Origin of the sequence: Bacillus cereus group sp. BfR-BA-01383 (assembly GCF_022663495.1) — a bacterium.
GTDB classification, from domain to species: Bacteria; Bacillota; Bacilli; order Bacillales; family Bacillaceae_G; genus Bacillus_A; species Bacillus_A cereus_AU.
This window is the reverse complement of record NZ_JAKUFP010000015.1, coordinates 1-57,671: the sequence shown is the minus strand read 5'-3', so window position 1 is coordinate 57,671 and position 57,671 is coordinate 1. Positions and strand designations below refer to the sequence as shown.

Genomic DNA, 57,671 nt, shown 5'->3' with positions numbered 1-57,671 from the left:
GTGAAATACTTGAAAATCAATTGAATTGGGCGACTGAGCAAAATTTTATGATTGTACAGTGGAGTGTTGATACAGTTGATTGGAAAGGTGTAAGTGCTGATACGATTACAAATAATGTGTTAGGGAATTCATTTCCTGGTAGTGTCATACTTCAGCATTCAACTCCAGGTGGGCATTTACAAGGATCGGTAGATGCGCTAGACAAAATCATTCCGCAGTTAAAAACGAAAGGTGCGCGCTTTGTAACACTTCCAAGCATGTTCCAGACATCGAAAGAAAGAAACTGAATGTGATATAAATTGGAAAATTTAGGGTTATATCGTATAATGAAAGTGTAAGTTAGGGGGGATATAATTGATTGATGCACTAGTAAACATAGGAATGAGCATATTGATTGGTATTATATTTATACTTGCGGCACTGATTCTTCAAAAAAATCCACCGACAGATATTAACGCGGCATATGGTTATCGTACGAAACGATCTATGAAAAATAAGGAATTATGGGATGCGGGTAATAGGTATAGTGCAGAAGTGATGAAGCAAAACGGATTCATCATGATGTTAATTGGAAGTGTTATTAGTATACTGTTTAGATATCCTCATACAATGGTAGCGATTATGGCTGTCATGCTATTGTTAATCATTCGCTTATTTTTGCGAGTAGAGAAAAGGTTGAAGACCCTTGAACAATAATGATAAATAAAATCGGACTCCGGGGCAATATAAGCTGGGAGTCCGATTTTATTTACAAACAATTATTTTTTAACAATTCTTTTCCTTGTTTTATAACAAATTCATAGTATTCAAGGTCATATGGATAAATATCTTCAAATGTTATCGTTATCGGTTTACTGTTTAGAGCAGAAATAGTCGTTAAAGATGAAATATCTCTCTTTAATAGTTGTAGAAAAGCAGTTGCATGTACTTTCATCACATCGTCTACTTCCTCACCTGGTGCAAATGGAAGTGGCTTTAGTACATTGTGAAAATACATATGGCAAAATTCACGATCGGTAAGATTTGAAATTTCATAATCTATTTTAAAGATTCCTTTGTATGCTAAATCAGTAGTTTGAAAGGAAAGGCCTAATTCTTCTTCAATTTCACGAAGACCGCCAATTTCTACTTCTTCATCATGCATAATATGTCCAGCTGAAGTAATATCCCATATACTCGGAGCTTCTTTTTTATTTTTAGAGCGTAATTGGAAATATAAAAACATATCTTCAGCATCTTTTTCTATAAACCAACAATGAAATGTTTCGTGCCAATCACCGTCACGATGCACTTCATCACGTAATTTCTTCCCAAGTGTATTTCTGTCAGAATCAAATATTGTTAACCACTCTGTCATTTTAATTCCCCTTTCTGCAAATTTTATTATACAATATTCGTATTGAATTTTGGGAAAATAAAGAAAAAGGAGTGTTTATAAGTGGGGATAGAGAGTAAGGAAATAAAATCGCTTATTTCAACAGAGGAAGAACTACGAGAAATATTAGGGCAACCAAGTGAGCGAGCGTTAAAAAAAGTTATTTCATCACTTGATCATCATTGTGTAGATTTTCTGTCTAAATCTCCTTTTCTAGTATTATCTACTGCAAATAAATTAGGAGAGTGTGATGCTTCGCCGAGAGGAGATGCACCTGGATTTGTATACGTATTAAATCAAAATAAAATTATTATTCCTGAAAGAACGGGCAATCGTCGGATAGACTCCATTTTGAATATTATTTCAAATCCACGCGTAGGGTTAATCTTTTTTATTCCTGGTCTTGGGGAAACACTCCGAATAAACGGTAAAGCATATATTACAAACGATGAGGAAATTTTGAAAGAAATGCAGGCGAATGGACGTAATCCGTTACTTGGAATCGTTGTTGAAATTGAAGAATGCTACATTCATTGCGCAAAAGCTTTTATTCGTTCTAAGATGTGGGATCCAGAATCTTGGTTAAATAAAAGAGAGTTACCTTCAGCAGCAAAAATGTTAATGGAACATGCGAAAGTGAATGCTTCAGAAGAAGAGGTTGCACGTTCTTTAGAAGAAAGTTATACGAAAAGATTGTATTAAAAAAATTTTATAAGTATAGTTATAGAGAGTGGAAGGCTTCTCGTTTTAGAATGAATTATTTATATGTGAACTGCTGATTTACAAGTTAGAAATTTATAATATAGGTAATAAGAGAGGTCTTTGTAAAATGTTATTGTGAAATATAATAAAAAAATATCTTGAAAATAGTTAGTGAAAATAGGCTTGCTTTTTAAAAAGTTGATAACTATAATAAGTTAACAAATAGACATGAACGAAAAAGTAACGATAAGGACATGAAATCATTTTTACGGTTTACAGAGAGGGAAGCCAAGGGTGTGAGCTTCCTAACACGAGAAATGGTTTTACCACCTTTGAACTTCAATAGTGAACGAGTAATCTAGTAATTATTGACGGTATCAGCCGTTATCTGAACTTGAGCAATCTAGAAGAAAATGAGTCTAGGTTGGAACAAGGGTGGAACCACGAAAACACATTCGTCCCTTTCCTAGGGATGAGTGTGTTTTTTTATAGCTCTATAGATTGAAAATTTAAAATAATTAAAAAATAGTATTGATTTTGTTTTTTATGCGAGTATAATGAGTTAACAAATGAACATGAGCGAAAAAGTAACGATAAGGACATGAAATCATTTTTACGGTTTACAGAGAGGGAAGCCAAGGGTGTGAGCTTCCTAACACGAGAAATGGTTTTACCACCTTTGAACTTCAATAGTGAACGAGTAATCTAGTAATTATTGACGGTATCAGCCGTTATCTGAACTTGAGCAATCTAGAAGAAAATAAGTCTAGGTTGGAACAAGGGTGGAACCACGAAAACACATTCGTCCCTTTCCTAGGGATGAGTGTGTTTTTTTTATTACTTTGAAAGGAGGTGCTGTAATATGAAACGATTTGTACGTACCGAAATAACCACCACCTGTATGGGGAAATGGCAGAGTAAGGTGATTGATAGAGCCGAAAAATAAAATTTTAGGAGGAGATTAGAAGATGAATAATGTAATTAATGTTGGGGTAATCGGTTTAGGTACTGTCGGAAGTGGTGTTGTCCATATTTTGAAAGAGCATTACCAAAAAATCGCACTTGATACAGGGTGTGAAGTAAAGGTAAAGACAGTCGTTGTGCGTGATTTAGAAAAAGAACGTGACGTTTGTATTGATGGAATCGTAGTTACGCGTAATGTGGATGAAGTTCTAAATGATTCAAATATAGATATTGTAGTAGAGGTAATGGGCGGAATTGAAGAAGCAAAACAGCATATTATTAAGGCATTACAAAGTAAAAAACATGTTGTAACTGCAAATAAAGATTTAATGGCTGTATACGGGGCTGAGCTTCTACAATTAGCAAATGAAAATAATTGCAATTTGTTTTATGAAGCAAGTGTAGCAGGTGGAATTCCAATATTAAGAGGATTGGCAGACGGACTGGCCTCAGATCAAATTGAAAAAATAATGGGAATCGTAAATGGAACAACTAATTATATGTTAACAAAGATGAGTCAAAATGGATGGTCGTATGAAGAGGCTTTACAGGAGGCACAAAAATTAGGTTTCGCAGAATCAGATCCAACAGCAGATGTAGATGGTCTGGATGCAGCAAGAAAGGTAGCGATTCTTGCTAACTTAGGTTTTTCGATGGATGTTTCTTTAGATGATGTTCAAGTTAGAGGGATTCGAAAGGTTGAAAAAGAAGATTTAGAGATGGCGAAAAAGTTAGGGTTTACTATGAAACTAATTGGTAAAGCGGAGAAGCAAGGATCATCTATTCATTTAAGTGTAGAACCGACTTTATTGCCAAGTCACCACCCATTATCGAATGTGAATAACGAATTTAATGCGGTATATGTTCATGGTCAAGCGGTAGGAGAAGTGATGTTTTACGGACCAGGCGCTGGGAAGTTGCCAACTGGATCTGCAGTAGTTAGTGACATTATTTCAGTCGTTAAAAATATGAATCAAATACCGAAACATAAAAGTGTATTAAAAGAACCAGAGCCATATGAATTACAAGCTGATGAAGAAGTAGTTTCTAAATATTTTTTACGTATTTCATTAAGTGATGAACCTGGGATGTTACAAAAAATAACAGAATGTTTCGCTAATTGTTCTGTAAGTTTAAAAGAGGTAATTCAGTTGCCGCTGAATAGGGAACTTGCAGAAGTTGTTATCGTGACACATCACACTTCAAAATATCAATTTGAACAAGTGTTAAGAGCGATTGAAGATATCGCAAGTGAAATAAACAGTTACTACAGTATTGAGGAGGAAAAACAATATGTATAAAGGACTTTTAAAACAATATGCTTCATATTTACCGGTAAGTGAAAATACACCAGATGTTAGTTTAATGGAAGGGAATACACCTCTTATTCCATTATTAAATATATCAAAGCAATTAGGAATTCAGTTATATGGGAAGTACGAGGGCGCGAACCCGACAGGTTCTTTTAAAGATCGTGGCATGGTAATGGCGGTTGCTAAGGCGAAAGAAGAAGGCTCAGAGGCAATCATTTGTGCATCAACAGGTAATACATCGGCATCGGCTGCAGCATACGCGGCACGTCTCGGAATGAAGTGTATTATCGTAATCCCAGAAGGGAAGATTGCACATGGGAAATTAGCACAAGCAGTCGCTTATGGAGCAGAGATCATTTCAATAGAAGGGAACTTTGATGATGCACTTAAAGCTGTAAGGAATATTGCTGCAGAAGAGCCAATCACATTAGTAAACTCAGTGAATCCTTATCGAATTGAAGGACAAAAAACAGCGGCATTTGAAATTTGTGACCAGTTGCAAAAAGCGCCAGATGTTCTAGCTATCCCTGTTGGGAATGCAGGAAATATTACAGCATACTGGAAAGGGTTCTGTGAATATGAGAAAGAAAAAGGGTATAAGAAGCCAAGAATTCACGGTTTTGAAGCGGAGGGAGCAGCAGCGATTGTTAAAGGACATGTAATTGAGGCGCCTGAAACGATTGCAACAGCGATTCGCATCGGTAATCCAGCAAGTTGGTCGTATGCAGTAGAGGCTGCTGAGCAGTCAAATGGTGAAATAGATATGGTATCAGATGAGGAAATACTACATGCGTATAGATTGTTAGCAAAAACTGAAGGAGTTTTCGCTGAGCCAGGATCAAATGCTTCATTAGCAGGGGTAATTAAACATGTTCAATCTGGAAAAATCAAAAAGGGAGAAACAGTTGTTGCAGTATTAACTGGAAATGGTTTGAAAGATCCTGATATCGCTATTTCTTCTAATAAATTTGACATTGCAAGTGTTGCAAATGATATAGAACAAATTAAAGATCATATAAAAGGGGTGATTATGTCGTGATACCATTAAGCGTTCGTGTTCCTGCTAGTACAGCGAATGTTGGACCTGGATTTGACTCGGTGGGAATAGCTTTGTCATTGTATTTAGATGTGGTAGTAAAAGAGCAAGCTGATAAATGGCAAGTAATCCATTCATTTGAAGATTCAATTCCAACAGATGAAAAAAATTTAATCGTTAGCACGGCATGTAAAGTATGTCCTTCTTTATCGCCCCATATAATAGAAGTTACTAGTAATATTCCGCTTACAAGAGGTCTAGGGAGTAGCGCATCAGCGATTGTAGCAGGAATAGAGCTTGCGAATCAACTTGGCAATTTGAACTTAACAACTGATCAAAAAGTTCAAATTGCTACAAATTTTGAAGGGCATCCAGACAATGTTGCTGCTTCTATTTTAGGCGGAACTGTAATTGGAGCACTTGATGGAAAGAATGTTTCGGTTGTAAGAATTGAAAGTAAGGAGTTAGGCGTAATCTCTCTCATTCCAAATGAAGAGCTAAATACAGATGAAAGTCGATCTGTATTACCAGAGATGTTTCCGTTTCATGAAGCAGTTAAGGCTAGTGCGATAAGTAACGTATTAGTAGCTGCGTTATGTCAAAAGAAGTGGGAAGTTGTTGGTGAAATGATGGAAAGAGATCATTTTCACGAGCCATATCGTTTAGAGCTAGTGCCGTTATTACCATCTATTCGTAAATGTGCAAAAGAATTCGGGGCATATGGTACAGCACTTAGCGGCGCGGGGCCATCCATTTTTATATTAACGCCGTATGAGAAGCGTCAAGAAATTGCTGAGCAATTAGCGAGAGTATTTACAGTTATGAAAGTATGTGAGCTTGAAATCGATCATAAAGGGATTACTGTAAACAACGAAGAGCATATTGGATTATAAAGAAAGCTAGCATTGCTAGCTTTCTTTATGTTGTAAATCTATTTTTAATAGAAGTTTTGTATAATGTAAGTAAAGAGTGCATTCATTTTGGAGGTGCTTATATGGATAAAGAGTCACCAGAGGAAAAAAGAGAACGTATGAGACAAAGTGAATTGAAAAATAACCCTACCGGTTCTTTGAATGATGGACTCAATAGAGCGGAATCAGGTAGTCCAGTTGATATGGCAGGTGGTATGAATTGGAGAAGTACAGGGATAATCATTTTAATACTACTTTTAGGATACATTGTATACACTTATTTTTTCAGTTAAAGAATTCTTGTTAAAACTTTGATTTATTTCGTTTCATAATTAGTGAGAAAGAAAAAAACGCAGTTATTGTATTACATATCTTCTAAGCAGGTTATAGTTGTTCATATAAACTTATTTTTAATACTCCAAAAAGAGCTAGTGCTATGCTAGCTCTATTATTTTTTGCCACATACCTGTAACAAAGCCCCTGTATATTCAGTGGTGGAGGTGCAGAAGATGAAAAAAATGATAGCGATATGTCTTCTTACAACGATGTCATTTTCGACTTTAGTCGGGTGTAATGTAAAAGGTAATAATGCTGTACAAGAGTCTAAAATAAAGAAAGCAACGTATAGAGATTTTACGTATGATGTAAATCCGGAGACTTTCGCGTTAACTGTAGAACATGACAGTGTTAAAGAACAAGCATCACAACCGTTACCGAAAATGAAGGTGTCGAATTTGAAAAAAGACAAGGATCATACATCATGGGAATATCCGGATCAAAAAGTAAAAGTAAATTTAGAAAAGAAAAAAGACCACTTAAATATTGAATTGGAATCAACGGGAGCAGAAAGTTTTACATGGCCAAAAGTGCAAGCTGAAAATTATACACTTCCGTTATGGGAAGGTAAGCAAATTCCAAGTAATGATGAGAAGTGGAAGAAGTTTTTAAAGGATGATGCATATTCATTTGCTGAATCATTTTCTATGAAGTTTTTTGCATTAAATGGTTCTAAATATTCGATCGTATATATTGCGAACAATAGGTTTAATAATGAATTGAAATTTCATTCGGATCCGAAAATAGGGTTTGATTTTATACATGAATTCCCGAGTATAAATAAAAATAAAACATATGGCTTTCAATTATATGTGACAAATAATGATGCAGTAAGTATTGCTAAACTGTATAAGGATAATATTGCTCGAAAAGGTGAATTTAAAACATTACAAGAAAAGGCAAGAAAAAATAAAGAAATCGAAAAACTTTACGGGGCAGCTCATTTTTATTTTTGGAATCAAAATGGTTTATCAGAAAGTAACTTAAATTGGCCGAAGCTAAGAGAGCGAATAAATAGCTCGGTGTTTAGCCATATAAAAGAGCTTATTCAAAAGAATAGTTCAGAGCCTGGGGAATTGAATGTGTTTGAGCAAGTGAGTAAACAAGATTTTGTCGATAAGTACCAAAAAAATGTTATTTTACGCTATACAAACGAAGTATTATCTATGAAGGAATTGTATAAAGAGGATATTTTCCCGAAAGTTGATCAGGAAGCTAGTTTGTTATTAAAGAAAGGTGTAGATCACTTATCGAAGACGGAGTTATATAACTTAAATAAGCATTTATTAAAGTCCGTACTCGGAGATGCAGTTGATGAAGTAAGTAAATGGGGTAAAGCAGATGGGACGGATATTATAAAGGAAATGAAAGAAGCTGGAATAGACAAAGCGTGGATTGGTCTACCAAACTGGGAACAAGGATTTATGCAGCCTAATTTCGTTACAGAAGCGAAGGAAATGGGATATTTAATTGGTCCGTATGATTCTTATCATTCCATTCACGAAAAAGGTGATAAAAATTGGAATACAGCGTCCTTTAATGACCCATCGTTATATGAAGAGGCAACTGTAACGAAGAAAGATGGAGAAAAGGTGCAAGGGTTTTTAGGTAGAGGGCGAAAACTAAACCCGACATTATCACTTCCTAGTGTAAAAGAACGAATGAACGATATATTACAAAATGGCCCTAAATACAATTCATGGTTTATTGATTGTGATGCGACGGGTGAAATTTACGATGATTATTCAGCGAAACATATAACGACACAAGAACAAGATTTAAAAGCAAGATTAAAACGAATGGATTATATTGCGCAAGAAAAAGGTATGGTAGTTGGCTCTGAGGGCGGAAATGATTTTGCAAGCAGTACGATTGCATTTGCTCATGGAATTGAAACACCTGTTATTAAATGGGATGATGAAGATATGAGGGAAAATAAAACGAGTCCGTACTATGTCGGGGGATATTGGTCACCAAATCAAAATGTTCCAGAAAAATATGCGAAGCAAGTGCCGTTAAAAGAAGAGTATAAACAAGTGTATTTAAATCCAGTTTATTCAGTGCCACTATATAAATTAGTATACAACGATTCAGTAATTACAACACATCACTGGGAATGGGGAAGCTTAAAGGTAAAAGATGAAGTTGGAAATCGTATGCTATATGAATTATTGTATAATGTTCCGCCGTTGTACCATTTAGATGAAGTAGAGTGGAATAAACATAAAAAAGAAATTACACAACATCTGAAAGTTTGGAATGAAGTTCATGAAAAAGCAGTAAAAGAAGAAATGACGAATTTTGCATATTTGTCAGAAGACAAATTAGTACAATCTGCTTCATATGGAAAAGATATTAAAATCATTGTGAACTTCTCTAATGATGAAGTGGAAATAGAAAAAACGAAAGTTAAAGCAAAATCTGCGTTAATTATTAATAATGGGAAGCAAATCATGTATAAACCAAATTAATGAAATTAATATATATAAATTTAATGTCCGTTTTGTATAAATAGTGACTTGCCAAAAATAAGCACAAGAGTATAATGTGAAATGGAATACATATTGGATTTATAAAGTAACCTTACAAAATTGTAAGGTAATTGAAAGGAAATTCAATATGAAGATTAATAGACTTACATTATACTAGGGAAAGAGAAAGAGAGGCGAATGGATATGAGCTCTGAATTAGAACAAAACACAAGAAGTAATAAAAAACGTTCTAAAAGAAAGTCAATAAAATGGTTCATTATAATTCCATTTTTCCTACTTATTTTTGGAGGAGTAGGATATGGATCGTTCATATATAACAAAGCAAAAGCGGTTGTAAGTGCTTCATATGCAGAAATTGATAAGTCATCAAAACGTGATAAAGAAGTTGAGCCTTTAAAGGATAACATCTCAATTTTAATTATGGGTGTAGATGGAAGTGACATGAGAAAAAGCCAATATGGCGATGCAGTTCGAACAGATGCACTTTTATTAGCAACAATTAATAAAGAGGATAAATCTGTTAAATTAGTTAGTATTCCGCGTGATTCACGTGTGTATATTCCATCTAGAAAAAAATTAGATAAAATTACTCATGCACACGTATTTGGTGGTGTTGAAAGTACGCGAGATACTGTGGAAAGATTTTTAAATGTTCCAGTTGATTACTATGTGAAGTTTAACTTTGAGTCATTTGTTCAAATTGTAGATTCACTAGGTGGTATTGATATTGATGTACCTGTTACTTTCACAGAGCAAGATAGTAAAGACCAAGCAGGTATGATTCATTTAGAAAAAGGTTTCCAACACTTGAATGGAGAACAAGCACTTGCACTTGCAAGAACACGTAAAATTGATAGTGATACAATGCGTGGGCAAAGACAACAACTTGTAATAGAAGCAATTGCGAAAAAGGCGATGTCGGTCCAATCAATTAGCAAAATGGGCTCTTTACTTGATGCAGTTGATAACAATATGAAAACAAACTTAACGTTTGATGATATGCTTGCTATTACGAAAAATATGGCTGGATCTGATCTGCAAATGGAAAAAATGCAAATTGAAGGAACAGATAAACGTATCGGTGGTATTTATTATTACATTCCAAATGAAAAAAATGTGAAAGATATTTCAAAAAAATTAAATGATCATTTAGGTATAACACCAAACCCAGTTCGAAACGAATAGTAAAAAAGATTGGCCTTCGCCAATCTTTTTTTATGGGAATATATTTGTAACTTTTCTGTAACGATTTTTTATTTTAGAAAAATTATAATCATATGTATGAGAACATTGGAGAAGCAAAAAGTATAGAGAAATACTTAAAATCTGTAGTAAGGAAAGATATCATATGCAGAAATGGATAAGCATTTTGGGAATCATCTTTATATTGACTGGATGTAAAATGTCTGAAGCTCCGACAAGTTTAATGGAAGCTCCTGCAAATGAAAAGTGGATTAATGAATTAAAAGAGCAAATAGATAAAGATTTGCCTGTTAATTATCGGTTGCTTACTCCAATGTCTAATAAAGATAAACAGATGATTTGGTCAATGGATTTTAAACAAGATAATAAGAAAGAAGCAATCATATTTTATAAATTACCGAATGAGGATGGGAGTATATATTTAGCTATTTATGCGAAAAGCAGCAATGGCTGGAAGATAAAGTCCACTCATGCATTTGATGGTGAGGATATAGATATCGTTGAAGTTGGTGATTTTACAGGGAACGGGAAGCGAGAATTATTAATTGGAATCGCTGTAAATCGTGAATCTTTAGAACATGTTATGTATGCTTTTTCAGAAGAAAATGATGATATGAAGGAGATTTATAATCGGCAATATACGAAGTTGTTTATAGAAGATTTAAATAAAAATGGTCTTAACGATATAAGTCTTGTTACGTATGTAAAAGATGAGCAGTTGAAAGTTGAGTTTATTGAACAGTTTAAGACAATATCAGAAGTTACATTCGATCCGTTTATAAACAGTATTCAAAGAATACAAATAGGGTATATTTCCAAAACGTTAAAGGCAGTTGTAATTGATGCAGGAATTGGTGCTCATTCAGGTATAACTTATGTAGCAAAATTTGATAAGGATCATTATGAGGTACTACCTTTAGATGGGAAAGAAGATTTATTTAATGAGTATGTTGTGGAAAGTAAAGATGTTAACAAGGATGGCATAATTGAATTTGTTCGTACTGTACGTCCAAAAGGTTGGGAAGATAAATCGCATGGTGATAGTCCACTTTTTGAACGTTACATACAGTGGAGTGAAGAGGGAATTAAACCGATAGAAGAAAGATATATCGATATAGAAAAAGGGTATTTTGTGAAAATTCCTGAAAAGCTAATAGGAAAGATTACTATCCCAGATGAGCAAAAAAAATCAAATACTCAAAAATTTTTGGATGTAAGTACGAATGAAATATGGCTTGAAGTCCATATTTTTAAGCGGAAAGAATGGTTCAAAATAAAAGGATATGAGGCAGCAGTTAAAACGGCTTCTCATGTATATGCAGTACCGAAGCAATCAAAATTTGAAGCAGTAAAGGCATATATAAAACCGCTAGCGGATTATCAACAAAAGTAGGGAGGTGGGAATTATGTCAACAATTTTAGTTTTAGAAGATGAAATACCAATCCGTAGCTTTATTGTCTTAAATTTGAAACGTGCTGGATTTTATGTATTAGAAGCTAGTACTGGCGAAGAAGCGTTACAGATTTTATGTGATCACACTGTTGATGTAGCGTTACTTGATGTAATGTTACCGGGGATTGATGGTTTTCAAGTTTGTAACGCTATCCGGGAAGAAAATAAAAAAATGGGCATTATTATGTTAACCGCACGTGTACAAGATGGAGATATAGTACAAGGACTAGGAATTGGTGCAGATGATTATATTACAAAACCGTTTAGTCCAGTAGAATTAACTGCACGTATACAATCTTTATTAAGAAGAATAGAAGTGCATGAAGAAAAAACGAATACAATTACGTCTGGTCCGTTTTCGTTAAATATTATAGAAGAAAGATTGTATAAAGGTGGACAATTAGTTGATTTAACCCCTACAGAGTATATGATATTACAGTATTTAATGAATCAGGCTTCAAAGCCAGTTTCGCGTGATGAAATTTTAAATATGATTTGGGGAACCAATTACGTAGGCGAGACGAAAGTAGTAGATGTAAATGTGAGACGATTACGCCAAAAGATAGAATATAATCCATCAGAACCCGAATTTATTCTTACTGTGTGGGGAAAAGGATATGTGTGGAAGGAAAGTATAACATGAGACGGAAAGTGACTTTATATTTTATGACAGTCATTACGTTAATGCTTGTTTTGTTTGAAATAGTATTTTCACTTTCCATTTATCGATATTATTATAATGGAATTGTGCAATATGTTGCATCACATGCGAAGACGAGTACACGATTTTTCTCTGAATACAATTCATTATATTTTATTCGTTTGCAAGAATATAGTGGTGACATAATTAGTAGTTTTCAATTAGAAGGAACGGAATTACAGTTAATTGATCGTCATGGTTCGGTTATACAATCTTCAAGTGGTGAAAAGGTAGAAGGTAAAGTGAATATCCCACAATCTTTATTGGAAGGTGAAATGTATAATCAAGTTACTACTACGAAAGATAATGAAAAACAACTAGAAGTGCTGAGCCCACTTATACATCAAGGACAAACTATCGGTGTTTTAAAATATACGACAGTATTAACACATGTGAATGCAAAGATTATTGAAATCATTATGTTTACTATTTCCGTAGGTATTGTTATTTCAGGTATTGTCTTCTTAATAAGCAGACGCTTGGCAAATTCATTTGTGAAGCCAATTGAATCTATCATTCAAGCTTCTTCACAAATCGCAGAAGGAACACTGAAAAATAAAATTAAAGAAGATTATCCTGGTGAATTAGGTGAATTAGCACATAGTTTAAACTATATGTCTGATAAAATAGAAAAAGCAGAACAGGTGAAAAATGAATTTATTGCTTCTATATCTCATGAAATACGGACACCTTTAACGGGAATTAAAGGTTGGAGTGAGACGTTAAAAACAGTCGATCATTTAACGGACGAAGAAATAAAGCAAGGTATGGGAATTATTTCAGGTGAAACAGACCGATTGATTCATTTAGTAGAAGAATTACTAGATTTTTCAAGATTACAATCAAATCATTTTAATTTATATAAACAAAAGGTGCAATTATACAATATACTAGAGGAGACGATTTGGCAATTAACTCCTAAAGCTGAAAAGAAGCAAATGCAATTCATCAATAATATAGAACGAATTGAATTGATGGGAGATCGAAATAGGCTAAAGCAAGTTTTCTTAAATATCGTTGAAAATGCAATTAAATATTCTCATGAAAATGGTACAGTATACATTGAAGCGACTAAAAATGAAGGACAAGCAGTAATAAAGGTGAAAGACGAAGGAATTGGAATTGCTAAAGAGCATTTACCATATATAGAACAGTCGTTTTACCAGATTAATAATCATGCTGCAGGTGCAGGTCTTGGTTTAGCTATCGTAAAAAAAATGGTGGAGCTTCATAGAGGTACGCTTAGTATCGTAAGTAAAGAAGGAATAGGAACAACAATTTTGATAAAACTCCCATTATAATACATATAAAGTCTGTTTATATAGTGAAATAAAATAAATAAATGTATAATTATATTGGGTGATTTGTATATAAGATTAATAGGGAGAGGGATTTGATAGAATGGAAAAAGCTTTTAATATTAAACGAGTAGTAGTCGTTTTAATAGCGATTGCAGCAGTAGCTATTGGGTATTTTATGTTTCAATCAATTACTTCACCAGCAAAGGCTGTTGCGAAACAAGAAAATGTAGTACAGCTTGCAAGTGAACAACCGAAAGTTGAAATGAATAAAACGGCACCGAGTCGTTTTAATGGGAAAGAAAGAAAAGTTGCTTATCTTACATTTGATGATGGGCCTGGAAAATATACGGCTGAATTATTAAATATGTTAAAACAGCATGATGCGAAGGCGACATTCTTTTTAATTGGAGCGAATGTAAAGGCGTTTCCGGATTTAGTGAAACGTGAAAATTCAGAGGGGCATTATGTGGGCATGCATAGTATGACACATAGTTTTGCAAAGTTATATAAAAATGGCGAGTATGTAAATGAGATGAAAGAAGATCAAAGTTTAATCGCTAATATTATTGGGAAATCACCTAAATTAACACGTCCACCATATGGTTCAATGCCTGGATTAAATGAAGGTCTTCGAAATAAAGTGGTTGAGGACGGTTTTAAAGTATGGGATTGGACAATTGATTCATTAGACTGGAAATATAATAAAATGCCAGTTGATGCAGCGGCAGCACAAATTGCTCAAAACGTATTAGCTGGTGCAACAAAACCACAGGAAGTAATATTAATGCATGACATTCACCCACAATCAGTCGCTGCTGTGCCAGCAATTTTAAAAGGGTTAACAGAAAAGGGTTATGAGTTTGAAGCTTATCATGAAGAGAGTCACTTCCCAGTGAACTTCTGGCATGATAACCGTATGTAATGGAGGAATGGACGTTGAAGTATGGAAAAGTAGCAGTAGTTGGAGCATTATCAGTAGGCTTATTAGCAGGTTGTTTCGGTGAAAAGCCAGAAGAAAATTTATATACCGCTTTTGAAACAGCAGCGACACAAGAAAAGACTTTAGTGGATGAAGCGAAAAAATTAGAGGATTTGGAAAAACAAGGTCAAGAACTATATTCTCAAATTTTACAAGAAGGTAAAGATCATAATGAAGCGGTTATGAAGAAGATAGAGCAAGCTACTGCAAATGTAGATGATCGTGAAAAAGCATTGAAAAATGAGAAAGAAATGCTAGAAAAAGCTCAGAAGGAAACGAAATCTGTTCAAAGTAACATAGAGAAGCTTGAAGATAAAAAGCTACAAAAGCAAGCGAAAGCAGTAGAAGAGTCGTATAAAAATCGTTATGATGCATTCCAAAAGATGAATGAAAATTATACGAAGGCGTTAGCGACTGAAAAAGAACTGTATGAAAAATTAAAGGTAAAAGAAACGAAATTAAAAGAGATTGGTGAAAAAGTTAAAGCTGTTAATGAATTAAATGTGGAAGCACAAAAGTCGAAAGAGCAATTTAACAATTATACAAAAGAGTATAATGACAACAAATTAGCATTTTACAAAGATGCACAGATTAAGATTAAAGAGCAAAAATAAAAAAAGATTTTAATCGAAATAAAAAGCCGGAAAAACATCGTCAAAAGTGTTTTTGCGGTTTTTTGTGTTAAATGAATAGAAAAGACTAGAATTGATATCATAAAAGAGTTATAGTGAATTATTCTAAAGGAAACATTGTAAAGTAAGGAGAATGAAGGATGTCATATGAATTTTTACTCAAATTAGGTTTAGCACTCTTTTTAGGATTATTCATCGGAATAGATAGGCAGCTAAAGAATAAACCACTTGGTGTGAAAACAAGTATGGTTATTTCTGTGGCAAGTTGTTTAATTACGATAGTTTCAATTGAATCAGTGCATGTATACTCTGTTCCAGGACATACAAACATGGATCCAATGCGTCTTGCTGCTCAAATTGTAAGTGGGATTGGTTTTCTAGGGGCAGGTGTTATTTTACGAAGAAGTAATGATGTTATTTCTGGATTAACGACAGCCTCTATGGTGTGGGCTGCTTCAGCTTTAGGTATTGCAATTGGAGCAGGATTTTATATACAAGCGACGGTTGCTATGATTTTAATTATTTTAGCGATTAACGTACTTCCTCATCTTGTGAAAATTGCAGGCCCGTATTCATTAAGACAAAAGGACTTATCTATAAAAATTACTGTAAAAGAGCATCAAGAGTTAGATGGTATATTTAAGCAGATTAAAAAATTAGGTATGCATGTGAAACGAGTGAAAATTAAAGACATTGATAGTGGAGCGTTTCAGCAATTGGAGATGGTTATTTTAGTTCCAGAAGATTTATATACAACGGAGTTATATAGTTCTCTAAAAGAGATTGATCGTGTTGTCTCAGTTGAAGTTGAAAGTAGATAATTGTAAAAAAAGAGTGAAGGAAATTCACTCTTTTTTATTTGGATTTTTAAGGGAATAACTTGATATAATGATGAATAAACAAGGGAGAGAAATGATGGAAATACATATTAGAAGAGCGATAAAAGAGGATATACCAGGTATAGCAAAGGTACATGTTTATAGCTGGAAAACAACGTATAAAGGGATATTGGCTGACGAAATTTTAGGAAGTATAACATATGAACAACGAGAAAAACAATGGAAAAACATTTTTCAAAAAGAAGGTGATCACCAATATAGATTTGTAGCAGAGACGTTAAATGGAGAAATAGTTGGATTCATCGATGGAGGTATAGAAAGAACTGGTGCATATAATTGTGATGGGGAATTATATGCGATATACCTTTTACAACAGTATCAAGGGATGAAAATAGGACAAAAGTTATTTCAAGCGTTACTATCGGAATGTATAAAACATGATATACAATCTCTTTTAGTTTGGGTCGTTACAAATAATCCTTCTAAAAAGTTTTATGAAAAATTTAATCCTGAAAAAATTGATACGAAATTTTTAGAGAGATTAGAAGTAGAAGAAACAGCGTATTGTTGGAGAAATATAAATAATATTGTTATGTAAACTCATTATTGAAAAGAGGTATACCAAAAAAGGTATACCTCTTTTGTTTCACTATTTTTAATGAATTAATAATGAAAAATAGTAAGTATGTAGTTTGAAAGTGAGAATTTTTCTTGTGTATTTTTAATTAGATTAAATAAAAGATAGAAAAAAGAAATATTTATTTAGATTAAAAAAATTCTGAAAGAACTATTGAATTGATAATGATAATCATTTAGAATCTTAATTGATAACGATATTCATTTATCGATTGTGATATGAAATTCCGATAGCGTTCATATAAAGAGGAGGCAAAGTATGCAGCGTGCGAAACAAATCGCGGAACATGCAACAATACAAAGTTTTTTAAATTGTTATTTAAGAGAAACAGGGAGTGGAGAATGGATTACAGAGGATAAAAGGATAGAGGATATTTTCTACCATTCATTTCAAAGAGATACTTGCTCTACTTATTTATGCTGTCGGCTATCGGCACAGAACGTTACTTTGTATGGAGAGGTTATATATAAATCTCCAACAGATCGTCATTTGTTTGGAGAACAGTTTTATTATCAAATGGGAGAAAGTAAAACGGTTATAAAAGCAGATTACGTTACAGTTATTACATTTTTAATAAAAGAAATGTCTATCAACTATGGAGAAGGGACGAATCCAGCTGAACTTATGCTTCGAGTCATTCGTAGTTGTCAAAATATTGAGGAATTTACGAAAGAGAGAACAGAAGATACATCTGTATTATATGGTTTCCATACAACTTTTATAGAAGCGGAGCAGTCATTATTATTTGGGCATTTAACTCATCCAACCCCAAAGAGTAGACAAGGTATTTTGGAATGGAAAAGCGCAATGTATTCTCCAGAATTAAAAGGAGAATGTCAGCTTCATTATTTTCGGGCAAATAAAAGTATAGTAAAAGAAAAATCATTATTATTAGATTCCACTACAACGATTATAAAAGAAGAATTAAATAATGATGAGATGGTGAGTAAGGAATTTAAATTGAAGTATTGTAAGGAAGATGAATATTCATTAATTCCGATTCATCCGCTTCAAGCAGAATGGCTATTACACCAACCTTACGTACAAGATTGGATAGATCAAGAATTGCTTGAGTATGTTGGTCCTGTAGGTAAGTATTATATGGCAACATCATCACTTAGGACACTATATCATCCCCGTTCAAAATATATGCTTAAGTTTTCATTTCCAGTGAAAGTAACAAATTCAATGCGAATTAATAAGTTGAAGGAACTAGAGAGTGGCCTCGAAGGGAAGGAAATGTTAAATACGGCAATTGGTGAAGTACGAGAAAGGTTTCCAGGCTTTGATTTTATTTGTGACCCAGCCTTTATTACATTAAATTATGGAACACAAGAATCTGGATTTGAAGTGATTATACGAGAGAATCCTTTTTATAGTGAACAAGCAAATGATGTTACTTTAATAGCTGGACTAGTTCAAGATGCTATACCTGGAGAACGTACGCGCTTATCAAACATTATTCATCGACTAGCAGATTTGGAAAGTAGAAGCTGTGAAGAAGTAAGTTTAGAGTGGTTTAGACGATATATAAATATTTCTTTAAAACCGATGGTATGGATGTATTTACAGTATGGTGTTGCATTAGAAGCTCATCAGCAAAATAGTGTTGTTCAGCTGAAGGATGGTTATCCAGTAAAATATTATTTCCGTGATAATCAAGGGTTTTATTTCTGCAATTCAATGAAAGAGATGCTTAATAATGAGTTGGCTGGTATGGGAGAACGTACTGGGAATTTATATGACGATTATATTGTAGATGAAAGATTTCGTTACTATTTAATTTTTAATCATATGTTTGGACTCATTAATGGCTTTGGTACAGCAGGGTTAATTAAGGAGGAAATTCTTCTCTCTGAATTAAGATCTGTACTTGAATCATTCCTTCCATATAACCGTGAACCTTCTACATTTTTAAAAGAATTGTTGGAAGAGGATAAATTGGCATGTAAAGCGAATTTGCTAACGAGATTTTTCGATGTCGATGAATTAACGAATCCGTTAGAACAAGCAATTTATGTACAAGTAGATAATCCACTTGTAAGAGAAGTGGCAGTTCGTTCATAAGTAACGATAAAATTTCACGTAATACAAATAATGGAATTTGGTGTTTCGTCATAAAGTGGAGGGATTTATGAGCATGGACATGTATCACACGAAAATATTGAGGGCACTCGAATCAGAAGATTACATTTCAGTGCGAAGAAGAGTGTTACGTCAATTAGTAGAATCGTTAATTTATGAGGGGATTATAACGCCAGTTCGTGTAGAGAAGGAAGAAAAAATTCTGTTTATTATACAAGGACTTGATGAAGAAAACAAAAGTGTTTCGTACCAATGCTATGGAAGAGAACGAGTGACATTCGGACGCATTTCTTTAGACTCATTAATAGTAAGAGTCCAAGATGAACAACAAGAAATACAATCTGTGTCGCAATTTTTGGAAGAAGTTTTTCGAGTTGTTAACGTGGAACGAACTAAATTAGATTCTTTTATTTACGAATTAGAACAAACGATATTTAAAGACACGATTGCACAATATGAGAGAAATAATAAGGAAGAATACACTCGAAAATCTTACGATGAGTTTGAAAGTCATTTAATAGATGGCCATCCCTATCATCCTAGCTATAAAGCACGTATTGGCTTTCAATATCGTGATAATTTTCAATTCGGATATGAGTTTATGCAACCAATGAAACTCATATGGATTGCAGCTCATAAAAAATACACAAGTGTAGGTTATGAGAATGAAGTAATTTATGACAAAATTTTAATAGAGGAGATTGGCGAGCGTAAATTAGAAGAGTTTATGGAACGAATTCACAGTGCGGGATGTAATCCAAAACAGTACGTGTTTATACCTGTTCATCCTTGGCAGTGGGAGAATTTCATCATTCCGAATTATGCTGATCATATACAGGATAAATGTATTATTTATTTAGGAAAATCAGAAGATGATTATTGTGCACAACAATCTATGAGGACATTAAGAAATGTTACGAATCTAAAGAAACCATATGTGAAGTTATCGCTGAATATACTTAACACTTCAACACTCCGTACGTTGAAACCATATTCTGTTGTGAGTGCACCAGCTATATCGAATTGGTTAAATGATGTCGTAAGTCATGATCCATATTTAAGAGATGAATCGCGCATGATTTTGTTAAATGAGTTCTCGAGTGTAACGTATGATACGCATAAGAAATCTGTATATGGTTCATTAGGATGTATTTGGCGTGAAAGTGTTCATAAGTATTTAGATACAAAAGAGGATGCAGTTCCTTTTAACGGCTTATATGCAAAAGGGAAAGATGGGACACCAATTATTGATGCGTGGTTAACAAAATATGGAATAGAAAATTGGCTGCAATTACTCATTCAAAAAGCGATAATACCGGTTTTACATCTTGTTGTAGAGCATGGGATTGCACTAGAATCACACGGTCAAAATATGATTTTAGTTCATAAAGAAGGGGTCCCTGTCCGTATTGCATTAAAGGACTTTCATGAAGGAATTGAATTTTATCGTCCATTCTTAAAAGAAATTGAAAAATGTCCTGATTTTACTAAAATGCATAAAACGTATGTGAATGGAAAAATGAATGATTTCTTTGAAATGGATCGCATCGAATGTTTGCAAGAGATGGTATTAGATGCACTTTTCTTATTTAATTTAGGAGAATTAGCTTTCGTACTTGCAGATGAATATGAATGGAACGAAGACCGTTTTTGGATGATGGTTGTCGAAGAAATTGAAAACCATCTAAGAAAATATCCACATTTAAAAGATAGATTTGAAAACATTCAATTATACACTCCTACATTCTATGCCGAGCAATTAACGAAGCGTCGATTATATTTGGATGTGGAATCACTTGTTCATGAAGTTCCAAATCCATTGTATAGAGCAAAGCAACTTACAATACAAAAATCAGTTGTTACAGGGGGAAATTATGCTAATCGTTAATAAACAGGAGTATAGCAAAAGTGATTTTGAATCGAGAGTACAAGTTTACGAGGAAATGGAACAATTTCAAGAAGCAAAGGGACATAGATTTGCACTTTGTCTGAAAGATCCATTTGATATTATTACACTTGTACGTTTCTTAAAAGAAAAGCAATCGTCTGTACTGCTTATACATGAAGATACGCCAAAAGATACGGCTATTGAAATGGCAAGACGTGCAAATTGTATGGGGCTTTTATATGGGGAATGTAGCGACTTCACAAAATTAGAAGTAGTGAAAACATTATTAGAAGAGCCCTCTTTATTACAATATAGCTCAGGAACCACGGGAGAACCGAAACTGATTCGTAGAGCATGGACGGAAGTTGATACAGAAATTACTGTTTATAATGAAGCTTTAAATTGTGAAGTAGATGAAGTGCCAATCGTTATGGCTCCTGTTTCACATTCATACGGATTAATATGTGGTACGTTATCTGCAATTACGAGAGGTAGCAAGCCTATAATCATTACGAATAAAAACCCTAAATTCGCATTAAATATAGTTCGCAATACAGAAAAACATATCATATATGCAGTACCACTTATGCTACATATTATGGGAAGTTTTCCACTAGGAACATTTCAGTTTCATAAAATTATGACATCCGGATCACCTTTGCCAGAAGCGTTATTTTATAAACTAAAAGAAATGACAACGTATATGATGCAGCAATACGGTTGTTCTGAAGCTGGTTGTATTAGTATATGTCATGATATGAACAGTCATTTAGATTTAGGAAACCCATTACCTCATGCGAGTATAAGCATAGGTTCAAATGAAAATGCGCCTGAAGAAATCATAGTGAAAATGAACGAGAAGGAAATTTTCACGAAAGATTTAGGGTATAAATCTGAGCGCGGCCTTCATTTTATGGGACGCATGGATGATGTAATTAATGTTTCTGGATTAAAAGTCTTTCCTATAGAGGTAGAAGAAACGATGCTTCGATTAGAAGGCGTTCAAGAGGCAATTGTATATCGCGGGAAACATCCTGTGATGGGCGAAATTGTTAAAGCGAAAGTAATCTCTCATATTAATCCAATGCAAATAAGAGAATGGTGTATTCAGCACTTACCGTCTTATAAAGTTCCGCATGAAATTGAAAGTGTAACTGAAATTCCGAAAAATAAAACTGGAAAAGTAAGTAGAAAGTTACTAGAGATGGGAGAGGTTACAGTATGAGACGTGAAACGTTAAAGAATGCAGTGTTGAAAATTATGGCAGGGAAAATGGAACTGAAAAATGTAACGCATTTAGAAGAAACGATGCGATTAAATCAAGATTTATATATAGATTCGGTAATGATGTTACAGCTCATCGTATATATAGAAATGGATTTGAAGTTATGTGTCCCAGAGGATGAGGTAGATCCTAAGGTGTTTCTTACTGTAGGATCTTTGCTTGATTTCATGGAGGAGTTACAGCCGTTACAAGAAGTAAATGTGAATAACTAACATTTAGGAAAGTGGATGAGAGTATGACTTCAATTAAAGTTCACTGTTTAGTGAGTTGTTTTTGTGAAATTATTAAAAGGCGTAGCGATATAGATTTTCGTCCATTTTATTTTGGATTATGGGATGGAGATTTTGATATAACAGAAAGCGGAATTATTTCGTATCACTCTGAAAATATTAACCATGATAATTACTTACTTTGGTTTGAAAAATTGTATGGTATTAAAGTGAACGAATGGTATGATCATGCAAAAGATAAAGATAGCAATGTAGAAACATTTTTAGAATTAGTAGAAAATAAACCGGAAAATCGTTACGTAATTGTAATGGTTGATATGTCTCTATTACCAGAGAGGGAAAATAAATTTCATCAAAAACCGTTTCCACATTATTTAATGATATCGAAGACAGAGAAAGAAGAAGAATGGTTCATGTTAGATCCTGATTTTCGTTGGGAAGGGAATATGGAAAGAGAAAAAGTGCTTCATTCTGTTCAAGACAACCCATTTGGTGGAGGGTATTACATTGATATTGAAGGAGTTCAGGAACCAACAAAAGAGATGGTAGCTAGTTATTTCGCAGAAACATTCAAAAAACATGATAATGAACTGACTATGGAATTGAAAAATTTAATTATAAAAATGGCAAACGAGGAAGATGGGTATTCAGTTTCTAGGCTTGTAGCGGCAGTAAAACAAATACCAGTACTCGCAATTCGTAAATATAGTTATGAACATGCCTTTGCGTATTTCCGCGAAACGTTACAATATTCAGAGCAAGAGTTTGATTATTGGTGTGATCGGGTGGAAGATATTGTACAAGGATTTACAAATGTACAGTATCGTGCATTTAAAATGGCGATGACGAACAATAAAGATATGTTATTATCAATTGTTAAAAAGTTAGATGAAATGAATACAATGGAACTGCAAATTAAGGATGAATTAGAGAGACAGTTTCTGTCATGGAAAGATATGCAGACAAATCAGTCTGTCATAACTCTTTAAAAAGTTAACTGAATTTAAGATAAGGGAGTTTAAACCTATGAAATATTCGCTATGTACCATTTCATTTCGCCATCAATTAATTTCATTTACTGATATTGTTCAATTTGCATACGAAAACGGTTTTGAAGGGATTGAATTGTGGGGGACTCATGCACAAAATTTGTATATGCAAGAGCGTGAAACGACAGAACGAGAATTGGCTTTTTTAAAGGATAAAAATTTAGAAATTACGATGATTAGTGATTACTTAGACATATCCTTATCAGCAAATTTTGAAAAAACGATAGAGAAGTGTGAACAACTGATAACGCTAGCGAATTGGTTCCATACAAACAAAATACGTACGTTTGCTGGACAAAAAGGGAGTGAAGACCTCTCGGAGCAAGAGAGGAAAGAGTATGTGAAGCGAATTCGCAAGATTTGTGATTTATTTACGCAGCACAATATGTATGTACTTTTAGAAACACATCCAAATACGTTAACGGATACGTTGCCTTCTACTATCGGATTATTAGAAGAGGTAAATCATCCGAATTTGAAAATAAACCTTGATTTTCTTCATATATGGGAGTCTGGTGCAGATCCAATAGACAGTTTCCACCGATTAAGGCCGTGGATACAACATTATCATTTTAAGAATATATCGTCAGCAGATTATTTACATGTGTTTGAACCTAATAATGTATATGCAGCAGCAGGAAGCCGGATTGGTATGGTCCCATTATTTGAAGGTGTCGTAAATTATGATGAGATTATTCAGGAAGTGAGAGATACTGACCATTTCGCTTCACTCGAATGGTTTGGACATAACGCGAAAGAGATATTAAGAGAAGAAATGAAAGTATTAACAAATAGAAATTTGGTAGTAGTAACTTCTTAAAATGAAATGATGTAAGAGTCTCGTTTAGAGACTCTTTTTTTATGATGAAAAATAACCAAAAATTACCATGTATTTAATTTCAAATTTAACACAATTTATATATAAATAAGGAGGTGATCGGTAATGGCTAGAAATCGTAACGCTAATCAATTGGCATCACATGGAGCACAAGCAGCTCTAGATCAAATGAAATATGAAATTGCACAAGAGTTCGGTGTACAACTTGGAGCTGATACTTCTTCACGTGCAAACGGTTCTGTAGGCGGTGAAATCACAAAACGTCTTGTAGCGATGGCAGAACAACAGCTTGGTGGCGGATATACTCGCTAAATGTAGAAGGTTATAGGAGAAAGGAAGGATCCTTCCTTTCTTTTTTATTTTCAATTAATTGGTATGGATATATAACGAACTGGATTCAAAGAATAGAAATAACGCTATATTTTAACCTATTTCTTTTGTTGTGAATGGGAAGGTAGTGACGATGTAATAGCCCTGGTGGAATGAACATTACGTTCCAGCAGGGCTATTATATGGTAAGAAATATATGATGAAAGGTTCAGAAATCAACATGTTAAAAAAAGAAAACTGTTGTTTGATTGCGCTTGCATCAGTTCCACTTGTTATGACATTAGGGAATTCAATGCTCATTCCAATCCTGCCGACTATTGAAAAGAAATTACATATTTCATCGTTTCAAGTATCCATGATTATAACAATTTATTCTATCGTTGCAATTTTGCTCATTCCGATTGCTGGTTATTTATCAGATAGATGGGGACGAAAGATGGTAATGGTTCCAAGTTTACTGATTGCAGCTATCGGAGGAGCGGTAACTGGTTGGGTGTCATGGAAAGTTGATAATCCCTACACTTGGATACTTATAGGTAGAGCAATTCAAGGTATTGGGGCTGCTGGTGCTATGCCAGTTGTCATACCATGTGTAGGTGATTTATACAAGGATGAAAAACAGGTTAGTGCAGGCTTAGGAATCATTGAGACGTCAAATACATTTGGAAAAGTATTGAGTCCCATATTGGGATCAGCTCTAGCTGCCATTGTATGGTTCTTACCATTTTGGGCAATTCCAGTTTTATGTGTAATATCGATTGTTTTATTATTGGTATTAGTAAAGGCGAAGAAACAAGAAGGAGAATTACCACCACTAAAAGAATTTATTCAATCTATTATCTCTACGTTTCGAGAAAAGGGAAGATGGTTAATTGCCATTTTTGTACTAGGTGCAATTATTATGCTTATTTTATTCGGAATTCTCTTTTATTTGTCTACTATACTGGAGTCAAAGTATGACATTCATGGTATTTGGAAAGGATGTGTACTTGCTATTCCTTTGCTTGTACTATCACTTAGTTCATATATGGCTGGTAAAAAGATTGGAGATAATCAAAATGTTATGAAGAAGTGTATTTATATTGGTTTTTTACTTGCAGCTGCATCAGTCGTAATACCTTTATTTATAAAAGGAATCTATTTACTACTTCTTTGTCTCGTTATTATGGGAATAGGAATTGGGATGGCACTCCCGTGTTTAGATGCCCTAATTACACAAGGGATTGAAAAGGAGCAGAGGGGAACAGTTACGTCATTTTATAGTTCAATGCGATTTATTGGTGTAGCAGCTGGACCACCCCTATATTCTTTTTTTATGAAAGGGACGGATCATGAAGTGTTTTATTTAACGAGTGTTTTCGCTGTTATTGGTGCTGTTATAGCAATGATTTGGATTAAACCAGCAAAGGATACAAAGATGGTAAAACAGAACACGGAACCGACTTCATAATTACAAAGAGAACTGCATGATGTGTAATTAGCATGCGGTTCTCTGTATTTATTTAAAAAATAACTTGTTTTAACATATAAAGCGCGACTCCCCAAATGATGAGTCCTGAAAATTTATTTAATAATGCGATTGTTTTTCCAGTCGAGTCTAGCCTTTTTAAAAATTTCCCAGCTAAAGCTAAGCTAATAAACCAAATCCAAGAAACGATAATAGTGGCAGCTGTAAAAGCCCATTTTTCACTTCCTATGTATTGAATCGAATTTGTTCCAATTACACCGATCGTATCTAAAATTGCATGTGGATTTAATAACGAGACCGATGCAGCGAAAAGTATTTGTTTTTTTAACGGCATACTTTTTTCTTGTTTTACATCATTGGAAGGGTTACTTCTCCAAATAACCCAGCCCATATATATGAGAAAGAAAAATCCAATCATATATAACGCGTTAGTTAGCCAAGAAAAAGTAAGGAGTACAAGGGAGACACCCTGCACTGCAATTAATATTAGTAACGTATCACATATAGAGGCAGTTAATACTACGGGGGCTGCCCTCCAAACATTTGGCTGACTCGCACCTTGGTTAAAAACGAAAACATTTTGGACACCTAATGGAATGATAAGACCGAATGCAAGGATGACACCATGAATAATCGCTTCACTCATCATATTACCTCCTACTTAAATTTATTATGATAGTGTATATTGTATAGAAGAAATGAAAATTTGTATCCATCCATATGGTTGGGGAGGTTACCAACCAAAAAGAATGTAAGGTGATATGATGGAAAGATTAGTTTGGAAACCAAGTATGTCTCTACCGACTCCTTTGTATAAACAAATAGAAATGTATATTAAAGAAAGAATTGTTAATGGAGAATGGACCGTTGGAACAAAATTACCTTCACAAAGGGATTTGGCTCATACATTTGGTGTGAATCGAAGCACAATTGTAATGGCTTTCGATGAATTAGTGGCAAAAGGATATATTGAAGGAAATGGCCGGAAGGGAACGTTTGTTGTAAATAATAATGAGAATACTTCAACATACGCCCCGCCTCCTAATTGGCAGTCTTATGTAGAAACAGGACTTCATTATCCGAACCTTCCTGCTATTCAAGAGATTAATCAAGCTGAATTTTATCCAAATGTGATTCGTTTAGGAACAGGAGAGCTCGCGCCAAGTCTTTTACCTGAAAAAAAGATGAAAGTAATAATGAATAAGCTTTTAAAATCAAACGTGACACTGGGGTATGAAGAGCCGAAAGGAAATCTTTATTTAAGGAAGAAAATTGTGGACTATTTAAAAGGGCATGGTGTATATGTATCTCCTGACTCTATTTTAATTGTTTCAGGGGCAATTCAAGCACTGCAACTTATTTCTATGGGGCTGCTTCCGAAAGGGGCATCAATCTTATTAGAAAAACCATCATATTTATATTCGCTTAATGTTTTTCAATCAGCAGGAATGCGTTTAATCGGAATGCCAATGGATGAGAGTGGGCTAAATGCATCATATATTGCGAAATATAAGAAGCAATTTAATGCATCTATTTTATATACAATTCCGTCTTTTCATAATCCGACGAACTTTACTATGAATGAGAAGAAACGAAAAGAAGTGATGGAAATATGTAATGAAATTGGATTGCCTATTATAGAAGACGCAGTGTATCAAGACTTATGGATCGATGCACCCATTTCAAAGCCTTTAAAAGCATATGATAAAAACGGGATCGTACTACATATCGGAAGTATGTCTAAAGTAATTAGTCCAGGTTTAAGAATTGGATGGATTGTTGGATCTGAACCAGTGATTCAAAGATTGGCAGATATAAAAATGCAAACAGATTATGGCTCGAGTTCTATATCTCAGCAAATTGCGGCAGAGTGGTTTACAAATGGATTGTATGAGGAACATTTACAGTTTGTAAGAAGTGAGCTTAAAAAACGTAGGGACTTTATGGTAAGTATGTTAAAGAAGTATTGTAGTGGCATTGCAACTTGGCATGAGCCAGCAGGAAGCTTTTACATTTGGCTACATATAAATCTACCAATTTCGAATCGTAGTTTATTTGACAAAGCTTTGCAAGAAAAGATTTTATTAAATCCGGGTACTTTGTATGATAGAAGTGCAAACCAATTTTTGCGCCTTTCTTATTCATATGCAACTGTAGAAGAAATTGAAGTTGGAATAAAAAAAGTCGCGCAATTAATTAAAGGGTAAAAGGAGAAAACCATGAAACAATATGTGATTTGCCAAATGATTGATGGGGATAAATATTTAGCTGCTTATGCGGAGACAAAGCAGGAAGCGATTGAAAAGGCAGAATTGCTAGGGTTAAGAACTGGAAATCGTTACATAGTAATTACCGCAGAAGAAGCAGAAGGGTTAACTTATCCTTAAATAATGGGAAAGTACATACGAAGTAAATAAGCCTAATAATATACTAGATTATTAGGCTTATTTACTATTAAAGTGTGATAGGGAAAATAATATAATTATGAGTCAAGTTGACGGAAATACCGATTTTTTTTGCGATCCTGATTTCCGTCTCTATATTCATCAATATATTGTCTGAAGTTCCAAGATTCTAAAAACTTATTAGCAGCATTATAACCGGAATTGTAAAGCCATTCTTTTTCTTCTTTTGTTAACTCAAAATTTGTACTTGTAATAGCTCCTGTTGGAATTGTGATTGTTCTTGCTTTTGATTCCTTATCTAAATGACGTAAATCATGAGCTTGCATCATTGTTTTAAATAGACCTTTGAACATGGAAATAGGTTCTTTATAATGTGCAGGATCAGCTTGAATTTCATCTTTTACAAAATGAAATCCGAAAGTTGGCCAGCGGGGAGAGGTAGGTGAGTCGAAAATCCAAATTGGATAATTGCTTAAAATGCCTCCATCTACCATATAACAAGGTTGCTTCCATTTTGGAGTTCTCCATTTTACTGGTTCAAAGAAGTAAGGGATTGTACTACTCATTCTTACAGCTTTAGCGATAGAGAAGCGATAATTTAAAAATCCGTAGCTTGGTAAGTCATCTGGAAAGACAACCATTTTACCGTTGCTTATATCCGAAGCGATAATTTTAAGTTTGTTTAGATCAGGTAAATCTGTAAATAAATGAACTCCTTTTTTTCGAAGTAATTCTTCGAGCCATTCTTCTAAAAATACATTAGAATAAATACCTAGAGTAGACCAAGCGCTTAGTCCTTTTCCAATAAACGGAATTCTGTCAATGAAAGTTTTTTTCGTAAATTTGTTATAATCAATATCAGTTATAATGGTTTTTAACTCTGAACAAGAATAGCCTGCAGCTACAAGCGCTGCGATAATTGCACCAGCTGATGTCCCTGCTACGCGCTCCCATTCATAACCTTTTTCAGCTAACGCGCAAATTGCCCCTACATGTGCAATTCCGCGTACACCGCCTCCTTCAAAAACACCATCAATCTTCATTAAACATACTTCCTTTCGAATGAAAAAATTGAAAATGGCAAAAAAGCACGTATTATACGTGCTTTTTTACAATAGTTTTTAAATTTACTAGCAGCCTACAAAGCCGCCCCAACAGCTAGCTCCGATGATGATTAGAAGGATAAATAAAACGATTAATAAAGCGAAACCTCCATAACCACATCCACCACAACTACCGCCGTAACCGTAACCGCCGTAACCGCCGCAACTATATCCGTAACCCATGTGGAATTCCTCCTTAAATTAAAAATGAAAATGAACGAGGGGAAAATGTACTGGAAGAAATAATGAACTATCGTGTTTGTAGGAACAATGTATACTATGCTTTTTTAAACTTGTTCGCGTATGAAGGATGAGCCCGTTTTTTGAAGACTTGTTGGTTTTACGATGAATGGAGTATAATCTTTGTGCTATGATACAAATAAGTATAGAAATGTAAGGAGAATTTATGGAAAAGAAAATTGAAGTATTAATTGATAAATATGGACTGACACATTTAAAAGAGGAACTTATTAATACTGTATTTCCTTGTATAAAAGTTGTGCCGAATCAGCAGGAAACAATAGCAATAGGTAGTTCGAAAATGGGGGGAGTTCCTGATTTACCGGATTCATTTGAATATCCAATGTATAAAGGAAATCCGTTACATTTTATCGCGCAATTTAATTTAAGTGATTTGCAAAACGTTGGTATGGATCACAATCTTCCTAAGACAGGAATGTTATATTTCTTTAGTATTGAAAATTACTTTGAAGAAGATGTGAATCCACTTCAAGCTGGGCGTGTACTTTATTATGATATACCTGTAGAGCAATTACGAAGAGCTGATGAAATACAAGCGAAATATATCCAATGCGCAATTACTTTTGAACTGACTTATAAATTACCAGAGCTTTTCATTGAAGATGAGGCAGATTCAGATCGTTTCTTGCAATTACTTGAAGAGCTAATTCCAGACAACTACGATAATCACCAAATGTTTGGGGAGCCATTCTCTGTACAAGAAGAAGTATTACATGAAACAGGAGACTATATGGGGATAGACCCACAACAAATGACACTGTTATTCCAAATTGATTCAGATCATAAAAATTGTAATATGGTTTGGGGAGAGTTAGGCATGCTATATTTCTGTATTGGAAATGAAGACTTAAAAAATCGACATTTTGAAAATACATGCTGTGTATTACAAACTTGCTAATGAGAAAGGTTGTTCTTTTAAAAAGAACAACCTTTTTCGTGTGAATTAATTAATATGCATAATCTCATATGACCTATTTTAAAAAGTATTGTATACTCTGAAACTATACGATGCTTTTTCGTATAGTTATAGAATGTAAGGAGTGACAAGATGGGAAAGACAAGTAAGTATGTGGCAGCTGCCGCACTTTGTTCAACAATTGTAATGGGTGGCTTACACGCGTCGTCTGTATCTTATGCGGTAACTACATCGACTGCAGTGACTACACAATCAGATGCTAAGCAGTTAGAAGGTTTTCGCAAAGAATTAAAAAAACATATTGATAATCGAGATGAAAATATTACAATCGTATATAAAACAAAAGATAGAAATGCTAGAGATGTTATGGACCAATTATACAAAGAATATAATAAAATTGTAGATGCTGATGAGTATGTGAAATATAATGTAGAGTCTACTAAATATTCTATAAAAGGGAGGCCTGGGAATTATACATTTACATTACAAGTGAAATATCGTGAATCAAAAGAACAAACACAGTATGTAAAGTCTCAGGCGAAATCAATTGTAAATTCTATCATTAAACAAGGCATGGATGAACATGAAAAAGTGAAAGCTATTCATGATTATGTTGTGAAACATGTATCCTATGATACTTCTTATCAAGCATATACAGCGTATGAAGCGTTAGCGAATCGTTCTGCCGTTTGCCAAGGATATACATTGTTAACATATCAATTACTAAAAGAAGCAGGTATTCAAAATCATATTGTAACAGGTACAGGGAATGGACAAGCTCACGCATGGAATTTAGTGAACATTGATAACAAGTGGTACCACCTTGATACTACATTTGATGATCCAGTTCCTGATAAAGCTGGGCGCGTAACATATTCATACTTTAATATGTCTGACGAGCAGTTAAGTAAAGATCATGAATGGGATCGTAGTAAATATCCAGCGGCAACTACAAGTTACTTTGGTGAATTAACAAACAAAATAAAAGCTGGTAATTCCAAAACTGTTGTATATGAACAAATGCTAAAAGAAACGAATTTAAAGTATTTGTCTGCACAATATGGTGCGGAAAATTATAATGAATTTAAGAAAAAATTACAGCAACAATTCTCTTCCAAGCCAGAAAAAGTAGAAGTGCGATATAAGCAGTCAATGGACGGAACGATGCAAGATATAAAGAAAGTATTAAATGAAATCACTTGGCCAAAAGGTGCAAAGCGTGTATCTTATCAAGTTGCGCCATATAGTGCAATGACAGGTTATTCATTAGCGACAATTACATTTACGTATTAATTAATGGAAAAAGAGCATCTGTAAAAGATGCTCTTTTTATGTTTGTTCATTTTTCGAGAATATTCATAAAAATGTGATAAAATAAGAGGGAGGGGATGTGAAAGCTGAATGAACTTGTTCGAAAGTAATATATTTACATTGATATATACTTGTCTAGTAATCGGACTTATAGTTTTGTTCTTCATATCATTTACTTTGTTTATAAAAAGATTATTGCAAAACAGCGCTGCAAAAAAACAGCATGTTTTCAATATGAATCAGAAGCTAGATCGAATTATTGAATTGCTTGAAAAAGATAAGAAATAACAATAGAAGAAGTATGAAAAGGGGAAGAGGATGGCCAATTATATAAAAGAATTACGTGAAAAAGTAGGGCATGATTGTGTTTTCTTAAATTTTGCGGGTGGTTGTGTGTTGAATGAACATGGAGAAGTATTACTGCAAAAAAGAGGTGATTTTAACGCTTGGGGATTTCCTGGCGGTGCAATGGAAATCGGAGAATCTGCCGCAGAAACTGCGATTCGAGAAATACAAGAAGAAACAGGTTATGATGTAGAAATAAATGAGCTTATCGGGGTGTATACAAAATATTTTCAAACATATCCAAATGGAGACAGAGCCCAGTCAATTGTGATATTCTTTTCATGCTCAATTGCCGGAGGAGAGAAAAAAGTAGACGGTGATGAAACGTTAGATTTGAAGTTTTTCCCGTTAGACGAAATGCCCCCATTGTTCAATAAACAACATGAAGATTGTTTGCAAGATTTACTAGAGAAAAGAGTAGGAGTATATCGCTAACACATAAAAAAGAAGCTAAATGAGTTTAGCTTCTTTTTTATGTTCTATTTCCACCAATCATCAAACATTGACGCTGGTACTTGTCTTTTATGTTCACTCACTGTGTATCGTTTCTCGATTTTTTCAGCAACGTCAGCTGGAACTGTTTTACCTTCTAAATAGTCATCTAATTGATCATATGTAATACCTAACTCTGTTTCGTCAGCTTGACCTGGTTTTTTATCTAATAAATCAGCTGTTGGCATTTTTAAGTAAAGTCGCTCGTCTGCACCTAATTCTTGTAATAGAGCACGTCCTTGGCGCTTCGTTAATCCTGTTAATGGTAATAGGTCTGCACCACCATCTCCGAATTTTGTAAAGAATCCTGTTACAGCTTCTGCAGCGTGATCCGTTCCGATAACAAGTAGACCGTTTTGTCCACCAATTGCATATTGTGTAACCATACGGATACGTGCTTTCACGTTACCCTTATTGAAATCAGTTAATGATTCACCTAATAAGTTTTCATATTGATTTGAAAAGGCATCAACTGTTGAAGCAATATCAAATGCAGTTGATTGATCAGCTTGAATAAATTGTAATGCTAATTGTGCATCATCTTCATCTTTTTGCACTTTGTAAGGAAGGCGAACAGCGATAAATGTTGCGTTACCACCTTCGTTACGAATTTCTTCAACTGCAAGCTGAGCTAAACGTCCCGCTAATGTAGAGTCTTGTCCGCCACTAATTCCAAGTACAAATCCTTTCGCACCTGTTTTTTTTACATAATCTTTTAAGAAATCAACGCGTTTACGAATTTCTACTTTCGCATCAATTACAGGCTGAACATGTAATGCTTTCATAATCTGTTCTTGTAATGTCATTATGTTTTCCTCCTATTCATATTAAAGCTGTAAAAAAATTTTATGTATATATTGGTACATACTTCTATCCTTTATTATTTCGCAAAACTAACGAATATACAATAGGATGCGTGTATGAATATGAATGTAGTCATTATAATGAAACTGCTTCGTTTAAGCAATTTTTTAAACCTTTCAATAATGTAAGGTTTTTGTCATTTGAATCGATGGAAGGTATTTCCGTACTTTACTACTATAAAAGCATAGTTAGTAGAAGGGCGGAGAAGTAATATGAACATTAGAGAACTAGCATATCGGAATGTAACGCGAAATAGACGGACATACTCAGCCTATTTTTTGAGTAGCGCATTTGCTATTATGGCCTTTTTTGTGTATTCATTTTTTGCGTTCCATCCAGCATTAAGTGCGGGAGAATTAGGACAGTACGTATTCGTAAGTATGTCTTTTGCACAGTCTATTATTTACTTATTTACATTCTTCTTTATTTTATATTCAATGGGAATGTTTTTAAAAACGAGAAAGCGTGAACTAGGAATTTTAATGATGCTAGGTATGACGAAATATCAATTAAAGCGTCTTATCTTCTTTGAAAATATTATGATTGGAATAGGAGCAATTATTTTCGGGATTCTTTCAGGTATGTTATTTTCAGGGATATTAATATTTGTAGCTCCGATGATATTGAAATTAGACATCTCCTTATCCTATTACATACCGATGAAAGCAATTGTTGTAACAAGCATTATGTTTTTCATATTATTTATGATCATTTCATTGTTTAGTGCAGGAATGGTTCGTAACAATAAAATTATGAAATTGTTTAGAGGATCAGCAGAGGCGAAACCAGAACCGAAGGCATCTATTATTTCTTCTATATTAGCAATAGTATTGCTTAGTGCTGGATATGCGGGAGCACTTCTGTCACATGGTGCAATGGTATTTGTAATGATGATTCCTGTTACAACGGTAGTCATTATTGGTACGCATTTGCTGTACAAGCAGTTAAGTGTCTTTATTATACGGTTATGTAAAAAAAGTAAACGTTTCTATTGGACACAGACTAATATTATTACGTTATCAGATTTAGCGTACCGTATGAGAGATAACGCAAGAATGTTCTTTATTGTAACGATTATTTCAACTGTAGCATTTTCAGCAATAGGTACATTGGTTGGCTTCGCATCAATGACGAAAGGAATTATGGAGAAGCCAATTGCGTTTCATTACCACTCTAAGCAAGGAAATAGTAACGAATCACAGCATATACAAACGATTGACGAAGGATTAAAGAAATATAATATAGCAGCTTCAAAAATAAATATTTCATCGAAGAAAACGGAGGAGCAGTCTTTAAGAAGCGCCATTTTTATAAAAGAATCGGATTATAAGGAATATGCAAAATTAACAGGAGAACCATTTAATACTGTATCAAATAAAGAGGCTTTATTTTTGTCAGTCGAAATACCAGGACCACCGATGAAAGAAAGAAAAGAAATTACTTTACCAAATATGAATGAATCTTTACAAGTGAAAAAAGTTAATACTTCTTCATTAAGTAAAATATTAAGAGGTAATGTTTATGTAATATCTAAAAATCAATATGATTCATTACAAGATGGATTTAAAGAAGAAAAAGATTATATGTATAAAACGAAAGGAACGAAAGATGAAATTGAGGTTGGTAAGGAGCTTACGCATCAGATTAAGCCCTATGAAGAACATTCGACTTTTAGTGCAGAAGAGTATGATCAAAATCAAAGCTTACAAATTGCAGGCCCTATTTTATTCGTAGGTTTCTTTATCGGAATTGTATTTTTCGTTTGTGCGGGAAGTTTTCTTTACTTCCGTTTATTCTCCGATTTAGAGGACGATACTCGCTTGTTCGCAATGATTCGAAAAGTGGGATTAACAAGTGGGGAATTATCGAAGGTAGTCACAATCCGTCTAGCACTTTTATTCTTCGTACCAATCGGCGTTGCAACATTACATGGAGCAGTAGCGTTAACTGCGTTAGGACATATGTTTGAGTACTCACTGTTTAAAGAAAATACGATTGTATTAAGTGTTTTCATAGGAATCCAAATTGTATACTTCTTAATGATACGATCTCGTTACTTAAAACAATTGAAAGAGAGATTACGTATTCGTTAAATGTGTTTTTTTAACTTTGGTACAAAAATTTCTAAAAAGAGGCAAGCATTACCAAATAGTGATAAAATGGAAATAGCGAGGTGGAAAAATTAATAGAGTAAGGGGGGAGTAATATGAAAGCAACAGGAGTTATTCGAAAAGTAGACGAACTAGGAAGGATTGTTATTCCTAAAGAATTACGAGATGTATTAGGAATACAAATCAAATCACCACTTGAAATTTTTGTAGAAGAAGACAAAGTCATTTTACAAAAATATCAACCTTACAATGCGTGTCAAATAACAGGTGATGTTTCAGACCAGAACATATCATTAGCAAATGGAAGCATTACTGTTAGTATAGATGGAGCGAAACATGTAATAAAAGAAATAGAGAAATTTTTAAATAAGAGTGAGGTTTAGTCTTCATTTATATTATTTTAAAAATTATATAGCATTTTTAAAAAAAACTATAAAAGGGCCATTTAATGGTCCTTTTATTTTTATTTATTCGTTGAATCACTCGAACTGTTATTGCCTGCAAATCGCGGGATAAATGTTAGTAAGTTATATTGAGAAATATTTGAAATGAAGGGAAATAGAACAGTTAAAACGAATGTTAAATTTAAACCTATTCAATAGTGGTCTGAAATGAAAATAATATATTTTCAGGAGGGATTACGATGAACAGTAGTACGGCGAATAAACAAAAAGGTATACATTTGATTCCGTTTACCGTAAACAAGGTGGTTGAACAAGTAAATGAAATTCCACCAGGTGTACAACTGATTCACGCTCCACAAGTATGGGAGAAGAGCGCGAAAGGAAAAGATATTGTCGTTGCTGTTTTAGATACAGGGTGTGATATCAACCATATAGATTTAAAAGATCGTATTATAGGTGGAAAAAATTTCACGAAAGATTATGAAGGTGATCCAAATACTTATCTTGATAATAACGGACACGGTACTCATGTAGCTGGGACGATTGCAGCGACTGAAAATGGTGTTGGCGTATTAGGAGTGGCACCACTTGCTAAAATGTTAGTATTAAAAGTTTTAGCAGGAGATGGTTCTGGAAGTTATGAGCAAATTATTGAGGCCATTCATTATGCTGTAAATTGGAGAGGGCCAAATAAAGAGAAAGTGAGAATTATTTCAATGTCACTTGGTGGACCGCAAGACGTTCCGGAATTACATGAAGCAATTCAAAATGCGGTACAGCAAGATGTTCTCGTTGTGTGTGCGGCTGGCAATAATGGGGATTGCGATGATGACACAGAGGAACTAGACTTCCCAGGTGCTTACTCTGAGGTAATTGAAGTTGGTGCTGTCAATTTAGAGCGGAAAATTGCTTGTTTTAGTAATTCCAATCAAGAAATTGATTTAGTAGCGCCAGGTGATGAAATACTATCTACGTATCCAGAAGGGAAATATGCGGTATTAAGTGGAACTTCAATGGCGACACCACATGTTGCTGGAGCATTAGCACTTCTTATTAAGCAGTGCGAAAGAGAATATGGTAGAAACTTATCAGAGCCAGAAATATACGCACAACTAATAAAAAGAACTGTACCTTTAGGGTATGAACGTACATCTGAAGGGAACGGATTAATAGATTTATTAAAAGAATAGCAATTATTAAAAACCTCTCATATTCATATGAGAGGTTTTTAGTATGGCTCTGTTGCATGAAATACAACATGTAATAAACCAGGGAATCTAGCATTTAGATCTTCTTCACGAATTGAAATGAAACGCTGTGGAAAATAGCTTAAGAAGATTACAAACTGATTATATTGATTTATATTATTTACACTTTACAAATTCTGAAACAAGTTACATAGATTCAATCGGAGAGCTAACTCGTTTAAAAGAAGAAGGGAAAATCCGTTCAATTGGAATATCAAACGTAAACGTAGAGCAATTAAAAGAAGCGAATCAACACGGACATATAGATGTTGTACAATCGCCATACAATATGTTAGATCGTGCTGCTGAGAAAGAACTATTGCCGTATTGTATTGACGCAGGTATTTCATTTATTCCATATGGACCGCTTGCCTTTGGTATATTGGGTGGTAAATATACAGAAGATTTTAAATTGAACGAAGGTGATTGGCGCCAAAGTGTAAATTTATTTGAAGAAAATACATATAAGAATAACTTTAAGAAAGTAGAAAAGTTAAAAGGTTTAGCTGAAGAAAAGAATATCGAAGTATCGCATTTAGCTTTAGCGTGGTTATTAAACAAACAAGGAATTGATACTGTTATTCCTGGAGGAAAGCAGGCAGAGCAAATAAGAGAAAGTGTAAGAGCGGTGGATGCATCATTGAATGAACTGGACATGAAACAGATTGAATCAATATTAGAAGAGTAGTAATGCTAAGCGACCTTTCTTTTATACTATATAAAACAGTATTATAGGTAATAAAAATAAAAAAATATTACTGGAAGTATTTTATGGCCGTGGCGATTAGAAGATATGGTTAGTTTAATTAGAGGGGAGTTACAACAAAAATCTCGAATAAATAAAAAATCCCTATAGAGATAGGGATTTATATATCGGCATATCGTTCCTTGGAAAAGGATGTACTTAGTTTACCATGTTGAAGTACAAGTATTTGTGAAATAGATGTGAAAGTAATGTGAAAAATGCTTATGGTGAAAATCCTTGTAAATAAAAAGCACTGTTTTAGCTAATGTAACTAAAACAGTGCTTTTCTCTTTGATTGCACAGTTGCTGCATTTTCATCATGTATTCCTGTTTCTTCAATAATTCGCTTTTTTACTTTATTTAATAGATGGTCTATTGCTTCACCAAAATAGTTAGCTTCGCTTTTTGTGCGGGCTTCTCGTAAACATTTATAGTTTTCTAGCAGTTCCTCTTTTTCGGAGTTTGTTAAGAAATCTTCTATTTTCTTTTTTGTCATACGAAACACCCTTTCTTCTGACAAACGACGCAATAGAAAATATTTATTTTTCATTATAACAATAATTTTAAAAGGAAGCATAGACTAACGTCGTAATAATTTGTCAATTTCTTGAATCTTCTCATCAGCTTTCCCAATTTGCGTATTTTTAGCCTGCTCACCACCAAGAGCCTGATGAAGTAAAAATGTTTGACCGGAAATAGCAGTCACAATGGACACCTTTATTATTTCTTTTATTAAGGTGGCATCGAATAAAACGAGTCCGAGAAGTGCAGCTAGGCAGCCGGTAAAAATATCGGTTAAAAAACCAAAATGAAAAAAAGTTTTCAAACGGCGTGGAAGCAATAACTTACCTTGGTTATTGATTAGATGGGAAACGAAGCCAGTAATGCCACCAACGAGAACAGCGGTTAGCCATTGATACATTTCCATCGAATCCACTCCTTTTAGTGAATAAGATTCGATTTTTACATATTGATTCCTTTTAATATTTCATATAAACATATTGAGAAAGTTTGTTTGGTTATATTCCGTATTCAATTTAATTATAACAGAAAATTCCGATACGTTTCAGTCAATTATATGAATCGCTTTTACTATAATATGTTTGCAGAAAGGGGTACGTGATGTGAATATAGATTATCGAATAAGAAGTGTGGATGGTTATACGGAAAATGTAGGGGGATTAGTAAGTATGCTGGAGCATACGAGGGCTGTAACATTACAGGAAATAAAAAATCTATCAGTTGAGCAACTAGATTTAATTATGCCGAGTGGCGGAAATTCAATTGGTGCCTTATTAAAACATATAGCAGCTATAGAAAAAGTCCATCAGCTTATTTCATTTCAAGATCGTGATTTTACAAAAGAAGAATTAGAAATATGGGAAGATGCACTGTATTTAGGAGAAGCGGGGAGAACGATTCGTGGTCATGAAATACAGCATTATGTACAACTGTTGCAAAAAGTACGAGAAGAAACACTAAAGTGTTTGAGTGAACAGGCTGATAAATGGCTAATGTCAGAAAGAAAGTGGCCTAATGGCGTAGCGTATAATCAGCACTACCTTTGGTTTCATGTGCTAGAAGATGAAATTAGTCATCGCGGACAAATTAGAATGCTGAAAAATAAGTTGTTCGAAAATTACGTTAAATAAGGTAGCTTTTTATATGGATATTCCATATAATGAGAGTAATTAAAATAAGAACGGGGTGATGTATTATGGCGAAAATAACTTATATGAATAATAAACCAAATACAAAGGTGGATGGAAAGGGCGATATTCAGTAAGGCAGCGCGCAATCCTTCCACTTAGTTTAAACTAGGGAGGATATTCATTTGAATCAAAATATTTTAGAATCGTTCGGCTGGGATTCTTTTTTTGAAGAACAAGCTGTAGAGACCTTTGAAGTAGGGCGTATTTTACTTGAGCATAAGCATATATACCGTATTATTTGTAATGATGGTGAATATATGGCAGAACTGTCTGGGAAGTTTCGACATGAAGCAGTAACGAAGGGAGATTATCCAGCTGTTGGTGATTGGGTGTATATAAAGAAAATAGAGAATGAAAAGAAAGCGATTATTCATCGTATTTTTCCGCGAAGAAGCTCTTTTTCAAGACAAGAAGCTGGAACAAGAACTGAAGAACAGATTATAGCAGCAAATGTAGATTATCTATTTTTAGTGAATGCACTTAACCATGATTTTAACGTAAGAAGGATGGAGCGCTATTTATTATTAGCGTATGAAAGTGGTGCAATGCCTGTTATTGTTTTAACAAAACGTAGTTTATGTGGAGATGTGGAACAAAAAATTGTAGAAACGGAAGCTGTTGCAATTGGTGTTCCTATTTTCGTCGTTGATAGTTTAGAGAATGCAGGCATTGATTCGTTGAAACAATTCGTTTCTCCAGGAAAAACAATTGCTTTAGTCGGATCATCAGGGGTAGGGAAATCTACTTTGTTAAATGCGCTAATAGGAATTGATGTAGCGAAAACGGGAGATATACGTGAGGAAGACAGTAAAGGGAGGCATACGACAACTCATCGTGAGTTGTTCCAACTACCTAGTGGGGGCTTAGTCATTGATACGCCTGGCATGAGGGAGTTGCAGCTTTGGGAAGGAAGCGATGCAATTCAAACAACATTTTCTGATATTGAAGAACTAGCAAACACATGTCGTTTCCGGGATTGTAAACATGCGAATGAACCAGGGTGCGCAGTGCATAATGCAATTGATGATGGACGTATTACGATAGATCGTTTGCAAAGCTATAAAAAATTGCAAAGAGAACTGGCGTATTTTATAAGAAAACAAGATGCTATTCTTGCGAGAGCAGAACGTGATAAGTGGAAGAAGATTTCTAAACAGCATAAAAAATTGTAAAAAACCAAAGGGTGCCCCTTTGGTTTTTTTGTATGTAAATTTTATAATAATATTATCCGTATATATGGACAAATAGAAATTAATTGTTTAAACTTTACAAAGTATTCATCATAATAGGTTATGAAAATAGTAATTAGGGAATAGGGAAAATTCACAATTAACACAATTTAAATTTAAATATTGAATAGTAGGAGGAGCAGAATGGGTAAACTATTAAATTGGTTTCGTGATATGAAAGTAGCAAAAAAGCTATTAATTTCATTCTTTGTAATTTTAATTGCAGCGGTCTCTATTATTGGAGGCATGTCTTATCAAACAGCTAAAAAGAATTTTGAATCGCAAATTACGAGAAGTGCTCAGGACAACATAAAAATATTAGATAATTTAATCAATCAAATGATTGAAGAAAAATTTAATGATGTAAATAATTTTGCACGGATGATTCAAAGTAATATGTATCAGGGAGATAATCAAGATGAATTAAGGAAAATATTATCTCAATATATTAATTTGAATAATGATGTTGAACAAGTATATGTTGCCGGAAATGACAAGAAATTTGTGCAAGAACCAAATATACAAATGGCAGCAGACTATGACCCAACAGAGCGTTCTTGGTATAAAGATGCAGTTGCAAAACAAGGTGGTATTGTTATTACTGAGCCGTATAAGGCAAAAGGAAATGGACATATTGTCGTAACAATTGCAAAACAGACAGAAGATAAAAACGGTGTTGTTGCATTAGATTTAAGCTTAGATAATTTATTAAAAACAACAAAGTTAATCAATATTGGTAAAAAAGGATATGCTTTCATTTTAGATGGAAAACAAAAAATAATCGCTCATCCTCAAGAAAACTCAGGAGATAAAGCAGCGGATTCTTGGGCAAAGAAAATTTATGAAGATAATCATGGTGCATTTTCATATTCTTATGGCGATAGTGAAAAGAAAATGGTATTTGCTACAAACGTAAAAACAGGTTGGAAAATCGGTGGGACGATGTACTCCAATGAAGTAATTGAAGCTGCTCAACCTGTATTACATAATATGTTAATTGTTATGCTGATTGCATTAGTAGTAGGTGGAACGCTTATTTATTTTGTGACACTTTCTATTACGAAGCCTTTAAAGAGATTAGTTGTCACTTCTAAAGAAATAAGTGAAGGAGATTTAACACAAACAATTGAAATTCATTCTAATGATGAAATTGGTCAACTTGCAAAAGGATTTAATGAGATGACAGATGCATTGCGCACGTTAATTGGAAGGATTAACACTTCGGCTGGGCATGTTGCAGCAGCATCAGAAGAGCTAACTGCAAGTGTAAGACAAGCAAGTGAAGCGACTGAACAAATTACAATGGCCATGGATGAAATATCAAGTGGGGCAACGACACAAACAACAAGCGTAGAAAAGGGTGCTATGTTATTGTTTGATGTAACAGAAGGGATTCAGCTTGTAGCAAATAGTTCAACATCTATTAATACATCTTCTACTCATACTCGTGAAAAAGCAGAAGATGGTGGGAAACTAGTAGGAAAAACAGTAAATCAAATGCAGTCTATTGCAGAATCTGTTTCGCAATCAGATGCAGTTATACAGTTACTAAATAATAAATCAAAACAAATTGGTGATATATTAGAAGTAATCCAAAATATTGCAGATCAAACAAATCTTCTAGCTTTAAATGCGGCAATTGAAGCTGCAAGAGCTGGTGAGCATGGAAGAGGATTTGCAATCGTTGCAGATGAAGTACGCAAATTGGCAGAGCAGTCTAGTGTATCTTCCAGTGAAATTAGTAAATTAATATGTGAAATTCAAGATGACATGAGTAAGACAGTAAAATCTATGAATCATGTAAACGAAGAAGTTTAATCTGGACTTGTTATCGCAAATGAAACAAAGCAAAACTTTGCTGAGATTTTACAATCTACAAATGAAATTGCTGATCAAATTAAAACGATGGTTGAAACGGCAAATGGGATGTCAAATGGTGCAAATGAAGTATCTATTTCTGTAGGTCAAATTGCAATGACAGCACAGAGTAATGCGACGAGTACACAAAATGTTGCGGCTTCAGCTGAAGAACAATTAGCTTCGATGGAGGAGATTGGTTCTGCAGCGGGCACATTATCTCAAATGGCTGAAGAGTTACAAGTACTCATTGAAAGATTTAAAGTATAAAATAAAACAGGCTGTCTCAAGCATAGCAGTACGCTATTGGAGGCAGTCTGTTTTATTTCGTAAAAGGTCGATTGATGAGGCTAATAATTAAGAGTATCTTTGGGATTGCTAAAACTGTATTTTGGTTTATCCCGCTATCTGCCGGGCAGTAAGACGCCCACCTGAAAATTCGGCGAATGCAAGGGAGTTAGGTGGGCGTCGGGCTGCCCGTAAAAGCCCGATTGGTGAAGGTTAATAATCAGTGGGGGATGGAACCCCCCACTAATTAAAGTTTCACTTTATATTTGTCGAAAAATAGAGGTATTTGTTAACTTTGTGTATAATTATAATCATACAGAATATAAATAAAGGAGATTAATATGGGAGTGTATTGGGGTACAAAAAGACATTCTTGGCTTAGTTATGTTTCATTCTGGTTAAGTATTTCATTTTTTATTGTTTTTCTAATTGAAGTGTTTATATTAAAAACACTTTCGAATAGCTCAGTGCAAATTGTTAAATATTTTTATTTTATACTTGTGCCAGTAAACATCTTTCTTAGTTTAAGGTTACTTTTTAAGAAGAATGAAAAGAAGGCATTATCCATCTTTAGTTTAATTGTATCATTATTATTTACAATTTTAATTATAGTATTAGCATTAGCAGCTACAGGGAAATTTTTTTAAGGAGAGTGATATAAGTCACTCTTCTTTTTTTATGAAGCAAATGAATACGGTAAAAACGGTGATATATGGTACAATAAATATGGATAGTGATAGAGATAAAGGGTATATAAAATACTCATCGTTTTTAGTAAGAGAGGGGTTATCTTATGCTATACGAGGATTTGATGACATTATTCCAAGCTGCTCCGAAAGAGGAAGGTAGAGATGGCTGGAAATATATAATCCAAGAACAAAATGATAAATATGAAATTGTTGATGAAATGTTGAAAAATCAAATGAGTGTTGAACTGTATTTTAATGAATATGATGAGGTGAAAATCACTTTATATAAAGATGGAATTCCCATTTCTACTATGCAAAGAATTGCTATTTCAAAAGTAGAATTAGAAGAAGATGAAGAAGGAATTCAGTTCGTTTTAGAACGCATGCCTAGTCGAATGATTCGGTTGCAATTAAAGCCATATTTGGCATTGGAAATGGGTCCGTACTGGGAAGTATGTGATGATTGTGAATAAACATGAAAAAAGCATCCGTTATACACGGATGTTTTTTTCATGTTTTTTGAAGTTGTTTAAAAGCAATAATTGGTAGTAAAATGATGCTCACCCAGCCGATAATCGGGTATAGAATATGAAGTAATTCGCTATATCCGATGTAACTAAAGCAATAACTAATTAGTAATATGAAGTAAATAATGTTATTACTTTTCCATCCTGTAATGGATTGCATTTGTTTTGTCATTCCAAATATATTTCCAACTAACGTTGTGAATACTTCACCAAAAATGATAAGAACAAAGAAAAAGTGAAAAGTTGCATTAAACCTTCTTACGACTTCAGCCATTGGGATATTGTATTGATAAAATTGTTCAACTGATAAGATTGCTAAATGGCTGCATAATAAAATAAAACAAAGTCCTGCACCACCTAAAATTCCTCCCCATAAAATGGCCTTTCGATCCTTTACTTCACTGGCTAACGGGACAAGAACACTTTGGGCGAGCGAAAGATTTAATGCGACATATGTAATAGGGCTAGTAATCCATTTCATATTCCAACTTTCTGTAGGGACGGTGTTCATAATAGGAGTTGTACCATGAATAAAAGTTGTAATAGCGAGTCCGATAATAAAGATCATCATAATAGGAACGACAAGTGTATTTACTTCGAAAACACCTTGTAATCCCCGGCTCCCAATAATGAGACAAGCGATTATTGTGATGAAAATGCCAAGTTGTCTTGGAAGGCGGAGTTGTTCTTCAAATACTGCCCCAGCTCCTGATAACATTACGCTTGTTACACCAAATAATACGAGTAATAGTAATGTGTTTACGACATTTCCAAATACATCTCCAAACAAATATTTGTTGAATTCTTGTGCTGAAAATGCCCTGATTTGTGATGAAAGTAACATCATCTTTGTGCCGAGCCAAATAAAAAAAAATCCACTTATACATATGCCAATGGTCCCGTAAAATCCGTTAACTGTAAAAAATTCAACAATTTCTCGCCCGGTAGCAAATCCAGCTCCAACGACAGTTCCGATATAAGTAGCAGCGACTTTCTTTGCTACTTGCCATTGTTGATTGTCCATCTTATCCCTCTTTCTTCTATGATGAGCTTGACTTACTATTATGCATATGTGTGAGCTTGGACAATTAGACATATGAAGTAGTTGAAAGAATACATGAATTATATGATATTAGGGAAATATTAAGGTTATTAAGACTTTGTTACATATAAGCTGTTCATTCGAAAGCGTAGGAAATGTATGGTAAAATGTAGTTAGGTTACTAAAAGATAATAATTATAAAGTGATAAGAGGAGTGGATTGTATGAGTACGAAAACAAATGTTGTTGAAGTATTAAACAAGCAGGTAGCAAACTGGAATGTGTTATATGTGAAACTGCATAATTATCATTGGTATGTGACAGGACCACACTTCTTTACATTACATGAGAAATTTGAAGAGTTTTATAATGAAGCCGGAACGTATATTGATGAGTTAGCAGAACGCATTTTAGCGTTAGAAGGTAAACCGTTAGCGACAATGAAAGAATATCTCGTAACATCTAGTGTCAGCGAGGGGACAAGCAAAGAATCAGCAGAAGAAATGGTGCAAACATTAGTGAATGATTACTCTGCACTTATTCAAGAATTAAAAGAAGGTATGGAAGTTGCTGGTGAAGCTGGCGATGAAACATCAGCTGATATGTTGTTAGCAATTCATACAACATTAGAACAACATGTATGGATGCTAAGTGCGTTCTTAAAATAAAGATAAATATATAAAGAAAAAAACCATTGGAAAATTCTTTTAATGGTTTTTTCTTTTGTGATTTTTCAGTTTTCTTTTATGATATAATATAGTAAAAAGGAGGCGATGCAATGTTTCGCTTTTTCAGAACTGGAAAAGAAGAGCGGGAAATTACGAAAGATGAATTAGAACAAGCGATGGCTAAGTTTCTAGAAACGAACGCTAATATCGTTTATACAGTATTAGTAAATGATGATTATACAGTAAACTATGATTTATTAAAGCCGTATTTACCTGTATTTCCAACAAATGTTTTTCTTATTACGAAGGAAACGCTTGAGGTATTTGAGCATACAGAAGAAAATTTAAACCTAGTTAAAGAAATTGATATCGTACAAAAGGCGGTAGATCAATACGTAACAGAAAAAGAAATGTTCCCAATTGTTGAGGGTAGCGAAGATCGCCTTATATGCGGAATGAAACTAGGACCTTACTTAAATTGTATGTTAAAAAGAAATTTATATATTTCAGAAAAGCATTATTTAGTTTCAAGTAAGCCGGATAGAAAAAAACAGAAGAGCGGGTAGAAGGAATGAAAACAACAATAAATATATTGTTGTCTTTTTTTTGTTTATTAAAATATTGATTTTTCAGTCTATTTAACTTTATACTACAACTAGTGGATAGGAAGGAGTGGTGCATTATGCGTATACATACAGTAATTATTAAATATCATTCTGAGAATCAGGTGTTATTAAGTTGAATTGTAGAACTTAACTACTTATACCGTGACCCTAGAATGATAGGAAGAGTGGAGAAACAATTTATTATAAAAGGTTACGGAGGAATTTGTATATGAAAAATAGTATGACTTATATTAAGTTATTAAATGAAACGTTACATTGTTATGCAAATAAAGGAAGTTTTGAAGCATATTCTTATATTATGAAAAACGCTAAAGGTGTAATGGGTAATGAAGCGCAAATATATAATTTTAAATATGCGCTAGCAAGTGCAGCGGGGCTTGAAAAAGAAGCGTTGCATTTAATGAAGGAAGCAATTATAGTGAATGGATTTTGGTATGGAAGTGAGTATTTAATTTCAGACGACGATTTAAAACCACTTCATAAATATGAAGAGTTTCATATGATGGTTCAATTATGTAAAGAAAGAGAAGAAGTAGCAACGGCATCGGAACAAGCTGATGTGAAATTTATAGGCAGCAAGAAAAAGGAAAATCTACTAATCACAATGCATGGAGATCAAGAAAATATACAAATAGTAGCGCCCTATTGGAAATCTGCTTTGGAACAGGATTATATGCTAGCATTGCCTCAATCATCTCAAATTCAATTTTCAGATGGATATGTTTGGGATGATATAGAAAGAGGAAGAGAAGAGTTAAAAGGACTATATGATAAAGTTATAGTAAGTAATACTTTTAAAAATAGTATTATTGGTGGATTTTCTGCTGGGGCAAGAGTAGCGTTACATTCTATGTTACAAGGCGAACTAGAAGTGAACGGTTTTATTTTTATGGCACCGTGGCTCCCAGAAATTGAAGAATGGGAAGAACTGTTAGGAATATTACATGATAAAGGCACAAAAGGATATATAATATGTGGCGATCAAGATGAAGACTGTTTGGAAGGAACAGAGCGATTTGTACAGTTGTTAGGGGAGAAAAATATAGAACATAAGTATAAGATTGTGCCTAACTTAAATCATGATTATCCTAATAATTTTGATGAGCTATTAAAAGAAGCTATTGAATATATAGAAAGAAAAAACAATAAGTAGTAAGAAAGGGAGATACATCATAAGTGATGCATCTCCCTTTTGTAATTATAAAGTGAAACTTTAATCAGTGGGGGGTGTCCATCCCCCACTGATTATTAGCCCACACCAATCGGGCTTTTACGGACAGTTAATCTCCCGCCAAACTTCCTCGCCTGCGCCAAAGTTTGAGGTGGGAGTCTTACTGACCGTTAATGCGGGATAAATTAAAAGCATTTGCCAATAAGCGATAAGAGTTTAATTTATCTTCAAATCGATGAGTAATCGTGACAATCATAAACTCATCTGTATTGTATGTGTTGCTTAAGTTTACTATTTTTTCTTTCACAGAAGACGGATCACCGACGATCATACGTTGGCGATTCTCTTTTATACGAAATAAATCATAAGCGCTGTATGAATAATTTTGAGCCGTTTCGATAGAAGGTGTACCAGTAGTTCGTTTTCCTTGCTCTAGTAATAAGATTGATAGATCTAAACTAGAAGCAATTTTTTCCGCTTCTTCATTTGTTTCCCCGCAAATAACAAAAATAGCGACGATTGATTTTGGTTTATCTCCTAAAAAGGAAGGTTGAAATTGTTCCTGATAAGCCCTCATAACTTCTGGGCCCCCGAAGCCATTAATAAATTGCGCGAATGCGAAAGAAGCCCCATTGTTCGCTGCAATTTTAGCACTCTCCCCGCTAGAACCGAGCATCCACATTTCGGGTGATGTTGTGATAACTGGAGTAGCCTTTAAGTTTGCATAATGATGGTTTTCTGGTACTTGATCATGTAAGTACATTGCGACATCCGCAATTTGCTCTGGGTATTGATCAAGTGAGACCATTTTTCCTTCTTGAAGTGCGCGAGTTGCTATTGGCATACCACCAGGTGCTCTACCAACACCGAGGTCGATGCGGTTTGGATAAAGTGCTTCTAAGACACGGAAATTCTCGGCAACTTTATATGGGCTATAATGTGGCAACATAACACCGCCTGAACCAACTCTCATATGCCCTGTTTTCGCTGCAATATGAGAAATAAGTATTTCTGGGCTTGAACCAGCTAGACTCACGGAATTATGATGCTCGGATACCCAAAAACGTGTAAATCCTAGTTTTTCAACTTCTTGTGCAAGCGTAACTGTATGTGAAAAAGCTTCAATTGCTGTGCTACCATCTGAAATAGGTGATTGATCTAAAACACTTAATTTGATCATAGAATATACCTCTCAATTTTAATGTACATCCTATTATATATTTACTTACGAAAAATGCGTAATAAAATGCTCAAAATGAAAAGCGGATAATCTTATTCCACTATTTGTGAACAGTAAGACTCCCATCTCAAGATTCGATGAATGCGAGGGAGTTAGGTGGGAGTCGGGCTTTTAACGAGAAAATCCCCGTTCATAATGATTCATTTCGACTAAGTTTAAAATATATTCGTAGTTATCAATTTCATGTTTTATTTGTTCACGTTCCTTTTCAGATAGTTTCACGCTACAAAGTTTTTTGAATAACTGTTGCTTCTTTAATTCTAAATGCTTTTTTGTAGCATGGTAGTCATAAGTATTTTTTATTTGCATCACCCCTTCTTTACCTTTGTTTTATTTTATGAAGCATGGGGAAGAGATGAGAGATATACCTTATGTACTTTTAGTGAATATTCCGCTTGCAAGGGTGTTATGTTTATAGGGAGTTATGAATAAAATGCACTAAACCACTAATGCACATTTTATGAAGTAAGGGGTGGAATTGTGCAGAAAGATATAATGTATAACACTGAGATGGATGAAACGTTAAAAGTTATAGATAAGGGATTGAATAAGACGACACGCCCGAAACGAATTATTGTAGTAGGGGCTGGTATGGCTGGATTAGTTTCGGCATCTTTATTAAAAGTGGCAGGACATGAAGTGAAGATCTTTGAAGCAAACAATCGGGTAGGTGGCCGTATTGAGACGGTTAGAATGGAAGATACCGGATTATATTTGGATGTTGGAGCGATGAGAATTCCGTATGCACACACTTTAACGATGGCATATATAAAAAAGTTTGGGCTACAGGTGAGCCCTTTTATTAATAGGAATGAGACAGATATCATTTACGTAAATGGTCGGAAAACGACATTACAACAATATGAAAAAGATCCAAGTATATTAAAGTATCCTGTGGAAATGAATGAAGTGGGGAAAACGTCTGAGGAACTACTATTGTTAGCGGTACAGCCCATTATAAATTTTATAAAAAAGAATCCAGAGAAAAATTGGGATGTTGTAATAAAGGATTTTGGGAGATACTCTACAGGACAATTTTTAAAGTATCATCCTTATCAATATAATACTTACTTTTCACCAGTAACGATTGAGATGATTGGTGTTCTATTAGATTTAGAAGGATTTTTGGAAAGGTCATTTGTTGAGACGTTACGTTTTTTGTATACTATGCAAGAGGAAAGCGGATTTTGCGAAATAGTAGGCGGGAATGATAGATTACCAAAGTCTTTTTTACCACAATTAAAAGAAAATATTATATATAATCAAAAACTAATGAAGCTACATCAACACGATAACGGAGTGACGGCTTTCTATCGGAACGAGGGAACTTTTGAATATAGTAGTATTACAGGGGATTTAGTTATTGTTACCATTCCGTTTTCGACAATGCGTTTTGTAGAAATAGACCCATTTGATTCAATATCTCATGAAAAATGGAAAGCAATTCGTGAATTACATTATATGCCTGCGACGAAAATAGGAATTCAATTAAAAAGCCGATTTTGGGAGGAACAGGGGCAATTAGGTGGCAGAATAATAACAGATTTGCCAATTCGTTACGCCTATTATCCAAGTCATGGAATTGGAGAGAAAGGACCTGCTATGATGTTAGGAAGTTATACATGGTCTTATGATGCGTTGTTATGGGATGGGTTATCAAAGGGGGATCGAATTTATTACGCATTACAAAACTTAGCAACAATATTAGGTGGTCAAGTGTATGATGAGTTCATATCTGGAATATCAAAAAGTTGGACATTAGATCCATATGCACTTGGAGGATTTGCTCTTTTTCAAGCTGGTCAAGAATCTGAACTACAGCCAGTCATTGTAAAACCAGAGGGAAGAATATACTTTGCCGGCGATCATACAACGTTATATCACGGATGGATACAAGGTGCGATTGAATCTGGAGTTCGTGTTGCGGTAGAGGTAAATGAACAAAATGTTTAAAATTCAGAAATTTCTTTACTATATAATTTGAGATGGATAGTATTATATACAAAAGAATTATAGGGAGTGCTTACAATGAATCCGTTATTATTCGATTTTCCTTCTGAATTTTATACTGAAAGGCTATTTATTCGAATGCCGAAACCAGGTGATGGTAAAGTTGTATATGATGCAATTCAAGCTTCAATGCAAGAATTAAAACCTTGGATGGTTTTTGCACAAAAAGAGCAAACAGCGGAAGAAATAGAAGAGAGTATTAGAAAATCACATATTCAATTTTTGCAGCGTGAGGATTTGAGATTGTTAGTTTTTTCGAAAGAAACAGGTGAATTTATTGCTTCTAGCGGATTACATCGTATTAACTGGGATATACCTCAATTTGAAATCGGGTATTGGATTGATTCAAGGTTTAGTGGAAAGGGCTATATGGTAGAGGCTGCGAAAGGTATAACAGATTACGCTTTTTCTGAACTGAAAGCAAACCGCGTAGAAATTCGTTGTGATTCTCTAAATAAGAAGAGTAGAGCGATACCAGAGAAATTAGGCTTTAAATTAGAGGGTATTTTAGAAAGTGCCAGTGTTGCGGTAGATGGAAATGGATTAAAGGATATGTGTGTATTTGCAATGACAAGAAATACATATGAAAAAGAAGAGCTGTAAAGTAACAGCTCTTCTTTTTGTGCATTACGGTACAGGATGTCCGTTAGAACTTTCGAAAATTGTAAACCATTGTTGGCGGTCTAAATTAACTTTTGTTGCCATTGCAGCCGTTTTTACTCGATCTAATTTGCCAGAGCCAACAATCGGCATCATGTTAGCTGCATGCGCAAGTAACCATGCATACATAACAGTATCTATGCTGTTAACACCTAGCTCACTAGCAATTTTTTGCACAGTTTCACGTACACGTACAGCATGTTCAGTTTGACCAGTAAAGATTTCACCACCAGCAAGAGGTGACCAAATCATTGGATTGATTCGTTTTTCTTGGCATAAATCAATCGTACCTTTTTCAAAATGCTCAAGTTGCAACGCAGATACTTCAATTTGATTCGTAATAAGCGGGAAATCTAAATACGAACTTAACATATTAAACTGTGAAGGTAAAAAGTTAGATACACCGAAGTGACGAACCTTCCCTTCTTGCTTTAAGCGTGAGAACGCTTCAGCCACTTCATTTGGATTCATAAATGGATCAGGGCGATGAATGAGCAATACATCAATATAATCTGTATGTAAGTTTTTTAGTGAATCTTCCGCGCTCTTTATGATATGTTCAGCACTCGTATTGTAGTGAGCAACATATCGTTCTGGAAATTTCGTTGATGGGGGAGCGATTCCACATTTTGTGACAATTTGCATGTTTTCACGTAAGGAAGGCTTTAGTTGTAACGCTTCTCCAAATATTCCTTCACACGTATACCCGCCATAAATGTCAGCGTGATCAAAAGTAGTAATCCCCATATCCATACATTCTTCAATAAAAGAAAGTAATTCTTGTTTCGTCATATTCCATTCTGCTAAACGCCAAAAACCTTGAATAATACGAGAAAATTCTAGAGTTTCGGCCATTTGAACTCGTTCCATTATAAGTACCCCCTTGATGAATGCTTATTATTTTGAAAAGGCTTTCTTGCTACGTATTATTATATAGTTAGAGGGGCGTACATACAATAAATATGTTTTTCTACAAAAACGATTTTCTCTATATGCTATAATGTAAAAACATATAGTTATAAGGAGAGGACGAAATGATTCCAGTAACAATATTAACGGGTTTTCTTGGATCCGGGAAAACGACATTATTAAATCGCATTTTATCAGAAGATCACGGCAAAAAATTAGCAGTGATTGTAAATGAAATAGGGCAAATTGGTATCGATAATCAGTTGATTATGAATGTTGAAGAAGAAATTATGGAAATGACAAACGGCTGTTTATGCTGTACTGTACGTGAAGATTTACTCGTTGCTTTAAAACAATTACTGGACGTAAAAGCAGAAGGGAAAATGGACTTTGATGGCTTAGTAATTGAAACGACTGGTCTTGCAAATCCAGGACCGATTATACAAACATTCTTTTTAGATCCAGTAATTCAATCTGCATATCAAATTAACGGTGTTGTAACAGTAGTAGATAGTTACCATATACATAAACATTTTGAAAAAGGGCTAGAAGCAAAGGAACAAATTGCATTTGCAGATGTCGTTTTAGTAAATAAATTAGATTTAATTGACGAAAGTGAAAAAGGAAATCTTCTGCATGAACTGCAAGGAATTAACCCGACTGCAAAATTAATCGAGACGACTAACTGTGAGGTAGATATATCATCGTTACTACAAATTCAAACGTTTAAAACGAAAGATACGTTACAAATTTACCCTCATAAAGAACATAATCATCTGGAAGGTGTAAAATCATTTGTATTACGTGAAGAGCGTCCGTTAGATTTACAAAAATTAAATGAGTGGATGTCAGCTGTCGTTCAAGAGCTAGGCGAATATTTATATCGTTACAAAGGAATTTTATCGATAGATGGAGTAGATAAACGTATTGTGTTCCAAGGCGTCCATACGTTATTTGCCGCTTCGTACGATAGAGAGTGGCAAGAGGGAGAAGAGCGAGTAAGTGAAGTAGTTTTCATCGGAAAAGATATTAATAAAGAATGGTTCCAAGAACATTTCCAAGAGTGTGTGAAATAAGTCTGCGTAATTGCAGGCTTATTTTTTTAGGAGCATTGTATTAGAGAGAGTATTAGATTGCAACAACGAAGCACATAAGGGAAAGAAACTAAAAATAGAAAACATAACATTGATAAATAATAAAAAGCCTGTTTTCACAGACTTGTATTTTCATCTATTAGTAATTCCATTACAACACCTACAACTGGACCCTCGTCATCAATATCCCCGTTTAAACGGAAGCCGAATGACTCATATAGTCCCATTGCGAGTTTGTTGTCTGGATGTAAACTTAAATAAATTATTTTACATTCAAATTTTTCTTGTAAGAATTGAATGAGTAAGCGAAGGAAACGTTTTGCGTATCCTTTTCCTTGATATTGTTGGTCAATCATAAAGCGATCTAGCCAAACACTTTTATGTTCTTCCGAATACCATCCATACATTGCATACCCTACAAGTGTTTCTCCATCATATAAACCTACTGACGTTCCGTTTCCTTCATATAATGATTCTGCTAAAGAAAACGCATTACTTTCAATAAATTGCTGCTGGTCTTTTGCTACGTTTAAAGCAGCTACTGAACGCCAATTTTTTGCTGTTACTTCACAAATGTGAAGAGTCATAATTCCAACTCACCTTCTAAATTAATATAGCTTAAAAGCTAATATGGATAATTTTACTTGTTATTTCAGTCTAGTCAAGCAGAAGAACATAAAAAGTCGGCTAAATGACATATTTAGCCGACTAGAAAATATAATTGGTTAGTTTGTCGCTTCTTTTAATGTATTTACGTTTTCTTCCATTAAAGTGAAGTAATCTTTATTGTTTTTCGCATCGTCTTCAGAAATAGTAGCAAGATGATTTAAGCGTAAAACTGTTGTACCGGTCTCTTTTTGAATAACTGATGCTACTTTTGGAGTAGAGAATGTTTCAAATAAAATATATTTTAAGTTATGTTCTTTTACTGTTTTTGTAATGTCAGCAAGCTGTTTTTGAGATGGTTCATCAGATGCTGAAATTCCAGCGATTGGGATTTGTTTTAAACCGTATCGTTGTTCCCAGTAGCCATAAGCTGCATGTGAAACTAATATTTCTTTCGTTTTTGCGTTTGCAACGACAGCTTTAAATTGATCATCTAAATCAGTAAATTTTGTTTGTAGTGCTGCAAAGTTTTTTTCGAACTCTTTTTTATGTTCCGGTTGTAATTCTACAAGTGCATTTTTAATTTTTTCTGCTTGTTTCATCGCAAGAGTAGGGTCTATCCAAAGGTGTGGGTCTTTATCGTGATGATGTTCATCTTCTTTATGACCGTCTCCATGATCGTGCTGCTCTTCTTCAGATGAAGCACGCAGTTCAATACCTTTAGATGCATTTACAATTTTTACGTTTTCTTTTTTTAATGATTTTTCCATTTTTTCGGCAAATGGTTCTAATTCTGCGCCGTTATAAACAAATAAATCGGCTTTTGCAACTTGTACTGTTTGTTTTTGACTTGGTTCAAATGTATGTGAATCTGCACCGGGTGGGTAAATTGCTTCAACTGTTACATAGTCGCCACCAATTTTTTTTGCGAAATCAGCAAGTGGGAAAATAGTTGTATAAACAGTTAGCTTTCCATCCTTCTTGGCAGTATCTTCTTTTTTATTTGAGCAACCAGCAAAAATTAAAGTGAAAATAAGTAAGAATGAAAATACAGTCAATCTTTTAGGCATGAAGTTCTCCTCTTTTCTTTTTTTTACGGATATATTTTCCCCAATTATAGAAGAAAAATATCATTTTAATACAAAACGGAATAATTACGTTTTAGTTTGCGAACTTAGTATAATACATCTTTAATAAAGTTGCAATAAATAATAATCATTACGATTTGATTTTGTTCTAAAGTTGTCAAATATAGATGTATTATTTTTGTGAATGCATGCATATGTGACAACGCTGCTTTCATATATTTGAAAGGAGGGAGAAGAGGGGGATGAGTATTTGGGTTATTTAATGGAAGCTATCTTATTGATATTAGCGGTAGTATTGCCATTATCTTTTGTTCTCATTTTTTTAAGAAGGTTAATAAGTAATTTAGGGGATGCATCAACAATAACAAAATTGCCAATGGAAGAAAAAGAAAAGAAAAAAGAGTAAGTAAAGCACTATGCATACGCATAGTGCTTTACTTATGGTAATATAAAAAGAAGGAAACTCCTAAAAGTTGTATTTTGCTGAAGGAGAGAAAAGGAAACTAAGAGGTATATGCATATATGAATACACGAACAGCGTTAGTACTTGGTGCAAGTGGTTTAGTTGGGCAAGAGATAACGCGTCTATTACTTGAATCAGATTACTACGATTCGGTTACTATTTTTGTAAGAGAACCAATGCAATGGCAACATGAGAAGTTACAGCAGAAGCAAGTAGATTATTCTGTATTAGAGGAATATAAAGAGTTTTTTGCTGTAGATGATGTTTTTAGTTGTCTAGGAACAACAATAAAAAAAGCAAAAACAAAGGCGAATTTTAAAAAAGTAGATTATGAATATACGTTACGAGCAGCTTGTCTAGCTGAAAAACAAGGGGTGCAAAATTTCCTTGTTGTGTCTTCAATGGGAGCAAATCCTAAATCGTTTTTCTTTTATTCACAAGTAAAAGGGAAAATGGAAGAGGAATTGCAAAAGTTAGTGATCGGTGGTATTCACATTTTTAGGCCATCTTTATTAGTAGGCAATCGACAAGAATTTCGTTTCGGTGAACGAATGGCTGAAAAGTTATCTCGTATTATTCCTTTTATATTTAAAGGGGCTTTCAAAAAGTATAAACCCATTTCAGCTAAAGATGTGGCGAAAGGGATGTATATAACTGCGCTGCGAGAAGAATCAGGTATCTATACTTATAATTCAAATGAAATTACAACGATAGAATAAATAAAACCGAGAAGAATATGTAATACTGAATCTAAAATAATTAAAGATATATAAGATATACTACACGACAACACATGTTGTTTAACAATGTAGTTTTAAGGTGTATCAACACTTTGCTTGATACACCTATTTTTTATCACCCATTTATCACTACATTCAAACTCTTTATTACCACTTTTATTACTACATTCATTAAGTCAATAAATATGTTATGTCCTTTCTTTTAAAACTGCCTTCTTTACTTTAAGTACAATACTTCACAATTTTTTTACACCTAAATAAATTCAATCTCTTAAAAGTGTTATCCATGTAAAAAGATGCCACCTTATTAAAGAAAAGCGCCCTATAGTGGAATAACAAAATAGAGAAATAGAAACAACTTAGGTTATTTTCCTTCAAGTAGGGGTAGCATCACACATCCATCAACTTAACGTATATTTTTATACAAAATGCGGTCTTTCCACGTAGTTTTTTATTATCTTTTATAGATGTTATAAAAGTAGGCACATCAAATAAACCCTGACGGGTTTCAAATTTTTCGCTATGCTACCTGATGGGCAGAAGTGGTATACTCATACACAACACCTAAAATATCAAAGACTGTTTTTTTCTCATATCTGTGAGATTTTCGTCCGTTTCGCTGTAGGAGGTTAAACAGACGAAGGAGAATCTTTGATAATTCTTGGGTGTTTTTATGTAGTGCTTGATGAAAAAGTAAGAAATAATCTTTAATTATGTACATCGCTTTATATTCACTTAGTTCTTTCTGTTTCTTACGTAACAGGAGTTCTCTCATTTTAAACATAGTAGAAGAACATAATAGGA

At 34.1% G+C, this 57,671-nt stretch carries 60 protein-coding genes, 3 pseudogenes and 2 other annotated features (1 of these 65 running past the window's edge); of the genes and pseudogenes, 48 read left to right on the top strand and 15 right to left on the bottom strand.

Features of this window, described 5'->3' with window-relative positions; genetic code table 11:
- Together MR065_RS15550 and MR065_RS15545 are read left to right on the top strand one after the other, a co-directional pair.
- Positions 1–287, top strand: the final stretch of a protein-coding gene (locus MR065_RS15550; protein ID WP_242214280.1) for a peptidoglycan-N-acetylglucosamine deacetylase. 541 nt of this gene lie to the left of the window's left edge; only the last 287 of its 828 coding nucleotides appear in the window; its start codon lies beyond the left edge, outside the window; it ends in the stop codon at positions 285–287.
- Between the two features lie 70 nt (positions 288–357).
- The gene (locus tag MR065_RS15545) at positions 358–696 is read left to right on the top strand and encodes an SdpI family protein (protein WP_242214316.1); all 339 of its coding nucleotides are present in this window, start codon (positions 358–360) and stop codon (positions 694–696) included.
- Between the two features lie 52 nt (positions 697–748).
- Here MR065_RS15545 and MR065_RS15540 read toward each other — a convergent pair whose 3' ends face one another.
- Positions 749–1,357, bottom strand: coding sequence for an NUDIX hydrolase (locus MR065_RS15540; RefSeq protein ID WP_242214279.1), 609 nt, complete (start codon positions 1,355–1,357; stop codon positions 749–751).
- An 81-nt stretch (positions 1,358–1,438) separates the two neighbouring features.
- Between MR065_RS15540 and MR065_RS15535 the strand changes: the two genes are divergently transcribed.
- The 22 genes from MR065_RS15535 to MR065_RS15430 all read left to right on the top strand — a co-directional run bounded on the left by MR065_RS15535 (position 1,439) and on the right by MR065_RS15430 (position 26,027).
- Positions 1,439–2,077: a pyridoxamine 5'-phosphate oxidase family protein gene (locus MR065_RS15535; protein WP_242214278.1), complete on the top strand. Its 639-nt coding sequence runs from the start codon at positions 1,439–1,441 to the stop codon at positions 2,075–2,077.
- A gap of 234 nt (positions 2,078–2,311) precedes the next feature.
- Positions 2,312–2,543, top strand: a binding site (T-box leader).
- 115 nt (positions 2,544–2,658) lie between these two features.
- Positions 2,659–2,890, top strand: a binding site (T-box leader).
- A gap of 155 nt (positions 2,891–3,045) precedes the next feature.
- On the top strand, positions 3,046–4,341 hold the full coding sequence (locus tag MR065_RS15530; RefSeq protein WP_242214277.1) for a homoserine dehydrogenase: 1,296 nt from the start codon (positions 3,046–3,048) through the stop codon (positions 4,339–4,341).
- Complete coding sequence (gene thrC / locus MR065_RS15525) at positions 4,334–5,392, top strand: threonine synthase (RefSeq protein WP_097829798.1); 1,059 nt, start codon at positions 4,334–4,336, stop codon at positions 5,390–5,392. The genes MR065_RS15530 and thrC overlap by 8 nt, the downstream gene beginning before the upstream one ends.
- Positions 5,389–6,282 (top strand): homoserine kinase, encoded by an 894-nt coding sequence (gene thrB / locus MR065_RS15520; protein WP_242214276.1) that lies wholly within the window; start codon positions 5,389–5,391, stop codon positions 6,280–6,282. Before thrC ends, thrB begins: the two co-directional genes overlap by 4 nt.
- A gap of 101 nt (positions 6,283–6,383) precedes the next feature.
- On the top strand, positions 6,384–6,593 hold the full coding sequence (locus MR065_RS15515; RefSeq protein ID WP_242214275.1) for a DUF6366 family protein: 210 nt from the start codon (positions 6,384–6,386) through the stop codon (positions 6,591–6,593).
- 216 nt (positions 6,594–6,809) lie between these two features.
- Entirely contained in the window at positions 6,810–9,107 is a 2,298-nt protein-coding gene (locus MR065_RS15510; protein ID WP_242214274.1) for a glycoside hydrolase, read from the top strand.
- Between the two features lie 204 nt (positions 9,108–9,311).
- Positions 9,312–10,313: an LCP family protein gene (locus MR065_RS15505; protein ID WP_472927164.1), complete on the top strand. Its 1,002-nt coding sequence runs from the start codon at positions 9,312–9,314 to the stop codon at positions 10,311–10,313.
- A gap of 163 nt (positions 10,314–10,476) precedes the next feature.
- Positions 10,477–11,724, top strand: coding sequence for a hypothetical protein (locus MR065_RS15500; protein ID WP_242214272.1), 1,248 nt, complete (start codon positions 10,477–10,479; stop codon positions 11,722–11,724).
- A 13-nt stretch (positions 11,725–11,737) separates the two neighbouring features.
- Positions 11,738–12,427, top strand: coding sequence for a response regulator transcription factor (locus MR065_RS15495; protein ID WP_242214271.1), 690 nt, complete (start codon positions 11,738–11,740; stop codon positions 12,425–12,427).
- Entirely contained in the window at positions 12,424–13,785 is a 1,362-nt protein-coding gene (locus tag MR065_RS15490; RefSeq protein WP_242214270.1) for a sensor histidine kinase, read from the top strand. Before MR065_RS15495 ends, MR065_RS15490 begins: the two co-directional genes overlap by 4 nt.
- 100 nt (positions 13,786–13,885) lie before the next feature.
- A complete protein-coding gene (locus tag MR065_RS15485) occupies positions 13,886–14,707 on the top strand; it encodes a peptidoglycan-N-acetylglucosamine deacetylase (RefSeq protein WP_242214269.1) in 822 nt (273 codons plus the stop codon).
- Positions 14,708–14,721: 14 nt separating this feature from the next.
- Positions 14,722–15,378 carry a YkyA family protein gene (locus tag MR065_RS15480; RefSeq protein ID WP_242214268.1) on the top strand — a complete coding sequence of 219 codons (657 nt, stop codon included), beginning with the start codon at positions 14,722–14,724 and terminating at the stop codon, positions 15,376–15,378.
- Between the two features lie 158 nt (positions 15,379–15,536).
- Positions 15,537–16,217, top strand: coding sequence for an MgtC/SapB family protein (locus MR065_RS15475; RefSeq protein WP_242214267.1), 681 nt, complete (start codon positions 15,537–15,539; stop codon positions 16,215–16,217).
- A 67-nt stretch (positions 16,218–16,284) separates the two neighbouring features.
- Complete coding sequence (locus tag MR065_RS15470) at positions 16,285–16,833, top strand: GNAT family N-acetyltransferase (RefSeq protein ID WP_242214266.1); 549 nt, start codon at positions 16,285–16,287, stop codon at positions 16,831–16,833.
- 297 nt (positions 16,834–17,130) lie between these two features.
- Positions 17,131–18,939, top strand: coding sequence for an IucA/IucC family protein (locus MR065_RS15465; RefSeq protein WP_242214265.1), 1,809 nt, complete (start codon positions 17,131–17,133; stop codon positions 18,937–18,939).
- 67 nt (positions 18,940–19,006) lie between these two features.
- Positions 19,007–20,845, top strand: coding sequence for an IucA/IucC family protein (locus MR065_RS15460; RefSeq protein ID WP_242214264.1), 1,839 nt, complete (start codon positions 19,007–19,009; stop codon positions 20,843–20,845).
- On the top strand, positions 20,832–22,070 hold the full coding sequence (locus MR065_RS15455; protein WP_242214263.1) for an AMP-binding protein: 1,239 nt from the start codon (positions 20,832–20,834) through the stop codon (positions 22,068–22,070). Before MR065_RS15460 ends, MR065_RS15455 begins: the two co-directional genes overlap by 14 nt.
- Positions 22,067–22,342: a petrobactin biosynthesis protein AsbD gene (gene asbD / locus MR065_RS15450; protein WP_242214262.1), complete on the top strand. Its 276-nt coding sequence runs from the start codon at positions 22,067–22,069 to the stop codon at positions 22,340–22,342. The genes MR065_RS15455 and asbD overlap by 4 nt, the downstream gene beginning before the upstream one ends.
- A 23-nt stretch (positions 22,343–22,365) precedes the next feature.
- On the top strand, positions 22,366–23,349 hold the full coding sequence (locus MR065_RS15445) for a DUF6005 family protein (RefSeq protein WP_242214261.1): 984 nt from the start codon (positions 22,366–22,368) through the stop codon (positions 23,347–23,349).
- A 37-nt stretch (positions 23,350–23,386) separates the two neighbouring features.
- A complete protein-coding gene (locus MR065_RS15440) occupies positions 23,387–24,229 on the top strand; it encodes a sugar phosphate isomerase/epimerase family protein (RefSeq protein WP_242214260.1) in 843 nt (280 codons plus the stop codon).
- A gap of 123 nt (positions 24,230–24,352) precedes the next feature.
- Positions 24,353–24,559: an alpha/beta-type small acid-soluble spore protein gene (locus tag MR065_RS15435; RefSeq protein ID WP_000113539.1), complete on the top strand. Its 207-nt coding sequence runs from the start codon at positions 24,353–24,355 to the stop codon at positions 24,557–24,559.
- Positions 24,560–24,797: 238 nt separating this feature from the next.
- Positions 24,798–26,027 (top strand): bacillibactin exporter BcbE, encoded by a 1,230-nt coding sequence (locus MR065_RS15430; RefSeq protein ID WP_242214315.1) that lies wholly within the window; start codon positions 24,798–24,800, stop codon positions 26,025–26,027.
- A 52-nt stretch (positions 26,028–26,079) separates the two neighbouring features.
- On the opposite strand, the gene MR065_RS15425 is transcribed toward MR065_RS15430, so the two are convergent.
- Positions 26,080–26,691: a LysE/ArgO family amino acid transporter gene (locus MR065_RS15425; protein WP_242214259.1), complete on the bottom strand. Its 612-nt coding sequence runs from the start codon at positions 26,689–26,691 to the stop codon at positions 26,080–26,082.
- A 118-nt stretch (positions 26,692–26,809) separates the two neighbouring features.
- On the opposite strand from MR065_RS15425, the gene MR065_RS15420 reads away from it, so the two are divergent.
- Together MR065_RS15420 and MR065_RS15415 are read left to right on the top strand one after the other, a co-directional pair.
- The gene (locus MR065_RS15420) at positions 26,810–28,252 is read left to right on the top strand and encodes an aminotransferase-like domain-containing protein (protein ID WP_242214258.1); all 1,443 of its coding nucleotides are present in this window, start codon (positions 26,810–26,812) and stop codon (positions 28,250–28,252) included.
- Between the two features lie 12 nt (positions 28,253–28,264).
- Positions 28,265–28,432, top strand: coding sequence for a DUF3933 family protein (locus tag MR065_RS15415; RefSeq protein ID WP_242214257.1), 168 nt, complete (start codon positions 28,265–28,267; stop codon positions 28,430–28,432).
- A 95-nt stretch (positions 28,433–28,527) separates the two neighbouring features.
- Here MR065_RS15415 and MR065_RS15410 read toward each other — a convergent pair whose 3' ends face one another.
- Together MR065_RS15410 and MR065_RS15405 are read right to left on the bottom strand one after the other, a co-directional pair.
- Positions 28,528–29,493, bottom strand: a complete 966-nt coding sequence (locus MR065_RS15410) for a patatin-like phospholipase family protein (RefSeq protein WP_242214256.1) — start codon at positions 29,491–29,493, stop codon at positions 28,528–28,530.
- Positions 29,494–29,580: 87 nt separating this feature from the next.
- Positions 29,581–29,736 (bottom strand): YjcZ family sporulation protein, encoded by a 156-nt coding sequence (locus tag MR065_RS15405; protein ID WP_000540424.1) that lies wholly within the window; start codon positions 29,734–29,736, stop codon positions 29,581–29,583.
- 223 nt (positions 29,737–29,959) lie between these two features.
- On the opposite strand from MR065_RS15405, the gene MR065_RS15400 reads away from it, so the two are divergent.
- The 4 genes from MR065_RS15400 (at position 29,960) to MR065_RS15385 (ending at position 32,821) form a co-directional block, all read left to right on the top strand.
- Complete coding sequence (locus MR065_RS15400) at positions 29,960–30,712, top strand: YwqG family protein (protein ID WP_242214255.1); 753 nt, start codon at positions 29,960–29,962, stop codon at positions 30,710–30,712.
- 150 nt (positions 30,713–30,862) lie between these two features.
- Positions 30,863–32,023, top strand: a complete 1,161-nt coding sequence (locus tag MR065_RS15395; protein WP_242214254.1) for a transglutaminase domain-containing protein — start codon at positions 30,863–30,865, stop codon at positions 32,021–32,023.
- 108 nt (positions 32,024–32,131) lie between these two features.
- Positions 32,132–32,329, top strand: a complete 198-nt coding sequence (locus MR065_RS15390) for a DUF4083 domain-containing protein (protein WP_242214253.1) — start codon at positions 32,132–32,134, stop codon at positions 32,327–32,329.
- 30 nt (positions 32,330–32,359) lie between these two features.
- The gene (locus tag MR065_RS15385) at positions 32,360–32,821 is read left to right on the top strand and encodes an NUDIX hydrolase (RefSeq protein WP_242214252.1); all 462 of its coding nucleotides are present in this window, start codon (positions 32,360–32,362) and stop codon (positions 32,819–32,821) included.
- 44 nt (positions 32,822–32,865) lie between these two features.
- Here the strand turns inward: MR065_RS15385 and nadE are convergent, their stop codons facing one another.
- A complete protein-coding gene (gene nadE, locus MR065_RS15380) occupies positions 32,866–33,684 on the bottom strand; it encodes an ammonia-dependent NAD(+) synthetase (RefSeq protein WP_242214251.1) in 819 nt (272 codons plus the stop codon).
- Between the two features lie 270 nt (positions 33,685–33,954).
- Here nadE and MR065_RS15375 point away from each other — a divergent pair, with 270 nt between their 5' ends.
- From MR065_RS15375 to MR065_RS15365, 3 genes are all read left to right on the top strand, one after another.
- Entirely contained in the window at positions 33,955–35,835 is a 1,881-nt protein-coding gene (locus MR065_RS15375) for an FtsX-like permease family protein (protein ID WP_242214250.1), read from the top strand.
- A gap of 113 nt (positions 35,836–35,948) precedes the next feature.
- Positions 35,949–36,236, top strand: a complete 288-nt coding sequence (locus MR065_RS15370) for an AbrB/MazE/SpoVT family DNA-binding domain-containing protein (protein ID WP_097906030.1) — start codon at positions 35,949–35,951, stop codon at positions 36,234–36,236.
- A 260-nt stretch (positions 36,237–36,496) separates the two neighbouring features.
- The gene (locus tag MR065_RS15365; RefSeq protein ID WP_242214249.1) at positions 36,497–37,447 is read left to right on the top strand and encodes a serine protease; all 951 of its coding nucleotides are present in this window, start codon (positions 36,497–36,499) and stop codon (positions 37,445–37,447) included.
- 38 nt (positions 37,448–37,485) lie between these two features.
- Here MR065_RS15365 and MR065_RS15360 read toward each other — a convergent pair.
- A pseudogene (locus MR065_RS15360) lies at positions 37,486–37,575 on the bottom strand (transcriptional regulator); the annotation flags it as partial.
- Here MR065_RS15360 and MR065_RS15355 point away from each other — a divergent pair.
- Positions 37,569–38,192: pseudogene (locus MR065_RS15355) on the top strand (aldo/keto reductase); the annotation flags it as partial. The pseudogenes MR065_RS15360 and MR065_RS15355 overlap by 7 nt on opposite strands.
- Before the next feature lie 328 nt (positions 38,193–38,520).
- Here the strand turns inward: MR065_RS15355 and MR065_RS15350 are convergent.
- Positions 38,521–38,745 (bottom strand): hypothetical protein, encoded by a 225-nt coding sequence (locus tag MR065_RS15350; protein ID WP_141558149.1) that lies wholly within the window; start codon positions 38,743–38,745, stop codon positions 38,521–38,523.
- A gap of 84 nt (positions 38,746–38,829) precedes the next feature.
- The gene (locus MR065_RS15345; protein ID WP_002118502.1) at positions 38,830–39,177 is read right to left on the bottom strand and encodes a DUF4257 domain-containing protein; all 348 of its coding nucleotides are present in this window, start codon (positions 39,175–39,177) and stop codon (positions 38,830–38,832) included.
- 196 nt (positions 39,178–39,373) lie between these two features.
- Between MR065_RS15345 and MR065_RS15340 the strand changes: the two genes are divergently transcribed.
- From MR065_RS15340 to MR065_RS15320, 6 genes are all read left to right on the top strand, one after another.
- Positions 39,374–39,901 (top strand): DinB family protein, encoded by a 528-nt coding sequence (locus MR065_RS15340; protein WP_242214248.1) that lies wholly within the window; start codon positions 39,374–39,376, stop codon positions 39,899–39,901.
- 182 nt (positions 39,902–40,083) lie between these two features.
- Entirely contained in the window at positions 40,084–41,133 is a 1,050-nt protein-coding gene (rsgA, locus tag MR065_RS15335) for a ribosome small subunit-dependent GTPase A (protein WP_242214247.1), read from the top strand.
- Between the two features lie 201 nt (positions 41,134–41,334).
- Positions 41,335–43,008, top strand: a complete 1,674-nt coding sequence (locus MR065_RS15330; protein WP_472927163.1) for a HAMP domain-containing methyl-accepting chemotaxis protein — start codon at positions 41,335–41,337, stop codon at positions 43,006–43,008.
- A gap of 87 nt (positions 43,009–43,095) precedes the next feature.
- Complete coding sequence (locus MR065_RS27900) at positions 43,096–43,317, top strand: hypothetical protein (protein ID WP_472927162.1); 222 nt, start codon at positions 43,096–43,098, stop codon at positions 43,315–43,317.
- Positions 43,318–43,676: 359 nt separating this feature from the next.
- Positions 43,677–43,982, top strand: a complete 306-nt coding sequence (locus MR065_RS15325) for a hypothetical protein (protein WP_242214246.1) — start codon at positions 43,677–43,679, stop codon at positions 43,980–43,982.
- 146 nt (positions 43,983–44,128) lie between these two features.
- A complete protein-coding gene (locus MR065_RS15320; RefSeq protein ID WP_242214245.1) occupies positions 44,129–44,497 on the top strand; it encodes a DUF3979 family protein in 369 nt (122 codons plus the stop codon).
- Positions 44,498–44,534: 37 nt separating this feature from the next.
- Here MR065_RS15320 and MR065_RS15315 read toward each other — a convergent pair whose 3' ends face one another.
- Entirely contained in the window at positions 44,535–45,575 is a 1,041-nt protein-coding gene (locus tag MR065_RS15315; RefSeq protein ID WP_242214244.1) for a YkvI family membrane protein, read from the bottom strand.
- 241 nt (positions 45,576–45,816) lie between these two features.
- Here MR065_RS15315 and MR065_RS15310 point away from each other — a divergent pair, with 241 nt between their 5' ends.
- The 3 genes from MR065_RS15310 (at position 45,817) to MR065_RS15300 (ending at position 48,039) form a co-directional block, all read left to right on the top strand.
- Positions 45,817–46,260, top strand: a complete 444-nt coding sequence (locus tag MR065_RS15310) for a Dps family protein (RefSeq protein WP_242214243.1) — start codon at positions 45,817–45,819, stop codon at positions 46,258–46,260.
- A gap of 110 nt (positions 46,261–46,370) precedes the next feature.
- Positions 46,371–46,826 carry a DUF3939 domain-containing protein gene (locus tag MR065_RS15305; RefSeq protein WP_242214242.1) on the top strand — a complete coding sequence of 152 codons (456 nt, stop codon included), beginning with the start codon at positions 46,371–46,373 and terminating at the stop codon, positions 46,824–46,826.
- Between the two features lie 268 nt (positions 46,827–47,094).
- The gene (locus tag MR065_RS15300; RefSeq protein WP_242214241.1) at positions 47,095–48,039 is read left to right on the top strand and encodes an alpha/beta hydrolase; all 945 of its coding nucleotides are present in this window, start codon (positions 47,095–47,097) and stop codon (positions 48,037–48,039) included.
- A gap of 178 nt (positions 48,040–48,217) precedes the next feature.
- On the opposite strand, the gene MR065_RS15295 is transcribed toward MR065_RS15300, so the two are convergent.
- Positions 48,218–49,237 (bottom strand): LLM class flavin-dependent oxidoreductase, encoded by a 1,020-nt coding sequence (locus MR065_RS15295; protein WP_242214240.1) that lies wholly within the window; start codon positions 49,235–49,237, stop codon positions 48,218–48,220.
- Positions 49,238–49,408: 171 nt separating this feature from the next.
- Positions 49,409–49,600: a DUF3896 family protein gene (locus MR065_RS15290; RefSeq protein ID WP_242214314.1), complete on the bottom strand. Its 192-nt coding sequence runs from the start codon at positions 49,598–49,600 to the stop codon at positions 49,409–49,411.
- A 177-nt stretch (positions 49,601–49,777) separates the two neighbouring features.
- Here MR065_RS15290 and MR065_RS15285 point away from each other — a divergent pair, with 177 nt between their 5' ends.
- Positions 49,778–51,250 (top strand): flavin monoamine oxidase family protein, encoded by a 1,473-nt coding sequence (locus MR065_RS15285; RefSeq protein WP_242214239.1) that lies wholly within the window; start codon positions 49,778–49,780, stop codon positions 51,248–51,250.
- Between the two features lie 75 nt (positions 51,251–51,325).
- Positions 51,326–51,910, top strand: coding sequence for a GNAT family N-acetyltransferase (locus MR065_RS15280; RefSeq protein ID WP_242214238.1), 585 nt, complete (start codon positions 51,326–51,328; stop codon positions 51,908–51,910).
- Positions 51,911–51,934: 24 nt separating this feature from the next.
- Here the strand turns inward: MR065_RS15280 and MR065_RS15275 are convergent, their stop codons facing one another.
- Positions 51,935–52,837: an aldo/keto reductase gene (locus tag MR065_RS15275; RefSeq protein ID WP_242214237.1), complete on the bottom strand. Its 903-nt coding sequence runs from the start codon at positions 52,835–52,837 to the stop codon at positions 51,935–51,937.
- A gap of 164 nt (positions 52,838–53,001) precedes the next feature.
- On the opposite strand from MR065_RS15275, the gene MR065_RS15270 reads away from it, so the two are divergent.
- Entirely contained in the window at positions 53,002–53,952 is a 951-nt protein-coding gene (locus MR065_RS15270) for a CobW family GTP-binding protein (protein ID WP_242214236.1), read from the top strand.
- Positions 53,953–54,086: 134 nt separating this feature from the next.
- Here the strand turns inward: MR065_RS15270 and MR065_RS15265 are convergent, their stop codons facing one another.
- Both MR065_RS15265 and MR065_RS15260 read right to left on the bottom strand, forming a co-directional pair.
- Positions 54,087–54,557, bottom strand: a complete 471-nt coding sequence (locus tag MR065_RS15265; RefSeq protein ID WP_242214235.1) for a GNAT family N-acetyltransferase — start codon at positions 54,555–54,557, stop codon at positions 54,087–54,089.
- A gap of 138 nt (positions 54,558–54,695) precedes the next feature.
- Entirely contained in the window at positions 54,696–55,646 is a 951-nt protein-coding gene (locus MR065_RS15260) for a metal ABC transporter substrate-binding protein (RefSeq protein ID WP_242214234.1), read from the bottom strand.
- A 268-nt stretch (positions 55,647–55,914) separates the two neighbouring features.
- On the opposite strand from MR065_RS15260, the gene MR065_RS15255 reads away from it, so the two are divergent.
- Together MR065_RS15255 and MR065_RS15250 are read left to right on the top strand one after the other, a co-directional pair.
- Positions 55,915–56,070 (top strand): hypothetical protein, encoded by a 156-nt coding sequence (locus tag MR065_RS15255; protein ID WP_164881572.1) that lies wholly within the window; start codon positions 55,915–55,917, stop codon positions 56,068–56,070.
- A gap of 116 nt (positions 56,071–56,186) precedes the next feature.
- Positions 56,187–56,846 carry an oxidoreductase gene (locus MR065_RS15250; protein WP_098768258.1) on the top strand — a complete coding sequence of 220 codons (660 nt, stop codon included), beginning with the start codon at positions 56,187–56,189 and terminating at the stop codon, positions 56,844–56,846.
- 541 nt (positions 56,847–57,387) lie between these two features.
- Here the strand turns inward: MR065_RS15250 and MR065_RS15245 are convergent.
- Positions 57,388–57,671, bottom strand: a pseudogene (locus tag MR065_RS15245) (IS4 family transposase); the annotation flags it as partial.

Excerpts from the sequence above, each read along its gene's own strand:
- MR065_RS15485 (WP_242214269.1), top strand. The coding sequence starts at position 13,886 with ATGGAAAAAGCTTTTAATATTAAACGAGTAGTAGTCGTTTTAATAGCG.
- MR065_RS15405 (WP_000540424.1), bottom strand. The coding sequence starts at position 29,736 with ATGGGTTACGGATATAGTTGCGGCGGTTACGGCGGTTACGGTTACGGC.
- MR065_RS15320 (WP_242214245.1), top strand. The coding sequence starts at position 44,129 with ATGCTATACGAGGATTTGATGACATTATTCCAAGCTGCTCCGAAAGAG.
- MR065_RS15540 (WP_242214279.1), bottom strand. The coding sequence starts at position 1,357 with ATGACAGAGTGGTTAACAATATTTGATTCTGACAGAAATACACTTGGG.
- MR065_RS15305 (WP_242214242.1), top strand. The coding sequence starts at position 46,371 with ATGTTTCGCTTTTTCAGAACTGGAAAAGAAGAGCGGGAAATTACGAAA.
- MR065_RS15365 (WP_242214249.1), top strand. The coding sequence starts at position 36,497 with ATGAACAGTAGTACGGCGAATAAACAAAAAGGTATACATTTGATTCCG.
- MR065_RS15250 (WP_098768258.1), top strand. The coding sequence starts at position 56,187 with ATGAATACACGAACAGCGTTAGTACTTGGTGCAAGTGGTTTAGTTGGG.
- MR065_RS15410 (WP_242214256.1), bottom strand. The coding sequence starts at position 29,493 with ATGAAGATTGATGGTGTTTTTGAAGGAGGCGGTGTACGCGGAATTGCA.
- MR065_RS15325 (WP_242214246.1), top strand. The coding sequence starts at position 43,677 with ATGGGAGTGTATTGGGGTACAAAAAGACATTCTTGGCTTAGTTATGTT.
- MR065_RS15265 (WP_242214235.1), bottom strand. The coding sequence starts at position 54,557 with ATGACTCTTCACATTTGTGAAGTAACAGCAAAAAATTGGCGTTCAGTA.
- MR065_RS15385 (WP_242214252.1), top strand. The coding sequence starts at position 32,360 with ATGGCCAATTATATAAAAGAATTACGTGAAAAAGTAGGGCATGATTGT.
- MR065_RS15275 (WP_242214237.1), bottom strand. The coding sequence starts at position 52,837 with ATGGAACGAGTTCAAATGGCCGAAACTCTAGAATTTTCTCGTATTATT.
- MR065_RS15500 (WP_242214272.1), top strand. The coding sequence starts at position 10,477 with ATGCAGAAATGGATAAGCATTTTGGGAATCATCTTTATATTGACTGGA.
- MR065_RS15425 (WP_242214259.1), bottom strand. The coding sequence starts at position 26,691 with ATGAGTGAAGCGATTATTCATGGTGTCATCCTTGCATTCGGTCTTATC.
- MR065_RS15460 (WP_242214264.1), top strand. The coding sequence starts at position 19,007 with ATGAGCATGGACATGTATCACACGAAAATATTGAGGGCACTCGAATCA.
- MR065_RS15300 (WP_242214241.1), top strand. The coding sequence starts at position 47,095 with ATGAAAAATAGTATGACTTATATTAAGTTATTAAATGAAACGTTACAT.
- MR065_RS15315 (WP_242214244.1), bottom strand. The coding sequence starts at position 45,575 with ATGGACAATCAACAATGGCAAGTAGCAAAGAAAGTCGCTGCTACTTAT.
- MR065_RS15270 (WP_242214236.1), top strand. The coding sequence starts at position 53,002 with ATGATTCCAGTAACAATATTAACGGGTTTTCTTGGATCCGGGAAAACG.
- MR065_RS15295 (WP_242214240.1), bottom strand. The coding sequence starts at position 49,237 with ATGATCAAATTAAGTGTTTTAGATCAATCACCTATTTCAGATGGTAGC.
- MR065_RS15345 (WP_002118502.1), bottom strand. The coding sequence starts at position 39,177 with ATGGAAATGTATCAATGGCTAACCGCTGTTCTCGTTGGTGGCATTACT.
- MR065_RS15495 (WP_242214271.1), top strand. The coding sequence starts at position 11,738 with ATGTCAACAATTTTAGTTTTAGAAGATGAAATACCAATCCGTAGCTTT.
- MR065_RS15430 (WP_242214315.1), top strand. The coding sequence starts at position 24,798 with ATGTTAAAAAAAGAAAACTGTTGTTTGATTGCGCTTGCATCAGTTCCA.
- MR065_RS15330 (WP_472927163.1), top strand. The coding sequence starts at position 41,335 with ATGGGTAAACTATTAAATTGGTTTCGTGATATGAAAGTAGCAAAAAAG.
- MR065_RS15510 (WP_242214274.1), top strand. The coding sequence starts at position 6,810 with ATGAAAAAAATGATAGCGATATGTCTTCTTACAACGATGTCATTTTCG.
- MR065_RS15280 (WP_242214238.1), top strand. The coding sequence starts at position 51,326 with ATGAATCCGTTATTATTCGATTTTCCTTCTGAATTTTATACTGAAAGG.
- MR065_RS15370 (WP_097906030.1), top strand. The coding sequence starts at position 35,949 with ATGAAAGCAACAGGAGTTATTCGAAAAGTAGACGAACTAGGAAGGATT.
- MR065_RS15435 (WP_000113539.1), top strand. The coding sequence starts at position 24,353 with ATGGCTAGAAATCGTAACGCTAATCAATTGGCATCACATGGAGCACAA.
- MR065_RS15470 (WP_242214266.1), top strand. The coding sequence starts at position 16,285 with ATGATGAATAAACAAGGGAGAGAAATGATGGAAATACATATTAGAAGA.
- thrC (WP_097829798.1), top strand. The coding sequence starts at position 4,334 with ATGTATAAAGGACTTTTAAAACAATATGCTTCATATTTACCGGTAAGT.
- asbD (WP_242214262.1), top strand. The coding sequence starts at position 22,067 with ATGAGACGTGAAACGTTAAAGAATGCAGTGTTGAAAATTATGGCAGGG.
- MR065_RS15395 (WP_242214254.1), top strand. The coding sequence starts at position 30,863 with ATGGGAAAGACAAGTAAGTATGTGGCAGCTGCCGCACTTTGTTCAACA.
- MR065_RS15475 (WP_242214267.1), top strand. The coding sequence starts at position 15,537 with ATGTCATATGAATTTTTACTCAAATTAGGTTTAGCACTCTTTTTAGGA.
- MR065_RS15465 (WP_242214265.1), top strand. The coding sequence starts at position 17,131 with ATGCAGCGTGCGAAACAAATCGCGGAACATGCAACAATACAAAGTTTT.
- nadE (WP_242214251.1), bottom strand. The coding sequence starts at position 33,684 with ATGACATTACAAGAACAGATTATGAAAGCATTACATGTTCAGCCTGTA.
- MR065_RS15455 (WP_242214263.1), top strand. The coding sequence starts at position 20,832 with ATGCTAATCGTTAATAAACAGGAGTATAGCAAAAGTGATTTTGAATCG.
- MR065_RS15440 (WP_242214260.1), top strand. The coding sequence starts at position 23,387 with ATGAAATATTCGCTATGTACCATTTCATTTCGCCATCAATTAATTTCA.
- MR065_RS15310 (WP_242214243.1), top strand. The coding sequence starts at position 45,817 with ATGAGTACGAAAACAAATGTTGTTGAAGTATTAAACAAGCAGGTAGCA.
- MR065_RS15515 (WP_242214275.1), top strand. The coding sequence starts at position 6,384 with ATGGATAAAGAGTCACCAGAGGAAAAAAGAGAACGTATGAGACAAAGT.
- MR065_RS15260 (WP_242214234.1), bottom strand. The coding sequence starts at position 55,646 with ATGCCTAAAAGATTGACTGTATTTTCATTCTTACTTATTTTCACTTTA.
- MR065_RS15400 (WP_242214255.1), top strand. The coding sequence starts at position 29,960 with ATGGAAAAGAAAATTGAAGTATTAATTGATAAATATGGACTGACACAT.
- MR065_RS15415 (WP_242214257.1), top strand. The coding sequence starts at position 28,265 with ATGAAACAATATGTGATTTGCCAAATGATTGATGGGGATAAATATTTA.
- MR065_RS15390 (WP_242214253.1), top strand. The coding sequence starts at position 32,132 with ATGAACTTGTTCGAAAGTAATATATTTACATTGATATATACTTGTCTA.
- MR065_RS15445 (WP_242214261.1), top strand. The coding sequence starts at position 22,366 with ATGACTTCAATTAAAGTTCACTGTTTAGTGAGTTGTTTTTGTGAAATT.
- MR065_RS15350 (WP_141558149.1), bottom strand. The coding sequence starts at position 38,745 with ATGACAAAAAAGAAAATAGAAGATTTCTTAACAAACTCCGAAAAAGAG.
- MR065_RS15420 (WP_242214258.1), top strand. The coding sequence starts at position 26,810 with ATGGAAAGATTAGTTTGGAAACCAAGTATGTCTCTACCGACTCCTTTG.
- MR065_RS15490 (WP_242214270.1), top strand. The coding sequence starts at position 12,424 with ATGAGACGGAAAGTGACTTTATATTTTATGACAGTCATTACGTTAATG.
- MR065_RS27900 (WP_472927162.1), top strand. The coding sequence starts at position 43,096 with ATGGTTGAAACGGCAAATGGGATGTCAAATGGTGCAAATGAAGTATCT.
- MR065_RS15505 (WP_472927164.1), top strand. The coding sequence starts at position 9,312 with ATGAGCTCTGAATTAGAACAAAACACAAGAAGTAATAAAAAACGTTCT.
- MR065_RS15530 (WP_242214277.1), top strand. The coding sequence starts at position 3,046 with ATGAATAATGTAATTAATGTTGGGGTAATCGGTTTAGGTACTGTCGGA.
- MR065_RS15375 (WP_242214250.1), top strand. The coding sequence starts at position 33,955 with ATGAACATTAGAGAACTAGCATATCGGAATGTAACGCGAAATAGACGG.